This window comes from Jejuia spongiicola, from assembly GCF_023502325.1.
GTDB lineage: Bacteria > Bacteroidota > Bacteroidia > Flavobacteriales > Flavobacteriaceae > Wocania_A > Wocania_A spongiicola.
In genome coordinates this window covers 173015-230685 of the sequence record NZ_JAMFLZ010000001.1, presented here as the reverse complement: position 1 = coordinate 230685, position 57671 = coordinate 173015, and the positions used below count along the sequence as shown (strand labels likewise).

General features: G+C 32.7%; 39 protein-coding genes and 10 tRNA genes (2 of these 49 running past the window's edge). 35 read left to right on the top strand and 14 right to left on the bottom strand.

The window, feature by feature from the left end; translation table 11 throughout:
• Positions 1-1794: the 3' portion of an amidophosphoribosyltransferase gene (locus tag M3P09_RS01045; protein ID WP_249971700.1), read on the top strand. It extends 105 nt beyond the left edge of the window; the window shows 1794 of its 1899 coding nt (coding positions 106-1899); its start codon lies off the left edge, out of view; it ends in the stop codon at positions 1792-1794.
• 565 nt (positions 1795-2359) lie between these two features.
• Here the strand turns inward: M3P09_RS01045 and M3P09_RS01040 are convergent.
• A complete protein-coding gene (locus tag M3P09_RS01040) occupies positions 2360-2968 on the bottom strand; it encodes a superoxide dismutase (protein WP_099565057.1) in 609 nt (202 codons plus the stop codon).
• A 124-nt stretch (positions 2969-3092) separates the two neighbouring features.
• On the opposite strand from M3P09_RS01040, the gene M3P09_RS01035 reads away from it, so the two are divergent.
• The 5 genes from M3P09_RS01035 (at position 3093) to M3P09_RS01015 (ending at position 12610) form a co-directional block, all read left to right on the top strand.
• A complete protein-coding gene (locus M3P09_RS01035) occupies positions 3093-6230 on the top strand; it encodes a UvrD-helicase domain-containing protein (RefSeq protein WP_249971699.1) in 3138 nt (1045 codons plus the stop codon).
• A gap of 22 nt (positions 6231-6252) precedes the next feature.
• Complete coding sequence (kbl, locus tag M3P09_RS01030) at positions 6253-7446, top strand: glycine C-acetyltransferase (RefSeq protein WP_249971698.1); 1194 nt, start codon at positions 6253-6255, stop codon at positions 7444-7446.
• 123 nt (positions 7447-7569) lie between these two features.
• Positions 7570-8928 carry an OmpA family protein gene (locus M3P09_RS01025; RefSeq protein WP_099565060.1) on the top strand — a complete coding sequence of 453 codons (1359 nt, stop codon included), beginning with the start codon at positions 7570-7572 and terminating at the stop codon, positions 8926-8928.
• Between the two features lie 78 nt (positions 8929-9006).
• On the top strand, positions 9007-11766 hold the full coding sequence (locus M3P09_RS01020) for a PD-(D/E)XK nuclease family protein (RefSeq protein ID WP_249971697.1): 2760 nt from the start codon (positions 9007-9009) through the stop codon (positions 11764-11766).
• Position 11767: 1 nt separating this feature from the next.
• Positions 11768-12610 (top strand): alpha/beta hydrolase family protein, encoded by an 843-nt coding sequence (locus M3P09_RS01015; RefSeq protein ID WP_249971696.1) that lies wholly within the window; start codon positions 11768-11770, stop codon positions 12608-12610.
• Between the two features lie 26 nt (positions 12611-12636).
• Here M3P09_RS01015 and lacZ read toward each other — a convergent pair whose 3' ends face one another.
• The 3 genes from lacZ to M3P09_RS01000 are packed head-to-tail and all read right to left on the bottom strand — an operon-like array spanning position 12637 to position 20824.
• On the bottom strand, positions 12637-15768 hold the full coding sequence (gene lacZ / locus M3P09_RS01010) for a beta-galactosidase, LacZ type (RefSeq protein ID WP_249971695.1): 3132 nt from the start codon (positions 15766-15768) through the stop codon (positions 12637-12639).
• 10 nt (positions 15769-15778) lie between these two features.
• Complete coding sequence (locus tag M3P09_RS01005) at positions 15779-18805, bottom strand: aminotransferase class III-fold pyridoxal phosphate-dependent enzyme (RefSeq protein ID WP_249971694.1); 3027 nt, start codon at positions 18803-18805, stop codon at positions 15779-15781.
• A complete protein-coding gene (locus M3P09_RS01000) occupies positions 18806-20824 on the bottom strand; it encodes an MGH1-like glycoside hydrolase domain-containing protein (protein ID WP_249971693.1) in 2019 nt (672 codons plus the stop codon). It abuts the gene before it with no gap.
• 241 nt (positions 20825-21065) lie between these two features.
• On the opposite strand from M3P09_RS01000, the gene M3P09_RS00995 reads away from it, so the two are divergent.
• The 5 genes from M3P09_RS00995 (at position 21066) to M3P09_RS00975 (ending at position 33523) form a co-directional block, all read left to right on the top strand.
• Entirely contained in the window at positions 21066-22748 is a 1683-nt protein-coding gene (locus M3P09_RS00995) for a tetratricopeptide repeat protein (RefSeq protein ID WP_249971692.1), read from the top strand.
• A gap of 290 nt (positions 22749-23038) precedes the next feature.
• Positions 23039-26116: a SusC/RagA family TonB-linked outer membrane protein gene (locus M3P09_RS00990; RefSeq protein WP_099565067.1), complete on the top strand. Its 3078-nt coding sequence runs from the start codon at positions 23039-23041 to the stop codon at positions 26114-26116.
• A 25-nt stretch (positions 26117-26141) separates the two neighbouring features.
• Positions 26142-27662, top strand: a complete 1521-nt coding sequence (locus tag M3P09_RS00985; protein WP_249971691.1) for a RagB/SusD family nutrient uptake outer membrane protein — start codon at positions 26142-26144, stop codon at positions 27660-27662.
• Positions 27663-27772: 110 nt separating this feature from the next.
• Positions 27773-31093: a VCBS repeat-containing protein gene (locus M3P09_RS00980; protein ID WP_249971690.1), complete on the top strand. Its 3321-nt coding sequence runs from the start codon at positions 27773-27775 to the stop codon at positions 31091-31093.
• Between the two features lie 165 nt (positions 31094-31258).
• Positions 31259-33523 carry a TIM-barrel domain-containing protein gene (locus tag M3P09_RS00975; RefSeq protein WP_249971689.1) on the top strand — a complete coding sequence of 755 codons (2265 nt, stop codon included), beginning with the start codon at positions 31259-31261 and terminating at the stop codon, positions 33521-33523.
• A 45-nt stretch (positions 33524-33568) separates the two neighbouring features.
• Here the strand turns inward: M3P09_RS00975 and M3P09_RS00970 are convergent.
• Both M3P09_RS00970 and M3P09_RS00965 read right to left on the bottom strand, forming a co-directional pair.
• A tRNA-Ala gene (locus tag M3P09_RS00970) sits at positions 33569-33642 on the bottom strand.
• Between the two features lie 6 nt (positions 33643-33648).
• Positions 33649-34443 (bottom strand): universal stress protein, encoded by a 795-nt coding sequence (locus M3P09_RS00965; RefSeq protein WP_249971688.1) that lies wholly within the window; start codon positions 34441-34443, stop codon positions 33649-33651.
• Positions 34444-34502: 59 nt separating this feature from the next.
• Between M3P09_RS00965 and M3P09_RS00960 the strand changes: the two genes are divergently transcribed.
• From M3P09_RS00960 to M3P09_RS00945, 4 genes are all read left to right on the top strand, one after another.
• Positions 34503-35003 (top strand): GNAT family N-acetyltransferase, encoded by a 501-nt coding sequence (locus tag M3P09_RS00960; protein WP_249971687.1) that lies wholly within the window; start codon positions 34503-34505, stop codon positions 35001-35003.
• Positions 35000-36334 carry an MATE family efflux transporter gene (locus M3P09_RS00955; RefSeq protein ID WP_099565073.1) on the top strand — a complete coding sequence of 445 codons (1335 nt, stop codon included), beginning with the start codon at positions 35000-35002 and terminating at the stop codon, positions 36332-36334. The genes M3P09_RS00960 and M3P09_RS00955 overlap by 4 nt, the downstream gene beginning before the upstream one ends.
• Before the next feature lie 162 nt (positions 36335-36496).
• Entirely contained in the window at positions 36497-36949 is a 453-nt protein-coding gene (locus tag M3P09_RS00950) for a 6-pyruvoyl trahydropterin synthase family protein (RefSeq protein ID WP_249971686.1), read from the top strand.
• Between the two features lie 175 nt (positions 36950-37124).
• A complete protein-coding gene (locus M3P09_RS00945; protein ID WP_249971685.1) occupies positions 37125-37880 on the top strand; it encodes a UDP-2,3-diacylglucosamine diphosphatase in 756 nt (251 codons plus the stop codon).
• On the opposite strand, the gene M3P09_RS00940 is transcribed toward M3P09_RS00945, so the two are convergent.
• From M3P09_RS00940 to M3P09_RS00930, 3 genes are read right to left on the bottom strand one after another with little or no spacing between them, the layout of a single operon-like run.
• Complete coding sequence (locus M3P09_RS00940) at positions 37877-39145, bottom strand: MFS transporter (RefSeq protein WP_249971684.1); 1269 nt, start codon at positions 39143-39145, stop codon at positions 37877-37879. The two genes, M3P09_RS00945 and M3P09_RS00940, sit on opposite strands and share 4 nt — an antisense overlap.
• A gap of 1 nt (position 39146) precedes the next feature.
• Positions 39147-40841 (bottom strand): single-stranded-DNA-specific exonuclease RecJ, encoded by a 1695-nt coding sequence (recJ, locus tag M3P09_RS00935; RefSeq protein WP_249971683.1) that lies wholly within the window; start codon positions 40839-40841, stop codon positions 39147-39149.
• Positions 40842-40890: 49 nt separating this feature from the next.
• Positions 40891-41313 (bottom strand): OsmC family protein, encoded by a 423-nt coding sequence (locus M3P09_RS00930; RefSeq protein WP_099565078.1) that lies wholly within the window; start codon positions 41311-41313, stop codon positions 40891-40893.
• A gap of 60 nt (positions 41314-41373) precedes the next feature.
• On the opposite strand from M3P09_RS00930, the gene M3P09_RS00925 reads away from it, so the two are divergent.
• From M3P09_RS00925 to M3P09_RS00865, 13 genes are all read left to right on the top strand, one after another.
• The gene (locus M3P09_RS00925; RefSeq protein WP_099565079.1) at positions 41374-41964 is read left to right on the top strand and encodes a carboxymuconolactone decarboxylase family protein; all 591 of its coding nucleotides are present in this window, start codon (positions 41374-41376) and stop codon (positions 41962-41964) included.
• Positions 41965-42704: 740 nt separating this feature from the next.
• Complete coding sequence (locus tag M3P09_RS00920) at positions 42705-43235, top strand: tetratricopeptide repeat protein (RefSeq protein ID WP_249971682.1); 531 nt, start codon at positions 42705-42707, stop codon at positions 43233-43235.
• Between the two features lie 127 nt (positions 43236-43362).
• Positions 43363-43435: transfer RNA gene (locus M3P09_RS00915), tRNA-Cys, on the top strand.
• Positions 43436-43442: 7 nt separating this feature from the next.
• A tRNA-Asn gene (locus M3P09_RS00910) sits at positions 43443-43514 on the top strand.
• Positions 43515-43522: 8 nt separating this feature from the next.
• A tRNA-Asp gene (locus M3P09_RS00905) sits at positions 43523-43595 on the top strand.
• Positions 43596-43600: 5 nt separating this feature from the next.
• Positions 43601-43673, top strand: a tRNA-Glu gene (locus M3P09_RS00900).
• A 6-nt stretch (positions 43674-43679) separates the two neighbouring features.
• Positions 43680-43752, top strand: a tRNA-Val gene (locus tag M3P09_RS00895).
• A 6-nt stretch (positions 43753-43758) separates the two neighbouring features.
• Positions 43759-43831 (top strand) — tRNA-Lys (locus tag M3P09_RS00890).
• Positions 43832-43837: 6 nt separating this feature from the next.
• A tRNA-Leu gene (locus M3P09_RS00885) sits at positions 43838-43911 on the top strand.
• Between the two features lie 71 nt (positions 43912-43982).
• Positions 43983-44056 (top strand) — tRNA-Leu (locus M3P09_RS00880).
• A gap of 10 nt (positions 44057-44066) precedes the next feature.
• Positions 44067-44193 (top strand) — tRNA-OTHER (locus M3P09_RS00875).
• Positions 44194-45276: 1083 nt separating this feature from the next.
• A complete protein-coding gene (locus M3P09_RS00870; RefSeq protein ID WP_249971681.1) occupies positions 45277-46374 on the top strand; it encodes a slipin family protein in 1098 nt (365 codons plus the stop codon).
• Positions 46375-46588: 214 nt separating this feature from the next.
• Entirely contained in the window at positions 46589-47032 is a 444-nt protein-coding gene (locus M3P09_RS00865) for a hypothetical protein (protein WP_249971680.1), read from the top strand.
• Between the two features lie 144 nt (positions 47033-47176).
• On the opposite strand, the gene M3P09_RS00860 is transcribed toward M3P09_RS00865, so the two are convergent.
• Positions 47177-47995 carry a DUF695 domain-containing protein gene (locus M3P09_RS00860; protein ID WP_249971679.1) on the bottom strand — a complete coding sequence of 273 codons (819 nt, stop codon included), beginning with the start codon at positions 47993-47995 and terminating at the stop codon, positions 47177-47179.
• Positions 47996-48115: 120 nt separating this feature from the next.
• On the opposite strand from M3P09_RS00860, the gene M3P09_RS00855 reads away from it, so the two are divergent.
• Together M3P09_RS00855 and M3P09_RS00850 are read left to right on the top strand one after the other, a co-directional pair.
• A complete protein-coding gene (locus M3P09_RS00855; RefSeq protein ID WP_249971678.1) occupies positions 48116-49063 on the top strand; it encodes an oxidoreductase family protein in 948 nt (315 codons plus the stop codon).
• A gap of 2 nt (positions 49064-49065) precedes the next feature.
• On the top strand, positions 49066-49896 hold the full coding sequence (locus M3P09_RS00850; protein WP_249971677.1) for a 3'(2'),5'-bisphosphate nucleotidase CysQ family protein: 831 nt from the start codon (positions 49066-49068) through the stop codon (positions 49894-49896).
• A gap of 42 nt (positions 49897-49938) precedes the next feature.
• Here M3P09_RS00850 and M3P09_RS00845 read toward each other — a convergent pair whose 3' ends face one another.
• The 4 genes from M3P09_RS00845 to M3P09_RS00830 form a co-directional block, all read right to left on the bottom strand.
• Complete coding sequence (locus M3P09_RS00845) at positions 49939-50508, bottom strand: uracil-DNA glycosylase family protein (RefSeq protein ID WP_099565086.1); 570 nt, start codon at positions 50506-50508, stop codon at positions 49939-49941.
• Between the two features lie 4 nt (positions 50509-50512).
• Positions 50513-51631: an alkaline phosphatase gene (locus M3P09_RS00840; protein WP_249971676.1), complete on the bottom strand. Its 1119-nt coding sequence runs from the start codon at positions 51629-51631 to the stop codon at positions 50513-50515.
• Between the two features lie 53 nt (positions 51632-51684).
• The gene (rsmI, locus tag M3P09_RS00835) at positions 51685-52356 is read right to left on the bottom strand and encodes a 16S rRNA (cytidine(1402)-2'-O)-methyltransferase (protein WP_249971675.1); all 672 of its coding nucleotides are present in this window, start codon (positions 52354-52356) and stop codon (positions 51685-51687) included.
• Between the two features lie 178 nt (positions 52357-52534).
• Positions 52535-53272, bottom strand: coding sequence for a hypothetical protein (locus tag M3P09_RS00830; protein WP_099565089.1), 738 nt, complete (start codon positions 53270-53272; stop codon positions 52535-52537).
• Positions 53273-53378: 106 nt separating this feature from the next.
• On the opposite strand from M3P09_RS00830, the gene M3P09_RS00825 reads away from it, so the two are divergent.
• The 5 genes from M3P09_RS00825 to M3P09_RS00805 form a co-directional block, all read left to right on the top strand.
• Positions 53379-54026, top strand: coding sequence for a thymidine kinase (locus M3P09_RS00825; protein ID WP_249971674.1), 648 nt, complete (start codon positions 53379-53381; stop codon positions 54024-54026).
• Positions 54019-55125 (top strand): alanine racemase, encoded by a 1107-nt coding sequence (gene alr / locus M3P09_RS00820; RefSeq protein WP_249971673.1) that lies wholly within the window; start codon positions 54019-54021, stop codon positions 55123-55125. The genes M3P09_RS00825 and alr overlap by 8 nt, the downstream gene beginning before the upstream one ends.
• 70 nt (positions 55126-55195) lie before the next feature.
• Positions 55196-55603: a large conductance mechanosensitive channel protein MscL gene (gene mscL, locus M3P09_RS00815; RefSeq protein ID WP_249971672.1), complete on the top strand. Its 408-nt coding sequence runs from the start codon at positions 55196-55198 to the stop codon at positions 55601-55603.
• A gap of 134 nt (positions 55604-55737) precedes the next feature.
• Positions 55738-56727 (top strand): aspartate-semialdehyde dehydrogenase, encoded by a 990-nt coding sequence (locus M3P09_RS00810; RefSeq protein ID WP_099565093.1) that lies wholly within the window; start codon positions 55738-55740, stop codon positions 56725-56727.
• Positions 56728-56905: 178 nt separating this feature from the next.
• A protein-coding gene (locus M3P09_RS00805; protein ID WP_249971671.1) for a TonB-dependent receptor plug domain-containing protein crosses the window boundary here: on the top strand, positions 56906-57671 show its 5' end (the start). Its footprint extends 1616 nt past the window's final position; 766 of the gene's 2382 nt are visible here — the first part of the coding sequence; it begins with the start codon at positions 56906-56908; the stop codon falls past the right edge of the window.

The following is a 57671-nucleotide window of genomic DNA, read 5'->3' as shown; positions in this document are numbered from 1 at the left end:
AAAATGTATTTAATGATGGAAAAACAGCATAATCGTGGACAAGACGGTGCTGGTTTTGCAAGCATTAAATTAGATACCAAACCTGGTGAACGTTATATAAGTCGTATTCGCTCTATACAGCAACAACCCATTCAAGATATTTTTGCACAGATTAACGAGCGCATTAATAAAGAGATTACCGAACATCCAGAATATGCTAATGATGTCGCTGCTCAAAAGAAGAACATCCCTTATATAGGAGAAGTTTTATTAGGCCATGTGCGATACGGAACTTTTGGAAAAAATAGTGTTGAAAGTGTACATCCATTTTTAAGACAAAACAATTGGATGCACAGAAATTTAATAATGGCAGGAAACTTTAACATGACTAATGTTAAAGAGCTTTTTAGCAACCTTATTGAGTTAGGTCAGCATCCAAAAGAATATACCGATACCATAACTGTAATGGAAAAAATTGGTCATTTTTTAGATGATGCCGTAAGTAAAATTTATAAAGACTTAAAAAAAGAAGGCTATAATAAAAGAGATGCCTCTCCTCAAATAGCAAAACGCCTTAAGGTGAGTAAAATATTGCGACGAGCAGCAAAAAATTGGGATGGTGGTTATGCTATGGCAGGGCTTATTGGCCACGGAGATGCTTTTGTTTTAAGAGATCCAGCTGGTATTCGCCCAACATATTATTATAAAGATGACGAAATTGTAGTTGTAGCATCAGAACGCCCAGTAATTCAAACTGTTTTTAATGTAGAGTTTAATGATGTTAAAGAATTAGACCCTGGACATGCTATTATTGCAAAAAAATCTGGAAAAGTATCTATTAAAAAAATATTAGAACCATTAGAACGTAAATCTTGTTCTTTTGAGCGTATTTATTTTTCTCGTGGAAGTGATGAAGAAATTTACCAAGAAAGAAAAAAGCTTGGAAAACTATTAATGCCTCAAGTTTTAAAAGCCATTAACAACGATACAAAAAATACAGTCTTTTCTTATATACCAAACACTGCAGAAACTTCTTTTTATGGAATGATAGAAACTGTAGAAAATCATTTAAATGAAAAGAAAACAGCTGCAATTTTAAGTGGAGGTGGTAAAATGTCTGCTCAAAAAGTTACAGATATTTTAGAAGAAAGACCACGTATAGAAAAAATAGCGATCAAAGATGTTAAACTACGTACATTTATAACTGAAGATAGCAGTAGAGATGATTTGGTTGCTCACGTATATGATGTTACTTATGGCGTAATAAAACCTACCGATAATTTGGTAATTATAGACGATAGTATTGTACGCGGTACTACTTTAAAAAAGAGCATCATTAAAATGTTGGATAGGCTAAACCCTAAAAAGATTGTCGTTGTATCGTCTGCACCACAAATACGATATCCAGATTGCTACGGTATTGATATGGCTAACCTTGAAACTTTAATTGCTTTTAGATCTGCACTAGCGCTTTTAAAAGACAGAAACATGTATCATATTGTTGAAGATGTTTACAATAAATGTTTAACCCAAACAGAATTAGCTGATAGACATGTGAAGAATTTTGTAAAAGAGATTTATGATCCATTTACTGATGAAGAAATTTCAGATAAGGCGGCAAAATTATTAAGTGATGAAACTGTAAATGCTGAAGTGAAAATAATTTTTCAGCCTGTAGAAAATTTGCATAAAGCCTGTCCAGAACATTTAGGCGATTGGTACTTTACAGGAAACTATCCTACGGTTGGAGGTAACAGAGTTGTAAATAGAGCTTTTATTAATTTTTATGAAGGTAATAACGAACGGGCTTATTAAATTATTAATGTGCACTTTTCATATATCAATTTTGCTAAAAAAACAGTTAATCTGAAAAAAGAGACTGTTTGTCTAATAAATAATCAAGTTATATAAAATACATATAAATTGGTCTCACCATAACATAAGTAGGTTAAGTTCATGGTAGATTTGGGGCAAAAAAAGGTGAACTCTCGTTCGCCTTTTTTTATGCGTTTAATTTTCGAAAAAATATTTTCTTACATCTTTTTCATTATACCTATATTATCAACATAATTTCTTTTAAGCCAATATATTAGTCGTTTAACTAAAAAATTTTAGTAAACTATTTTACCAGTATATATTTGTCTCACCATAACATAAGTAGGTTAAGTTTATGGTAGATTTGGGGCAAAAAGGTGAACACTCGTTCACCTTTTTCATTTTATATTAATTTCTGAGTAGGTAGTAGTCTCTTCTTATATATTTTCTGATTGTTTTATTTAACTTTTTAATATTTTTAGTAATCGAAGTATTAGGGTAACGCCATAAAAAAAGCAAATCCATTTCTGAATTTGCTTTTATATATATATAATTGTAAACTATTTTATTTTGCTTCAGCGTAACGTCTTTCAACTTCATTCCAGTTAACAACATTAAAAAATGCATTAATATAATCTGGACGACGGTTTTGGTAGTTTAAATAATAAGCGTGTTCCCAAACATCCAATCCTAAAATTGGAGTGCCACCACAGCTAACTCCTGGCATTAATGGATTATCTTGATTTGGTGTAGAGCAAATTTCTACTTTACCGCCTTTATGCACACATAACCAAGCCCAACCTGAACCAAAGCGAGTTGCAGCAGCTTTACTAAAAGCAGCAATAAATTCATCTTTAGATCCGTAAGCAGCTTCTATAGCGTCTTTTAACTCTCCAGATAAATAGCCTCTATCTTCTGGATTCATAACAGTCCAAAATAAGCTGTGATTATAATAGCCACCGCCGTTATTTCTAACAGCACCATTGCTCATATCTAAATTAGTTAAAATGTCTTCAATAGATTTTCCATCTAAATCTGTTCCTGCTATTGCATTATTTAAATTGTTTGTATATCCTTGGTGATGCTTAGAATGGTGTATCTCCATTGTACGTGCATCTATATTAGGTTCTAAAGCATCGTAAGCATATCCTAAACTCGGTAATTCGAAAGCCATATTTTTCTGTTTTAAATATTAGTATTTATTTCCATTCAAATTTACGGATAAAACGCTTCAATTAAAAATAATAAATTGTTATGAAACCATTGATAGTTTTTATATTGTATCTAAATTTGTTTATATGCAGTCTAATTATCCTTTTGCTATTTATAATGCTTCTGCTGGTAGCGGGAAAACCTATACCCTAGTAAAAACATATTTAAAAATTTTATTTAGCTCCGACAACCTGTACTTATTCAAAAATATTTTGGGTATTACGTTTACAAATAAAGCGGTAGCAGAAATGAAAGACCGTATTATCGAAAATCTTAAACAGTTTTCTTCAGAAGAGAATCTCGAAAAGCCTATAGAAATGTTTGAAGACATCTGTAAAGAACTTAAAATAGAGCCAGAAAAACTTCGGGCAAAGGCAGAAAAACAATTAACTACTATTATGCACAATTACGCATCATTTGATATTTCAACCATTGATGGCTTTACACATAAACTTATAAGAACCTTTGCACACGATTTAAAATTACCTTTAAATTTTGAGGTCGAGCTAGATCAAGATTCGCTTTTAAATGAAGCTGTGGATAGTTTAATTGCTAAAGCCGGAACCGACGAGACTCTAACTAAAGTTTTGGTAGATTTTGCTATTGAAAAAGCTGATGATGACAAAAGTTGGGATGTTGCTTACGATTTTAATAAGATTGCGAAACTACTTGTTAATGAAAATGACATGCCGTTTATTGAAACGTTAAAACATAAAACTTTAAACGATTTTAAGATATTAAAAACACAATTAAAAAAAGACATTCTTACAATTGAAACAACTATCGTTAAAGATGCCGAGTGTATTTTAACCTTAATTGAAGAAGCTGGGTTAGAACACAACGATTTTTCTAGAAGCTCGCTGCCTAAACATTTTCAAAACCTTACCAACAAAAAATTTGAAATCAAGTTTGACTTGAATTGGCAAGTCGATTTAACAGACAACAATCTACTTTACCCTAAACGCACTACAGAAGATGTTGCTTTAATAATTGATCAAATTCAACCACAATTGGCAAATGCCTTTAACAAAACTAAACAAGCTGTTTTTCATCTTAAATTTTTAAACGCTTTTTATAAAAACTTAACACCGCTATCTGTTTTAAACGCTATAAATAATGAGTTAAGCATTTTAAAAACGGAACAGAATAAAATGTTGATTTCAGAATTTAACGCTATTATAAGCAAAGAAATAAAAAATCAACCCACACCTTTTATATACGAACGTATTGGCGAAAAATTCAAGCATTATTTTATAGATGAGTTTCAAGATACTTCGCAAATGCAATGGAAGAATTTAATTCCGCTTTTAGAAAACTCGCTTTCTTCTGAAAACGGATCCACTATGTTAGTTGGAGATGCTAAACAGGCTATTTATCGTTGGCGTGGTGGTAAAGCAGAGCAATTTATTGATTTGTTTAACGAAAAAGAACAGCCTTTTCAAATTAAACAGCAGGTAGAAACTCTTGAAGAAAATTATAGAAGTTTTGAAAAAATAGTAGACTTTAATAACACGTTTTTTAAGTTTTTATCGCATCAAGTGTTTAATACTAATGATTATAAGACGCTTTATGAAAATGCACACCAAAACATAACTAAAAAAGAAGACGGCTATGTGTCTTTTTTGTTTTTAGAAGTTGAAAAAGATGACGATAGAGATGCAATATTTTCTGAAAACACTTTGAAAGTTATTAATAACTGTATTGAAAATGGATATACTTTAGAAGATATTTGTGTTTTAGTACGCAAGAAAAAAGAAGGTGTTGCTATAGCTAATTATTTAAGCCAAAATAACATCCCTATCATTTCTTCTGAAACATTATTATTGAATAATTCTCCAGAAGTTAATTTTATAAATAACTTTTTAGCACTTTTAATTCATCCTAAAAACAATGAAGTAAAAATTGATATTTTAAATTATTTAACAACACTTTTTAATATTGAAAATAAACACGAGTTCTTTTCTAATCATATTCATTTAACACTACCTCAACTCTTTAAAAGTTTAGAGGAGTTTAATATTTATTTGACTCATAACACCTTATTGCATTTACCACTATACGATTTGGCAGAAACTGTTGTGAGGAGTTTTAATTTGGTTAAAACATCAAATGCATATATTCAGTTTTATTTAGATGTTGTTTTAGATTTTTCACAAAAAAAGGGATCTGATATTTCTGGATTTTTGAACTATTTTGACAAGAAAAAAGAAAGTTTAAGTATTGTTTCGCCTAATGGACAAAATGCAGTTCAGATTATGACCATTCACAAATCTAAAGGGTTAGAGTTTCCTGTGGTTATTTTTCCATTTGCCGATTTAGATATTTATAGAGAAATAGAACCCAAAGAGTGGTATGCCTTGGATAAAGAAAAGTATCAAGGTTTTTCGCATACTTTATTAAATTACAATAAAGATTTTGAATATTTTGGAGATGAAGGTTATCGTATTTTTAACAAGCACCAATCTGAACAAGAATTAGATAATATTAATTTGTTGTATGTTACTTTAACTCGAGCTGCAGAACAATTACACATCATTTCCAAAAAAGACATTTCATCAAAGGGCGTAGTAAATATAAAAAGATATTCGGGCTTGTTTATTGAGTATTTAAAGCATATTAACCAATGGGATGATTCAAAACTAGTTTACGCATTCGGAAACCCAAAAAGAAATACCAAAAAGGAAATCACTAAAGAAAAAACCCAAACTCAACTACAATTTATTTCAACAGCAAAAGAAGCTCACAATATAAAAATAGTAACAAAATCTGGTTTACTCTGGGACACCACACAGCAAGATGCTATTGAAAAAGGGAATCTTATACATAATATCATGTCTAAAATTAATACCAAAGATGATATTAATTATGTTATAAACGAATACGTCAACTCCTCTTCCATTAATAAAGAACAAGCCAGTATTTTAAAAGAAATTGTAAATGAGATTGTAAATCACTCTAAGCTTAAAGATTATTATACTTCAAACTTTATTGTTTACAATGAACGTGATATTATCACAAAAGAAGGCATAATTTTACGTCCAGACCGCGTGGTTGTTAGTTCTAGTAATGAAGCCGTTATTATAGATTATAAAACAGGTTTAGAAGACAAAAAGCATCAGCAACAATTACAAACATACCAAGATGTTTTAGAAGACATGAGCTTAAAAGTTATCAAAAAAATTCTTGTCTACATAAATGATGATATTCAAATAAAAGTAATATAACTTTGCTAAAATTATCAAAATCATGTACAGCAATATAAAACAATATTTACAGAAAGAAATTCAAGATATAAAGAACAATGGGCTTTATAAAGAAGAGCGTATTATTACCTCTGCCCAAGGTGCAGAAATAACTTTAAATACTGGTGAAACAGTTTTAAATTTTTGTGCCAACAATTATTTAGGTTTATCGTCACACCCTGAAGTTATTCAGGCAGCAAAAGATGTTATGGACACTCATGGTTTTGGAATGTCTTCAGTTCGTTTTATTTGTGGAACACAAGATATTCATAAAGAATTAGAGCAAAAAATAGCAGACTTCTATCAAACTGAAGACACTATATTATACGCCGCCGCTTTTGATGCAAATGGTGGGGTTTTTGAACCACTATTAACAAAAGAAGATGCTATTATTTCAGACTCCTTAAATCATGCCTCTATTATTGATGGTGTTCGTTTATGTAAAGCAGCAAGGTACCGCTATCAAAATAATGATATGGAAGATTTAGAACAGCAACTTATTGCAGCCAATGAAAATGGAGCACGGTTTAAAATAATAGTAACCGATGGTGTGTTTTCGATGGATGGGTTAGTTGCTCCTCTTGACAAGATTTGTGATTTAGCAGACAAATATGATGCCTTAGTTATGATTGATGAGTGTCATGCTACTGGCTTTATAGGAAAAACAGGTAGAGGTACACTTGAAGAAAAAAATGTAATGAATCGCATAGATATTATTACAGGTACTTTAGGAAAAGCATTAGGTGGTGCAATGGGAGGCTACACAACCGGTAAAAAAGAAATTATTGATATGTTACGTCAACGGTCTAGACCTTACTTGTTTTCAAATTCTTTAGCACCTTCAATTGTTGGAGCGTCTATTAAAGTTTTTGATATGCTTGCTAATAATACTGAATTAAGAGACCAACTAGAATGGAATACCAATTACTTTAAAAAAGGCATGAAAGCAGCAGGCTTAGATATTGTAGATGGAGATTCCGCAATCGTGCCTGTTATGCTATACGATGCAAAGCTGTCGCAAACTATGGCAAACATGCTTTTAAAAGAGGGTATTTACGTTATCGGGTTCTTTTTTCCCGTTGTACCGAAAGGAAAAGCAAGAATTCGCGTACAACTATCGGCTGCTCATACAAAAGAGCATTTAGACAAGGCTATTGCTGCGTTTTCAAAAGTTGGGAGCGCTCTAAAAATTATCTAAAATCATTCTGAACTATCGATGAACAACCGATTTCAACAATATTTTTATACATTTGTCTTTGTTAATAACATTTAACAACTTACTTTTGCTTACAATTAACACTTAAAAATTAAACTTTTGAATATGAAAAATCTTAGCAGATTATTGTTCGCTATGTTGCTTGTACTTGGTTATAGCAACGTAAATGCACAAGACGAAAACAACCCATGGCAAATTACCATTGGGGCTAACGCGGTTGACTTTTATCCTACAGGGGAAAACGCACCACTTGGTGATACTTTTGATGAGTTCTTCAATGCTGAAGACCATTGGAATATTTTACCTTCTTTATCAACTATCTCTGTATCTAAATATATAGGAGACGGCTTTACTTTTGGAGTTGCTGGATCTTTAAATAAAATTGATAAATGGGGAGATGCTTCAGTTGATGATTTATCTTATTATGCTGTTGATGGTACTATTAAGTATAGTCTTCAAAATTTATTTAACTCAAACACTTTCGAGCCTTACTTAGGTGCTGGTGGTGGTTACACTTGGGTTGACGAAGTTGGAGCTGGTACAATAAATGGTACTTTAGGTTTAAACGTTTGGTTTAACGAAAACATTGGTTTAACTCTTCAATCTGCATACAAACATGCTTTTGAAGATTACTTACAAACACATTTCCAACATACAGTTGGTATTTCTATCAAATTTGGAGGAGCTGATACTGATGGTGATGGTATTTATGACAAAGATGATGCTTGTCCAGATGTTGCTGGTTTAGAAGCTTTCAACGGTTGTCCTGATACTGACGGTGATGGCATTGAAGATTCTAAAGATTCTTGTCCTAACGAAGCTGGTTTAGCTGAGTTTAATGGATGTCCTGATGCTGATGGTGACGGTGTTGCTGATAAAGATGATAACTGTCCTACAGTTGCTGGTTTAAAAGCTTTAGCTGGTTGTCCTGATGCTGATGGTGATGGTGTAACTGATGCTGATGATAGCTGTGTTAACACTGCTGGTCCTGCTGCTAACAAAGGTTGCCCATGGCCAGATACTGACGGTGATGGTGTTTTAGATAAAGATGATAACTGTGTAGACGTTAAAGGTACTGTTGCTAACAATGGTTGCCCAGAAGTATCTGATGAAGTTCAGAAACAACTTAACGAATACGCTAAAACTATCTTATTTGATACAGGTAAATCTACAATCAAAACTCAATCTGCAGCAGTTTTAGGTGATATCATTAAAATTCTTAAAGAATATCCTAATTCTAAATTTACTGTAGAAGGACACACTGATAGCGTTGGTAGTGAGAAATTAAACCAAAGACTATCTGATTCTAGAGCTAACTCTGTTAAAGAATACTTAGTTAAAAATGGTATTGATGCATTTAGATTATCTGCTCTTGGTTATGGAGAGTCTAAGCCAATCGATTCTAACAAAACTAGAAAAGGTAGAGCTAACAACAGACGTGTTGAAATTAACTTAGCAAAATAATAAACTAGTAAATAGTTTTTAAAAATAAGTTTTACAAAAAACGCTTCGGATATCCGAAGCGTTTTTTATTTTTATACAATGACGACTTTCATTTTTGATGTTCTAAAAGATTTACAAAATAGCAATATTAATCTCTCCAATTTAACCTTTGTTTTACCTAGCAAAAGGGCTGGTTTATTTTTAAAGCATCAAATACACAAGGTTAGCAATCAAACTATTTTTTCTCCACAAATTATAAGTATTGAAGAATTTGTTGAAACATTATCACAGCTAAAAACAGTCTCTAATACCGAGTTATTATTTGAATTTTACAGTAGCTACAATCAAATAACAAATAAAGAGCATCTTGATTCCTTTGAATCGTTTTCAAAATGGGCTCAAATACTAATTCAAGATTTTAATGAAATTGACAGGTATCTTATCCCACAAAAAAAAGTTTTTAATTATTTAAGTGACATCCAGGAATTAAACCATTGGTCCTTAGAAAAAGACAAAACAGATTTTGTTAAAAACTACCTATCTTTTTGGAGCAAACTTTATAATTACTACACGTGTTTTACAGAACAACTTTTAAATAAAGGTATTGGTTATCAAGGATTAATTTACAGAGAGGCCGTTAAAAATTTAGAGCCTTACATTCAAAGTAATACAAGCAAACAACATGTTTTTTTAGGGTTTAATGCATTAAATACTGCAGAAGAAACCATTATACAAGAACTTCTGCAAAATGACTTAGCAAAAATTTATTGGGATATTGATATCGTTTTTATGAATAACCCAAAGCATGATGCAGCCCTGTTTACAAGGCAACATAAAACAAGCTGGAAGTACTTTAAAAAAAATCCATTTAATTGGATAACTAATAATTATTTAAAAGAAAAGAATATTTCAATTTATGGTGTGCCAAAAAGCATTGGGCAATCAAAATATATAGGCACGCTATTGAGTGATTTAAGTAAACAAAACCAATCATTACAAAACACCGCCGTAGTATTGGGTGACGAAAATTTATTGATTCCTGTACTAAATTCGTTGCCAGAATCAATCGAAGCCTTAAATATTACTATGGGTTTTCCGTTAAAATCTATTCCGCTTGCTTCTCTTTTTGAAACTTTATTTAACCTTCATAAAAAATCATCAAAATCATTTTATTATAAAGACATTATAAATATAATATCACATCAATTTATAAGGCCACTATTATATTTTCAAGATATTGATTATGCTTCCAAAATTATAGAAACTATTGAGGCGAATAACATTATTTATTTAACTCCAAATAGATTAAAGCAAATAGCTATTAAAACAGAATCTATTATTGACATTCTTTTTACTAACTGGGAAATATCTGTTGATACAGTTTTAAAAAACTGTTCGCAATTAATCTTGACTATTAAAAATAATTTAACTGAAAATAAAGCCTCAAATCAATTATCCTTAGAATATTTATTTCGCTTTAACGAGTTATTTAACGAGCTATCTCGATTAAACTCAGAGTATAATCATATTAAAGATATTCCAACCTTATTTGGAGTTTATAAAGAGTTATTAAGCACTGAAACCTTAGATTTTCAAGGCGAACCTTTACAAGGCTTACAAATTATGGGTATGCTAGAGTCCCGAGTTTTAGACTTTGAAACTGTAATTATTTCATCTGTAAACGAAGGTATATTGCCTTCTGGAAAAAGCAATAATTCATTTATTCCGTTTGATGTTAAATTAGAAAACAAGCTCCCTACTTATAAAGAAAAAGATGCTGTTTATACCTATCATTTTTACAGGCTTTTACAGCGTGCAAAAAATGTTTATATTTTATACAATACCGAAGTCGATGTATTAACTGGTGGAGAAAAAAGCAGGTTTATAACACAATTGCAATTAGAAAAAAAGCATAAAATAAATCATAAAGTTATAGCACCTTATGTACCCCTAATAAGTCTTCAGCTAAGTATTGTAAATAAAACTCCCGAGCTACTTAACAAAATCATTGAAGTTGCAAAAAAAGGGTTTTCACCTTCTTCTCTTACCAATTACATAAGAAATCCTATTGATTTTTATTATCAGAAAATTTTAAAAATAAAGCAATTTAATGATGCCGAAGAAACTGTTGCTGCAAACACTTTAGGGACCGTTGTGCACAATACACTTGAGGATTTATACAAGCCTTTTATTGGAGAGTTTTTAACTGTCGAAAAAATTAAAAGCTTAAAATTAAAAACCTCTGAAAATGTAAGCTATCATTTTAAAAATGAATATAAAGAAGGTGATGTAACTAAAGGTAAAAACCTTATTATTTTTGAAATAGCCAAACGCTATGTATCAAACTTTTTAGATTTAGAGATACAAGATTTAAAAGCTGGTAACCAAATAAAAATCATTGCTATTGAAGCTGAAAACAATGTACAGATTGATATTCCTGAGCTTAATTTTCCTGTAAATCTAACTGGTAAAGTAGATAGAATTGATGAATATAATGGTACAACTAGAATTATTGATTATAAAACAGGAATAGTTAATCAAAGCAGTGTTGAAATCATAAATTGGGAAGACATTACTACCGATTACAATAAATACAGCAAAAGTTTCCAAGTACTTACTTATGCACTAATGATGCATCAATCTAAGCAAATTAAGCTTCCTGCTGAAGCTGGTATTATTTCTTTTAAAAACTTAAGCAATGGATTTTTAAAGTTTTCTAAAAAAGATAAAGCTGGTGCATATGCCAAAAAAGATTCGTTAATTACTGAGGATGTGCTTAATAAATTTAACGATCAATTAAAACAACTCATTTTAGAGATTTGTAGTATTGATATTCCATTCACCGAAAAAGAAATATAAAATGACTATTGAAAAAAATATAATTATTAGCGGTAAACACGAAAAACCTATTTTAATAGATTTGTTTTTTAATGGTAATAGTATTAAAAAACCTATAATAGTATTTTGTCATGGTTACAAAGGATTTAAAGATTGGGGGGCATGGAATTTAATGGCTAAGGCTTTTGCTGATGCTGGGTTTTACTTTATAAAATTCAACTTTTCTCATAATGGTGGTACAGTAGAAGAGCCTATTGACTTTCCAGATTTGAAAGCTTTTGGAAACAACAATTATACTAAAGAATTAGACGATTTAGAAACCGTTATAGACTGGGTATACAATAATTTAAAATTTAAGAATGAAGTTGATATAAACAATATAGCTTTAATAGGACATAGTAGAGCTGGCGGAATTGTAACTATAAAAGCAGAAGAAAATAATAGAATAAAAAGAGTAATTAGCTTAGCGGGTGTTTGCGATTTTGGAAAGCGAACAGCAACCACTGGAGATTTAGAACAATGGAAAAAAAGCGGTGTTAAATATGTTTTAAATGGCAGAACAAAACAGCACATGCCTCATTATTTTCAGTTTTATGAAGACTTCATTACCAACGAAAGCAGGCTTACCATTAAGCGAGCAGTTTCTAACTTAAAAATTCCATATTTAATCATTCATGGAGATAATGATACTAGTGTTTTTGTAGATGAAGCAAAAGAACTCCATCAATGGAATTTAAATAGCCAATTAGAAATTATTGAAGGCGCAAATCATGTTTTTGGAGCCAAACATCCTTGGGAGGAATCCATATTACCTAACCACTTAAAAGAAACTATAGACAAAAGCATAAACTTCTTAATGCTTTAAAACCCAGCAATTCATTTTTTATTTTATCATTTAGGCTCTATACTAAATGAATACGAATATGCTTTACTAGCAGGAATAATATATTCTGGATGAACAAACCTTCCCCAAGAAGTATCTCCTCCAACTCCCATTTGAAGATAATCTATATTCCATTGCACAACATTTCCCGTTTTTATGTCTGCTCCATGTTTTTTAGTTACAGGAACCAAACCTGAGGCAGATTCGCCTGCATCTTTACCATTAAAATCAATTTCTTTCATTGTAAATGGCCACACACTTGTATTTAATAATTCATTACTTGTTGCTTTCAAAGATAGATTACTAGAAGATACTTCAACCCAGCGCACATCTGTTTTATTTCCAGTTTCTTGAGGGCGAGGATATCTTACAAACTGGTCTTTTATTTCGCCTGTATAAATACCCGCTTTTACTCCTGTTTTTCTATCCCAATAGCTTTCTTCAAGACCATTCCCGTACCAAGAGATGTTTGTAAAAGCTTTAGATAAAGTCATGTACATTCCTAATCTTGGGATATTAGGCAATCCTGTTTGGTTTGGTTTGAAACTAAAATCAATATCTAAAGCACCGCTATTACTTAGGGTATATCTAATTTCAATATTAGCTTCATTATTTGGTAGTGTGTACGCAACTTTATAGCTCGTGCCATTGCCCTTATTTGTTGGTTTTTCAATTAAGTTAGCTGAGTAACTATAAGATGCATCTTGCCAAATCTTTGCCCAAGTATGCATTTTGTTCCCTAAATCATTATCGGTTGGGGGGCGCCAAAAATTTGGGCGAATAGGTTGATTGGTTATTTCTTTTCCATTAAAAACCCAAGATTTGATTTCTCCTGATTTTGCATCAATTGTTAAGGTTACTATTTCATTTTTTATTTCAATAGCGTCGTTTTGTGTTATTATTTCTAAATTATTAACCCTAGATCTAGACGTTTTAGAATAGATGCCTTTTTGAATAATAAATTGGTCCCAAGCAATTTCATGCCCTTTCGGAATTAAATTTTTTGTTTCGTTTTGAATTAAACTCACTTGGAGAATATATTCGCTTTCAGAAGAAAAAGGTTTTGGAAACTTTTTTAAGTTAATTTTTTTAACTTCTTGTGGCTTAACATTAACTGAAATGCTGCTATCCTGAAAAACTTCTTTTCCGTCCTTCAAGATTTTCCATGTCATTGTTTTATCTGAAAGGTTAGTAAAAAAGTTTTTATTTTCAATTTCTATAACTCCGTTACCTATATTATTAATTTGAATAGGCTCATACACTTTTTTAACCTCTGTTAAATGTGGATACGGATTACGATATGGATTTACTAAACCATTATTTAAAAAGTTTCCATCTGTTGGTAAATCTGGGTGATAATCGTGCCCGTAAGCTAAATAGGGTTTTCCGTTTTTGTCTTTATATTCAAGTGATTGGTCCACCCAATCCCAAATATAGCCTCCCTGAAGATTAGGATAAGTTTCAATGATGTCCCAATAATCTTGCAAGTTGCCAACAGAGTTACCCATGGCATGAGCATACTCTATCATTATTGATGGTTTGTCTGAATCAGATTTACCATGGTTAATCAAGTATTCAGGTTTAGGGTACATAGGACAATAAACATCAGTATAATCTTCTTTTCTAGCCGGTTCATATTGAACTATACGATTACTTTCATGTTCCTTTAACCACTTGTAAGTACTTTTGAGCACATTGCCTGTCCCTGCTTCATTTCCTAAGGACCAAGAGTAGATAGAAGGATGGTTCCTATCGCGATAATACATGCGTTGAGTTCGCATCATGTGTGCTGGTAACCAGGACATTTCATTTCCTATTTGAGAATCTTCTTGAATTGCCAATGGGTGGCTTTCAATATTAGCTTCATCAATAACATAAAGTCCAAACTTGTCGCATAAATCTAACCAATAAGGATCGTTAGGATAATGTGAAGAACGCACAGCATTAATGTTATTCTGTTTCATCATTTTAATATCCCTTTCCATAGATGCTTTCGAAACGATATGACCCGTATAAGGATCTGTTTCGTGGCGATCTACTCCTTTAAAATAAACAGCTTTACCATTCACTAATACTTGACTGTTTATAATTTCTATACGTTTAAATCCTATATGCCTTTTAATGTATTGATTGTTTTGCTTCTGGTTTTCATCCTTCAAAGCTACTTTTATAGTGTATAAGTTAGGGGCTTCAGCCGACCATTGTTTTGCATTTTCTATAATACTTTTTGAATTAAATTCAGCTTTAGAATTTGCCGGTATATTTATCATTATAGAGTCTGAAAAAACAGAGGCTTTATCATCTAATAACTCTAATAGCATTTGCCGTTTTACACTAACATCTGAATTGTTTGTTACAGTAATTGTACCCTTAAAAATGCCATTAGTATAAGAATCATCTAAATTAGTATACGCATGATAGTCTGAAACAAAAATCTTTGGCTGAGTGTATAAGTATACATCGCGCTCAATCCCACTCATACGCAGCATATCTTGGCTTTCAAGATAGCTGGCATCACTCCAGCGAAACATTTGTAATGCAATCACGTTTTTGCCTTCTTTAAGATATTTAGTAATATTAAATTCAGCAGGTGTTTTACTGCCTTGAGAATAGCCTACATAATCTCCATTAACATAAACATACATGGCTGATTTTGCACCTGCAAAGTGAAGAATAACATCCTCCAATAAAAACGCTTTAGTAAGGTTTATTTCTTTTCTATATGTACCTACAGGGTTATAATCTGTTGGAGCATTCGGCCATTTTGTAGTAAACGGATAGCGTTCATCTAAATAAATGGGATGTCCATAACCTTCTACTTCCCAATTAGCAGGGACAGGAATTGTGCCCCAATTTGAATCATCAAAATTAATGTTTTGAAATGTAGTTGGTCTTTGCTTTGGCTTTTTGACCCAATGAAATTTCCATTCACCATTTAAGCTAAAAAAACGTTTTGAGTTTTCTTTAGCTAAAATATTAGCAGATTCAAAACCAAAATAAGTAGCTCTTGGTTGTAATTTATGGTCTTCAAATATTTTATGATTATAATGAAATGTTTGATCTGGAATTTCAATTAACGCTGTTTTTTTGCAACCTAAGGCAATACAAAAAAGTAAAATATATAATAGTTTTAACCTCATTAATGTAATTTTAAAGTTGCATAAAATTTTCTGCAAATATTTTTTTTAAGTAAAAAATCAATTCTTTAGCGTTTTCTTTAGTAAATACCATAGGGGGTTTGATTTTTAACACATTATAATCTGGCCCATCTGTACTCATTAAAATGCCATAATCTTTCATTCTGTTGGCCAGATAATCTGTTTTAGTTGCTAAAGGATTCATATCAGAATCAATAAGCTCTATTCCTAAAAACAAACCTTGACCGCGAACATCACCAATAATTGGAAACTCTTCTGATAATTGCTTTAATTCAGATTTTAAATACTCTCCAACCTCTAAAGCGTTTTCTTGAAGTTTCTCTTTCTTTACCGTTTGCAAAACCTGAGTTGCTATGGCACAAGACACTGGATTTCCTCCAAAAGTGTTGAAATACTCCATGCCATTTGCAAATTTATCAGCCACTTGCTGGGTACAGGCCACAGCAGCAATAGGATGTCCGTTCCCTAAAGGTTTACCAATGGTTACAATATCTGGAGTAACATTATGTAACTGAAAACCCCAAAATGTTTTTCCAACTCGCCCACAACCTACCTGTACTTCATCCGAAATACACAACCCGCCTACATCTCTAATTTGTTTATACGCTTTAGTCAAAAAGCCTTCCGGAAGTTCTATTTGACCTCCACAACTTATAATTGGTTCAATAATAAACGCACCTACACCTCTTCCTTTTTTATGTACTTTGTCAATTTGCTTTTGAACTTCTTCAACGTATTTATCTGCCGTATCTTTTCCTCTATATTTTCCTCTAAACTTATCTGGAAGCGGAAAAATATGAGTGTATTCTGGTGCACCATTTCCTCCTTTACCATCAAACTTGTAAGAGCTAATATCAATACACATGTTTGAGTTTCCATGATAACCAACTTCGCTTGCTATAATATCTCGTTCACGGGTATTGGCCTTAACCATACGTATAGCCAACTCATTAGCTTCACTTCCAGAATTAACAAAATGTAACACACTAAGTTCTGGTGGTAAAGTTTCAGCCAATTCTTTTGCTAAGGCATTAATATTTTTGTGCAAATAGCGTGAGTTTGTATTGATTAGCGCCATTTGTTCTTGACCTGCTTTTACAACCGCGTAATGTTCGTGCCCAACATGAGCTACATTATTTACAGTATCTAAATATTTACGCCCATATTGATCCATAAGATATTGGCCAGCACCACGAACCACCCTAATAGGAGCTTTATACTGAAGGCTTAAACTCTTACCTAAATGTTGCTTTCTGTAATAGATTAAATCTTCATCTGTAATTTCAATATTATTCTGAAGTCCTTCCGGTTTAAATAATAGATTTGGGTCTGGACAAATACTTTTCCAAACATCAATCTGTCTAAAGTAAGCGACTCCTGGGAAATCATTAGTATAATCTAATAAGGATAACATAACTTGAAAATGAAGGTGAGACGCCCAGTTTCCGTTCTCTTTTGGACCTCCTAACTCTGCAAACTTTTCACCCTTTTTTATAATATCACCAAACTTATGTTTAGTAGCACTCTCAACAGACAAATGACCATAAAGCGTATAAAATTCAAAGTTTGAAGTAGTATGCTTTAAAATGACTAAACCACCATATTCTTTATTTCCAGCATCATTTACAGCAACTACCACCTCTCCTTCCATTAGAGCATGAATAGGCGTTTTTTCTGGCAGCCAATAATCTATTCCTAAATGAATGGTTCTACTTTCACGCCCATGGTTTCCTATTTTATCATACTCTGTTGAAGTATAAATTGGACGTGGTTCTAAATACCCTCCTGCAATAATTTTATTTTGAAGTTGCTTTTGAAGTTGATTGATTTTAAACTGAAATAAATCTAAATCATTAAATTCTACTTCGTGTCCAATCCATTTGCTAGATACGCTTAAATCGAGATGATGAACCTCTAACCTATTTAGTGTAGGGAATAAATCTGAAAGATTATATGATTGCTCAGCACTCCATGTTTTAAATAATTTTTCTTCTGGATGTGCAGAAAAACTACAAGCATTTCTAAAGCTATAATAGGCTAGATCTGGACTAATTTTACACCATTTTTTAAGCACTTCCCAAGCAGGTTTTTCACTAATTAATAAATACTTATTATCTGGTTCTTTAATTTTATTGATTGCCGATTTAGTAACAGAAATAACCAATCGCATAGCTATAGCAATGTACAAATGTGCTAGCTCGTTTTCTTCTAAAGGAAATACCGAATGATACCCTTTTATAATAGGTAAAGCAGCTTCTAGCGGGTCGTTATGATGCATGATGCAATAAGAACAGCTAATAGCTAAATCATTAATTATTTGGGTATGAATAGCATCTCCATAGTCAATAGCTGCTTTTACTTTTGGGTTTACTAATTCCTCTGAAACAATTACATTATTGTCATTTGCATCATTATGGACTACTGCTTTTCGAAGATCAGAATACGTTTCCTGTAAACCTTTAAATTGATTCTGAAATGAGGTGATTATTTCTTTTTCCTCCTTAGAAAATAAATCAATATGCTTTTTAGTCCACAGAGATTGTGCAACATCCCATTCAAAATTGCGATGTGCTTCACGGTGGTCAAACCCATATAAAGCTTTAGTTAATAATCCACATTGCTCACCTAAACTGTAGCGTAAATCGTCTAGTTGAGGGTTTACTGAACTCCACACACGCCCTGTGACCCAAGACAACATGCGTACTTTTCGTTCATTTCCATAATCATCGATAATTGAAGATATGAGGTTTCCTTCTTTATCTTTTACAACTTTAGGAGCTACAAGGTCTTTCCCATTAACTTCTACATACTGCAAGAGTTTTTGTTGAAAATCTAAATAGTCCTCTTCTTCATTTGGTCGAGAAATTTTTAAAATATATTTATCCTCATTTTCAATTTTAATTCTAAAATTAAAATCAACTTCTCCAGGAAGCAGCGAAGCTGTTCCTTTTATATTAAAAAGCTCCCAAAGTATGCTTTCGGCTTGATTAGTATTTATCTTTATTGTATCGTAATTCATTTAATCTTGCGTTAATAACATAATTAGGTGTGCAGCACTCCAGCTAAAGTTTTCTGCATTTAAACCTTCACCTGTTAGAGGGTGATAGTTTTCCCTTATAGATTTTCCTTTACCCAATATTCCATCTGCACCTTCAATAATTTGAATCGTTGCTTTATCTGCTTCATCATTAAAACCATAATTACGCAGTCCTTTTACTCCAAAATAGGCTTGATCCAACCAATTTGGACCTCTCCAATACCCCTCTAACGGATCAAACCTGTTATGATCAGCACTCATGGTTTGAAAAGGCACTTTTCTATAGAATTTTTTAGGATTCATCATTTTTTCCTTTACTGCCTTTGCTTGCTCTTGTGTTGCTGCATTAGCCCAAAGAGCAGTCCAACCTTCACTACCTTCTCCTTTAATAAAAATGTCTCCATCTATATTTGTGTCATAAAACCAGCCATCTATAGTATCGAAAAATTGAGATTGAATTTTTGTTTTTAAAATTTCTGCATCATTTTTATAAGTCTTTACATCATCAAGCTTATTTATAACCAGTGCTAATTCACTTAAATACAGCTTTTCGGCATACAAATATGCATTTAAATCTACACTTTCTTGATTTAAAGAGTAGGCATTTTCTTCGTTTTTTAGAATTTTCGAGTTATCAAAACGAATGGCATTGTCCATACCGCTCTCCCATTTTGCCGCTATTAAAGAACCATCGGTAGAGCCATATTCACACAAACCATCTTGATCATGATCACGCTTGTTATACCACCATTCATGGTATTTTTTAAGTTTTGGGTAGAATTCTTTAACAAATTCATCATCTCCGTTCTTTTTATAAATTTTAGCTACTGCCCATGCGGAAAGTGGCGGTTTGGTATCACGATAGTTATGGGCTTCAATAGTTGTATCTCTATAAACGCAATCTACTATAAACCCATCATCCTTTTGAAAATCAAACATAGCACGCATTTGATTTTTAGCCAGATTAGTATCGTAGTACGAAAGTCCAACGGCATGTTTCCATGAGTCCCAAGACCAAAATCCATTAAACCACTCGTAATGGTAACTAGGAAATAAACCTTCATACTTTAACTCGCCGGCTGCCAAACGCCAATTATTTTGTAATGTTAAATGTGCTTTTGCTAAGACATTTGCATATTTACTGTCTTTAAATTGTGGTTTTCTGTTTTTAATTATTGATTGAAGTTGAGATTCTTTTTCCGTTTTTCGCACTTCTAGAACAGAATCAAAGTCCACACTTGCAATCTGCTTTTGTTCTTCTTTCCAAGAATATTCTGAAAAAATAAAGGTAATAGTTATTACGACTTCCTTGGTTTGATTTGGTTCTAAATTGAAACTGCTTCTTGCTTTGTATTGCAAAGAATCAACTAATTCTATATGACCTTTCTTGGGAAAAGTTAAATAGCCCTTAGCATTTGTATTTGAAGAATTTAATTTGATGATATTATCACTTTTCGAAAGCGAAATACCATCTACCAGTATAGGAGAATGGCCCCACAAAAGCTCAAAATTGACACTCTCATTGCTAGTATTCTTTATCTTAGTTTGCAATAAAGCCGTATGCCCATTTTTAAAAACTAATTTTTCCAAAACTAATACGTTATCTTCTGAGTAACGCTGTTCTAAATGACTTGAATAACTATAGCCCTTTTCTCTTTTTAATGACACAAAATTATTGTTGATTTTTATTATCGTATTGATTAGAGATCCAGATAACCAAACTCCATTTTGTTGTGTCATTAAAAATGGGCCTGAAAAGCCAATAGATTCATTTGATTCTTCATGCAATCCAAATGCAAACCATGCGCCTTGGTCAGAAAACATTAAACCAGATTTATCTACAGAATGTTTGGGAGTAATGCTATAATCAAGAATATTTTTACTATGCTTTAGCGCTCGATATTCCTTATCAACTTTTATTGATTCTTTAGAATTATTACATCCAATGCTTAAAATAAAAATTAAGACAATTATAAATTGATAGACTTTATTTATACTCATTTTATAATATTCCAATATAATAGGTTGTAGTCATAAATCTTAATTTTTATATAAAAACAGATTCCAACAAATTTCGATTATTTTTTTTAAATAACTCGAAAATGACCTTTACTTGACCTTTCATTTTTGTTTTTTAAAAATTATGTTAATCAATAATAATATCGATATTTGCAATAGGTTTTTATACAAACCAACAGCTATTCAATCTTTATTAATTAATAAAATTTACATTAATATACTTATGAGACCTGTTTTTTTAATACTAATATTTATAGGGTTTACTACTCATGCACAAACTAATATATGGGATGAAAACCCAAATGATTCTCAAATAGAACTGGATAGTTTATTAACTATTTTACCTTACTCAACAGGCAAAGATAAAATACCATTACTAAACAGAGTAGCAGAGATTTACTGGTCTATAAATCCAGACAAAACTATAGAATACGCAAATGAGGCCTTACAATTATCTTTAGAATTTAACGATAAAAGTCAGGAAGGGTTAGCTCTTATTAACCTCTGTCAAGGCTATTTATTTAATGACTTTTACGACAAAGCATTACAGTTAGGATTACAATCATTAGAAATTAGAAAAGAAATAGGAAACGACTATGATTTGGCTTTTACACTGCGCACTTTAGGTTGGTTGTATTATGATATTGGCTATTTTGACAAAGCGCTTCAATACCATACAGAGACTTTAAAAATACATGAAAGAATCGACGACAGACAACGCATTGCTTATAGCTATAATAGTATTGGATTAATTCATGAGCACAAGGGGGATTGCAATTTAGCATTATCTTTTTTTAAGAAATCATTAGAATTAAAAAAAGAGTTTAACAATAAAGATAGGATTGCCGAAACCATGAAAAACATGGGCATTTGCTATCGCAAGATTAACGAACTTGATTATGCTAAGGATTTTTTAGAGTCTTCCTTAGATATTTCAAATCAAATTAAAGATTTGCAAAATAAAGTAGATATCTTAAATGAACTGTCGATAGTAAATTTAAAGCTTGGAGATTATAAAAAGTGCTATTCGTTATTAAGCGAATCTAGATTAATCATGGAAGGGTTAATGGATAACAAAGAATGGGTTGTTGAGAATGATAGAATTTTGTCTGATTATTATTTAGCAATTGGAGATTATAAAGAAGCACTTTTAAACTATAAGAAGCATGCTGAAGCGAAATCTGAAATTTTTTCCAATAATAAAAGTGAGAAATTAACAGAAATGAGAACGCTTTATGAGGCTGAAAGAAGAGAGTCTGAGATTAAACTATTAGAGCAACAAAGAAACTTAGAAGCACAAAAGAGAGAGTCTTTATTAATTGGCTCAATACTATCGGTAATCATTGCAATTCTTGTTATAGTATCACTTTGGAATAATATAAAAAAGAAAAAAGCTATATACGATCAAGGCAATAGGTTATCAAAAGAAAAACTAAAAACGCAATCTCTATTAAGAGAAAACCTTGAACATAAATTGGAGTTTAGAATGAAAGAACTAACAAACTTAGCTTTGTTTATATCTCAAAGAACATCCATATATAAAGATCTTACAAAATCGTTAAAAGGCTTAAACTTTACCGATATAAACCAATTAAAAAAACATATTAATAGCCTCATAAAAGAGTATACATTTAAGTTTGACTTTAACGAGGATATACAGAGGTTCCATACAAATGTTGAAACTCTTCAAAGTGAATTTTTATTTAGAATTAAAGAGAAATACCCTCATTTAACTAATAAAGATATCCAGCTAGCTGTGCAGGTAAAACTTAAATTGAGTTCTAAAGAAATAGCAAATATTAATAATATTTCTTTAAACTCTGTAGAAATTGGCAGGCATCGATTAAGAAAAAAATTGAATTTAAACACAAAAGACAATCTTGTTAGTTTCTTAGAAAACATTTAGATTTTCAAAAATATTTAAACCCTTCCTTATACCGTTTATCCATTTGTCCAAAGTTTTTTAATTCTAGTCTTTTACACTATAATTGACACCTAACACCTAAACAACAACCTTACACTACTTCTGTTATTATACCTCTTAAAAAGTTTTAAAAAAAGATATTTGAACAAAATGTAAAGGTCAAGTAAAGGTGTATTTTGAGGTTTTATCTGAAAATAGTTCAATATTTGATAACACTTAAGCCCGCACTCAATCTTAAGAGTTGGGTTCTGACTAACAAATAAACTATTAATATGAAAAAAAAACAATCAAAAAACCAAAAACACTCTTTTAACGGTCTGTTTTTATTGCTTTTTATGTTTGTAACATTTGGGTTTACTTCTAGTGCTTTTTCTCAAAGTATTGTAGTAAACGGAACCGTTACTGATAATGCTGGAATACCTCTTCCAGGAGCAACAGTTACTATTAAAAATAATCAAACCGTTGGAGTACAAACTGACTTTGAGGGATCCTATTCAATCGAGGTACCAAATCAACAAACTGTATTAGTTTATAGTTTTTTAGGATTTTTAACTAAAGAAATTGTTGTTGCAAATCAAACAACTATAAATGTGTCTTTAGAAGAAAATGCAGAAAGCTTAGACGAAATTGTTTTGGTAGGTTTCGGTACTCAAAAAAGAGAAGAAGTAACAGCAGCAATTACATCAGTTGATGTTGCAGAGCTTCAAAAAATTCCAACTGCAGATATTGCATCGTCTTTACAAGGACAAGTTGCTGGCGTTAATGTAGCAGTAGCTAGTGGTGCTCCTGGAAGCGATCCTGTAATTAGAATTAGAGGTTTAGGAACTATTGGAAATAACAACCCTTTATATGTTATTGATGGTATTCCTGGAGATTTATCTTATATAAACCCAGCAGATATTGCTAATATAAGTATATTAAAAGATGCTTCAGCCGCTACAATTTATGGTTCAAGAGCATCAAATGGTGTTGTTATTGTTACCACTAAAAGAGGAAAAACAGGTGAGCCAAAAGTGACTATAAATTCATATCTAAGTACGCAATCAGTAAAAGATAATGTTGATGTTGCAAATAGAAGCCAACATGATCAAATTAAATTAGATGCTTACACTAATGCAGGCGTAACTCCAGCCCCATATTTAACAGATGGAGGGAGCTATGCTGATTCTGATTGGGTAGGATCATATATTGATACGGCCTTTGAACAAAAACACGATATTGGAATATCTGGCGGAACAGAAAAGATGAATTACAACTTTTCTGCAGGTTATTTTGATAATTCAGGAACAGTAGTTAATACTGGGTTTGACAGATTAAGCACCCGTTTAAATATGGATTTTAATTTACTTGATGGTCGTTTAAAATTATCTCCAGGAATTAGTTACACTAGAGAGAATACGCGAGGTATTTTTGAACCTATCGGAGGTGGAAATGCAAGCTTTTCGCCATTTCTTCAAGTATATACGCAACTTCCTCATAAAGCTATTTATGATTCAAATTCAATTAACGGATTTGCTTCACCAGCTGCAAGCTTAGGTTCTGGAAATCCAATTGGAGAGGGCGAGTTAACTGATAGAATAAATCAAGATGACTATATGCAATTTAATATAGCAGCAGATTTAAAAATTATTGACGGATTAACATATAAATTTCAATATGGTGCTAATGTAGAGAATACACATTTTTCATTCTTCTTGCCAACATATAATTTTGGTCCTCAAGCAACAAATGACAACCCTTTATTAAATGAATCAAGATCAAGAACAAACGAATGGACATTAAATAACACTTTAAATTATCGCAAAGCTTTTGGAGAGCACGATATTGATGTGTTACTAGGTGTGTCAAGAGAAAAAAGTCAATTTAGATCTGTTGGTGGGTCCAACAATACCTTAGCGTCTGATCAATTAAAAGCACTTAGCGCAGGAATTGGTGATGAGTCTTCTTTTGGATTTAATTCAACTAGCACATTACAATCTTATTTTGGTCGTATAAATTATGATTACAAAAACAAATACTATCTTCAAGGTAGTGTAAGACGTGACGGATCATCTCGCTTTGGTCCAGACAATAAGTATGGTAATTTTTATTCTTTATCTTTAGGTTGGGCCTTACACAATGAAGATTTTTTTGAATCAGATTTGTTTAGTCAAATAAAACCACGTTTTAGTTATGGTACTTTAGGTAACCAATTAATTGGTGATCATCTATTTTTAGCTAGAATTGGTTCTGGTGGTCAACAGTTAAACTATCCTTTTGGAGAAGGGGTAAGCCAAAATGTTTTAGTAGGTGCTATTGCTACGTCTTTACCTACACCAGACATACAGTGGGAAGAAACAGCTACTACTAATATTGGTATAGACTTAGGACTTTTAAATAACCGCATTAAGGCAACTTTTGATTATTTCATTTCAAAAACAACAGATATGCTAGTGTCTGTGCCTATCCCTGCATCATCGGGAATTACATCTTTTCCATTAACAAATGGAGGGAATTTAGAAAACAAAGGCTGGGGATTATCTCTTAGCTATAGTAGTGATTCTGATAAAGATTTTACTTTTGATGTTTCTGCAAACATAAGTAGCTCAAAAAATAAAGTTACTAAACTTGGTGTTGCAAATGAATCTTTTACCGATGGTTTTATTGAGTTTAATAACTTCCCTACTACAAGAACAGAAGTTGGTGGAGAAATTGGACGTTTTTATTTATTTGAAGCCGATGGAATTTTCCAAAACCAAGCAGAAATTGATGCTCATGGTGTTCAACCAGATGCTGCTCCAGGTGACTTAAAGTTTACTGACATTAGCGGTAATGGATCTTTAGGTGACGAAGACAAACGTTATTTTGGAAGTGGACTACCAGATTTTGAATACGGTATAAACTTTAATGCCAAATACAAAAACTTTGATGCTAGTTTATTCTTTCAAGGTACGCAAGGCAACAAAATTTTTAATGGTATGAAAATGTGGTTGTATAGATCAGACAGACAAAATATGTCTGCAGACTTAGTAAATGCATGGACACCACAAAATACAGGTTCAAACATTCCTAGAAATGTATTTGGAGACCCAAATAATAATATTCGTCCTTCAAGTTATTTCTTAGAAGATGGATCATACTTTAGATTAAAAAACATACAAATAGGCTATACATTACCAGAAACTGTAACTTCTAAAATAGCGATATCAAATGCTAGAGTATATATTACCGCAAGTAATTTATTTACAATTACAGATTATTCAGGTTTCGATCCAGGACTTGCAAATGGAGGTACATTTACAAGAGGTGTTGATAGAGGGTTTTACCCATTATCTAAGTCGTTCATATTAGGTGTAAATCTATCACTGTAATTTTAAAAATTTAAAAAATAGAACAATGAAAAAAATTAGATATATAATTACAATTGTATTCTTTATAGGGTTTTTAAATTCATGTAGCGATGATTTTATTAATGTTGAAAATAAGGAAGTTTTAACTGAAGAAAGTTTTTGGCAAACTGAAGATCATGCTATGCAAGCCTTAACCGCTGCTTATGGCGCTATGCAAAGTGCCACTGGAAGTAAATGGGCCTTTTTTGAAGAAATGTACACTGCTATGTCGTATAGAGCTGATGATGTTGTTAATAACACAGCTGAAACTTACGGGCGTTCATTAGCCAGTTTTACAAACACAACAGAAGAGAGCGGACCTTATAATATATGGCGAGCAAGTTATGCTGGAATTGGTAGAGCAAATCAAATTTTACAAAAGGTCCCAGAAATGGAAGCTTTGTCAAGTGATGTTAAAAATAATCTTATCGCTGAAGCTAAATTCTTAAGAGCATACTATTATTTTTGGTTAGTAACTGGTTTTGAAAATGTACCATTAATAACTAAATTTAGTGGTGAAACTGCTGATTTATTCCCTAGCCAAGCAGCGCCTTCAGCTGTTTGGGCGCAAATAGAAACAGATCTTACCGAAGCAGAAGCTGGTTTACCTACTAGTTATCCGTCAGAATGGAAAGGTAGAGCAACTCAAGGTGCAGCTAAAGCGCTTTTAGGAAAAGTATATTTGTTTCAAGAAAAATGGGGACAAGCCGAAACTAAATTACAAGAAGTTACAGGTATGGGGTATTCATTATTACCAAATTACGCCGATAATTTCAATGGAAATGCTGAAAACGGTAGCGAAAGTGTTTTTGAAATTCAATTCACCGGAGATCGCTCTAACGGAAATGATGAACGTCAAGTATTTAATTTCCAAGTATCTCCTTACGCGTTTGGTGGCTGGGAACTATTTTACCCTTCGCAATGGTTAGTTGATGAAATGAAAACTGATTTAACTTCAGGTGGAGAAATTAGTGATCGTGCTTATGAAAGTATCTTCTTTGACGACCCTAATTCAGAAATGTATAGTAGAGCTGATGATGCTGTAGTATCTTATGCAACAGTTCAGGCCGATTTAAATCATCCAAAATATTTTAAAAAGTATGCATTTAATCAAGATACTAATTTCTATAACGGAACGAACTTATCTGTAATTCGTTATGCTGATGTGTTGCTTATGTATGCTGAAGCATTAAATGAAAACGACAAAACAACTTTAGCAATAGATCAAGTTAATATTGTAAGGCAACGTGGTGGTGCCGTAGATTTAGGTGTGATGACCAAAGATGAATTACGAGCACAAATACGTCATCATGAGCGCCCTGTAGAACTCGCCATGGAGTTTGGTATTCGTTGGTTCGATTTATATAGATGGCAAAGAGGAGCTACAGCAACAGAATCTATTAAAGCCACTTTGGAAGCTCATAACAAACCATTTGCAGAGAATTTTCAAGATAAACATATAGTATTTCCTATACCACTACAAGAGATAAATATAAATACCAATTTAAACCCAAACCCTGGTTGGTAAAAACTTAAATTATAGAGTTAGTTTTTAAATAGTTTCTTAACTGAAAGCGCCTAGGGATTAACGATATTTCCTAGGTGTTTTTTATTTTTATGCTTGTTAAAACCCTTTTAATGATCAAATACTATACGTCAATAACGTTACTCTCCCTCTTTGTAAGCTTGTTTATGTTTTCTTGTAAAAAGACTTCAAACAAAGAAAACTTTCACAAAGAAAATACTAGTTCTACATTATTCACAGAAATTCAAGCCAAAGAAAGCGGCATAAATTTTATAAATGAAATACCAGAAAGTAGTGCCATGAACAGCATGGTATATGAATATTTTTATAATGGTGGTGGTGTTGCTATTGGAGACGTAAATAATGACGGATTAGCTGACATTTATTTTACTTCAAACTTAAAGGATAACAAACTTTATTTAAATAAAGGAGATTTTAAATTCGAAGATATTACAAGTAAAGCAAATGTAAAAGGCTCTTTTGGTTGGACAACAGGGGTTACCATGGTTGATATAAATGCTGATGGGTGGCTAGATATTTATGTTTGTAAATCGGGAAAAGGAAAAGCAAAAAACAGGCAAAATGAATTATTCCTAAACAATAAGAATGGAACATTTACAGAGTCTGCATCTATATATGGTTTGAATTTCTCTGGCTATAGTACTCAAGCTTCATTTTTTGATTATGATAAGGATGGTGATTTAGATGTGTTTCTTCTAAACCATAATGTAACGCCTGTAAACACTAATAACCCTGAGAATTTTAAGAATGACAGTAACGAGCTTGTTGGAGATAAGTTATACAGAAACGATAGCGGAAGATTCACTGATATCTCAAAGCAGGCCGGAATTATTCAGAATTCATTAGGTTTTGGTTTGGGTGTTTCTATTGGCGATTTAAATCAAGATGGGTGGCCAGATATTTATGTTTCCAATGATTACATAGAACACGACTACTTATATTATAATAATCAAAACGGTACATTCTCTGAGGCTTTAAAATCTTCTTTTCAGCATGTGTCAAACTTTTCTATGGGCACAGATATAGCCGATTTCAATAACGATGGTTTATTAGATGTTATTACGCTAGATATGGTAGCAGAAGATAATTATGGTATAAAAACAAGTATGAGTGGTATGAACCCTAAAGCTTTTAACCATGCAGTAAATAAAGGGTTTCATTATCAATACATGTATAACAGCTTACAGCTTAATAATGGGGGTTCTAAATTTAGTGATATCGCACAACTAGCAGGCGTATCAAGTACAGATTGGAGCTGGGCACCATTATTTGCTGACTTTGATAATGATGGCTTAAAAGATTTATTTGTATCTAACGGTTTAAAAAGAGATTTTAGAAATAATGATTTTAGAAAATATAAGCTGAAACGACTAAAGCAAGCCCAAAAGAGCAAAGAAAAGATGTCTTCGGTTGTAGAAGAGTTAGTTCAAAAAACACCTCAGCGCAAAACATTTAACTATCTTTTTAAAAACAATGGCGATTTAACATTTACTAAGTCAAATAGTACATGGGGAATTACAAAACCTTCCTTTTCAAACGGTGCGTCATATGCCGATTTAGATAATGACGGTGATCTAGATTTGGTTGTTAATAATATTGATGAAAAAGCCACCATATTAAAAAACAATACTAAAGGGAATCATCTTCAGTTTCAATTTAAAGGTCAACCTAAAAATCCTTTTGGTGTGGGTGTCCATATAGAAATTGAAACTAAAACAGGTTTACAGCACTTGGAAAATTATCCAACAAGAGGCTATCAATCATCCATAGAACCTATTTTACATGTTGGTTTAGATACATTAAAACTTGTTGACAGAGTTATTGTTACATGGTCAGATGGTAAGTCGCAAATTATTGAAAACGTTTCAGCAAATAAAAGGGTTCTAATAAATTATAACGATGCAAAACATCAGCAACCTACTAATCCTAATTACTTTACGTTAATTAAAGATATAACAACCAAAACAAAATTAAATCACAAACACTCAGAGAACGAGTATGACGATTTTGAAACAGAAAGCTTATTGCCACATAAAATGTCTCAATTTGGACCAGCATTAACCGTTGGAGATGTAAACGGTGATGGGTTAGACGATTTTTATATAGGAGGAGCAAAAGGTTATCCTGGAGCAATGTATATACAAAATAGTGAGGGAACATTTAGTAAATCGAATGTTAGCACATGGTTTGCTGATAAAGCTTATGAAGACATAGGTGCTGCATTTTTTGATGCTGATTCTGATGGCGATTTAGACCTCTACATTGTGAGTGGAGGAAACGAATGGCTTGCAAATAGCGTCATGTACCAAGACAGACTTTATATAAACAACAAAGGTGTTTTTAAGAAGTCTCGCTTTAAACTTCCAAAAATGTACTCAAGCGGAAGTTGTGTAAAACCTTTTGATTTTGATAATGATGGTGATCTAGACTTATTTATTGGAAGTAGACTTCTCGGTCAAAAATACCCATATTCTGGTAAAAGTTTTCTTTTAGAAAATGCAAACGGACAGTTTAAAAATATAACAAGTGCTAAAGCATCAAATTTATCAGAAATAGGAATGGTAACCGATGCTATTTGGACAGATTTTGATGGTGATAATCAAACCGATTTGATTGTTGTTGGAGAGTGGATGGAAATTACATTCTTCAAAAATGAAAATGGCCAATTACTTCTTCAAGAAAACATGTTACCAAACTCAAACGGTTGGTGGAATTGTATTAAAAGCTTTGATTTTGATAATGATGGCGATATGGATTACGTTGTTGGAAATCTAGGTGCTAACTACAAATATAAAGCCTCCATTAAAGAACCTTTTGAAGTATTCTCAACAGATTTTGATAATAACGGTACAAATGATATTGTTTTAGGATACTATAATCAAGAGCATTTGTTTCCATTGCGTGGGCGCGAATGTAGCTCTAACCAAATGCCTTTTATTAAGAAAAAGTTTCCAACTTATAATGATTTTGGTTCAGCTAAATTGGTAGATGTTTATGGAAAAGAAAAACTAGAGGAAGCATTACACTTAAAAGCATATACATTTACCTCAATAATTATAGAAAATCAAGGCAATGGTCAATTTAAAAGTATTGAACTCCCAAACCACGCCCAAATATCTTCAATTAATGATTTGGTTATTGCAGATTTTGACAACGATGGTAAAGATGACATTTTAGTAGCAGGAAATAAGTATCAATCTGAAATCGAAACACCAAGAAATGATGCTAGTTATGGTCTAATAATTAAAACAACAGACGATAATACGCTTTCAATACTCACACCTAAAGAAAGTGGCTTATTACTAAATGGCGACATTAAATCTTTAAAAACCATAAATATTAATGGCGAAAAATCAGTGCTTGTTGGAAAAAACAATGACTCTTTGAAGGTTTTTCAATCGACTCAAAAATAAAACATAAGCACTTATTCACGCCCTTGATTTTAAAGCAATCAAATAGTTTAACCAATTATAAATATTTAAAAGACATTGATTACAAAAATTAAACCTCAAGCTATATTAAATTCTTTTAAAGACTTTAATTCATTCAAAATAGTTACACTATTTATAGTGTTTCTAATGAGTAATTCTTTCTCCAGTCAAAATAATGTGGGTGCACATGATGGGTACGTAACAAGAGTAACCATCAATCAAAATACAGAGATATCTTTTTATTCTTCTACAATGTTTCGTTTGCGTTATTCTAAACTAAATAACGATAACTACAAAAAAGAATATGCTATTCCATTTACAATAGGGCACACCAATCCATGGAAAGAAGTTTCTGTAAGTGTCATTCAAAAAGACAATATTTATTTTTTACATACTGAGAAGCTAACTGTTGAGGTTAATATAATAACTAAAGAAATGACTGTAAAACAAAAAAATTCTGGAACCCAAATATACCCTTCAGATGGTCCTGTTTATGGTATGTTTAAGGATGGGTATAGCATGTTTGATAGTGCCAGCTTTTTTAATGAAAAAAATGATAATAGTAGATACTCACATTGGTTTTATAATCCAGAAACTCATCTTTATGACATCTATCTTGAAGAAGATGCGCTTATGGATCAGTACTTTATTTACGGGCCGTCTTATCAAAAAATATATCAGCAATTCAACCAGCTTATTGGGGCTGAACCTTTATTACCAAAAAAGGCTTATGGTTTCTTCCAAACGCAACACTTAGCCTGTAACGGTGATCAAAAACAATTAATGGATGTCGCCAAAAAGCTAAGAGAGAGAAATATTCCTGCTGATAACTTGATAATAGATTTTGAATGGGGTGATGGCTGTATTGCAAATAAAGAAATTCAATGGGGAAGTATAATGGATTGGTCTGATAATTATAAAAAACCTCTTTCTCCAACGGCCATGATAGATAGTTTAAAAGCTATGAATTTTGATGTCATGCTAATTCAGCATAACGCTCCAGATTATAAAAATCGAAATGGTCAAGGATGGACAGAAACGATTCAACCCGAAGCCCTTTGGTGGGAAAAATGGAAAGAAAAATTAAATCAAGGTGTAAGGGGCACTTGGCAAGATACAAGACGTAACGACATAACTGATAGTAGAATATGGACTGGGACTCAAAAATATTTAGGTAATAATAATCGTGTTCTTTTTATGGGTTGTAGAAAAATGCAAGCCGTAAACCCATGGGATTTTAGATATAGTGTAACACCTGTAAATAATTTAATTGGAGCTAGAAGGTATCCGTTTGACTGGACTGGAGATTGCTCGTTTAATTGGAACGAATTAAAATGGCAAATAAAGGCCATTACCAATTCTCATGGCTCATTAAAAGGAGTTTCGTATATATCTTCAGACGGTGTAGGCGAAACATGGCAAATTCAAGCAAGGTGGAATCAATTTTCTGATTTTTCTGCTATTTCAAGGTCTCACAATCCAAAACCTTGGGCAGGCAATATAGATGTTGCAAACTTTCAGAATAAGATTAAAATAGAAGGCAGGGATTCTGTGGTAATAAAAGACACTAAAGAAAATATAACTCATGCAGTAAGTGGTAATGAAAACACTGGATTATCAGCAGAAAGAAGCATCAGAAAACACAGAAAAGAACGATACAAGCTATTACCATACATATATTCAACAGCCTACGAAAATTATTTAAAAGGAATGCCTATTTGCAGGCCCATGTTAGTTGCCTTTCCTGAAGATTATTTATGCTTTTCTGATACATGGCCATATCAATATATGTTTGGTTCAAATATTTTAGTTGCGCCAGTGTATAGTGATTTTAAAACCATGGAAATTTATCTGCCTCGTGAAAATGACTGGATAGATTACTGGAGTAAAGAAGTTTATAAAGGAGGGGGAATTATTAGTTATAATACAGAGGATGTTGAAAAGTTACCATTATTTATAAAAGCCGGAGCTATATTGCCAAAAACTTCAGAAAGGAATTGGATTGAGGAAGAAAAACAGGAAGAAAAATTGATTTTGGACATTTATCCAGCAGAAGGCAAAACATCATTTACTTTATATGAGGATGATGGAAAAACCATAGTTTATCAAAATGGAGCATACTCTAGTATTGTTATCAGTCAAAATCAAGCCAAAGAAGGAGAGTTAATTATTAATATTGACAAAGCAAAAGGTAACTTTAAAAACAAATTGTATTCTAGGGTTTGGCAAGTAAGAGTCTTTGATATTTTAAATGTATATAACTCTGTAAGCATTAATGGGAAAAAAGAAAAAATAAAAGCAAATTCTAACTCAAGCAAAACAGATTTAAAAAATGGAGAAATGTTTAAAGAAGTTACTTTCAGCCAATCTTTAGATAAAAGCTCAACGCTCGTATTCAACAAAAATAATTAAAAGAAAAAGCTCTTACATAAAAATTGTAAGTCTTAATTTTTAATGTGGAGAAGACGGGATTCGAACCCGTGACCTCTTGACTGCCAGTCAAGCACTCTAGCCAACTGAGCTACATCCCCATTAATTTATTTTAATCCGCTTAATACTAAAACAGGGGTGTTACTATTAAAATCCTTTTTCAGGATTACATTTTTCTCCCATTTTTTTACAAAAAACCCTCGTTTTCTTCTAACTACGCATAACATGTCGGGGCTGTGTGATTGATAATGTTCTAAAACGCCGTGAAATGTAGTTGCATTTTCTGATTTAGTTATGTTTTCAACAATACCTCCCAATTGTTCTTTAACATCAAAATCACCATCATTATAATAAGGTGTTTTAACAAGTAAGAGGTTTACATTGGCCTTAAAATTATCTTTAATATCAATCAAAGGATTTAAAGCTTTTTCCTTTTTTATAATAGCAGATTTAACAGCTAACAAAATGCTTGCAAAAGGTTTAAATTGATAGCCTTCAGGGACTATAAGCGCGGGGATTTGAGTTTGCTTAATAATTTTTCCCGATGTTTTTCCTAAAAACACCTCGTCTTTTATTGAATTTGTTCTAGGTTCAACCATTATTAAATCAATATTAGCAGCTTTACTTGCCAACTCTAATGTGTCAACTAGTTTTCCTTTTAAAGTTTTTACAACCACATCAACACCTTTAGTGTCTATTTTAGAAACTAAATTGTCTAAAAAAGCTTTGCTTTCTTTTTCAATAATATGATCAACCTTAATCATAGTTCCAGCCTTTGTATACACATTATAAACTTGCACAACATAAAGTTTTGCGTTAAATGCTTTGGCAAAATCTACCGCATATTGCAAATGGCTTAAAGCATTTTTTGATGACCCTACAGGAACTAAAATATTCTTCATAATAAAAAGTTTAAAAGACTAAATTTGTAGCAATATTTATGCAAAAGTAAACATTAAAAATGATTCGTAAAGCAAGACTAAAAGATATCGACAGAATTATAAGCATTACAAAAGCTTGTGCTAGCTTTATGATTGACAAAGGTATTTATCAATGGAATGAACATTACCCCAATAAAGCAGCCTTTAAAAATGATGTTTTAAGAAACGAGTTATATGTCATCGAAGAAGATAAAACAATCGTTGGTTGTGTGGTAGTTTCATCATTCATGGACGAAGAATATATTCCTGTTTCTTGGTTAACGGAAAGCAATCGGAATATTTATATCCACCGTTTAGCTATTCACCCAAAACATCAAGGTAAAGGATACGCAAAAAAATTAATGGATTTTGCTGAAAAATTTGCTAAAGAAAACAACTATACTTCAGTAAGGTTAGATACATTTTCTCAAAACAAAAGAAATCAAAAATTTTACGAATTACGAAGTTATAAACGCTTAGGAGACATTTATTTTCCTAAGCAAAGCAATCATCCTTTTTACTGTTACGAATTAATACTGTGAGCACAAACATAAGTTTAAAACATATAAACAAATTAGCCATTCCAGCTCTAATATCTGGAATATCAGAACCCATACTATCATTAACTGATGCCGCAATAGTTGGGAATATACAGTTTAATGCCACCGAATCTTTAGCGGCCGTTGGTATTGTAACCACTTTTTTATCCATGTTAATTTGGGTTTTGGGTCAAACTAGAAGTGCTATTTCATCAATAGTTTCTCAATATGTTGGTGCAAATAACCTTGATGAAATTAAAAACCTGCCAGCACAAGCTATATTTATTATTACCTCGTTAAGTGTTTTAATAATAATTGGAACTTATCCTTTTGCAAACCATATTTTTAAGCTTTATAATGCCTCTGGTTTAATTTTAGAATATAGTGTAGATTATTACAAAATTCGGGTTTTTGGTTTCCCTTTTACGTTATTTACCATAGCCGTTTTTGGTGCTTTTAGAGGCTTGCAAAACACTTATTATCCTATGCTTATTGCCATAATAGGAACCATTGCTAATATTATTTTAGATTTTATTCTAGTATATGGTATTGATGGTTATATTGAGCCTATGCATATTAAAGGCGCTGCTTACGCCAGTGTTATAGCACAATTGTTAATGGCTATTTGTGCAGTATATTATTTGCTTAAAAAGACCTCTATTCCATTAAAATTAAGCTTTCCATTTAACAAAGAGATTAACCGTTTTGTATTAATGATTCTCAATCTTTTTGTACGTACCATTGCTTTAAATGTTACCCTATATTATGCTAGTGCTTTTGCTACAAGTTACGGTGCAACTTACATAGCTGCTTATACCATCGCCATTAATTTATGGTTTTTAGGCGCTTTTATTGTAGATGGTTATTCAAGTGCTGGAAACATTTTATCGGGTAAATTATACGGTGGAAAAGAATATAGTTTGCTTATTACATTAAGTAACAAACTAATAAAATATGGTATAGTTATAGGGATATTCATAGCTTTAGTTGGTGGCTTGTTGTATTACCCCTTAGGAAACATTTTCACTAATGATCCAGAAGTTTTAAAACAATTTTATAACATATTTTGGATCGTTTTAGCAATGCAACCCTTATGTACACTCGCTTTTATTTTTGATGGTATTTTTAAAGGCTTAGGCAAGATGGAGGTTTTACGTAACGTTCTTTTAGCCTCTACCTTTTTAGTATTTATTCCTATTTTATTTTGGTTAGATTATCTCAATTATAAACTTTATGCCATTTTTATAGCCATAACATTCTGGATCATTGCAAGAGGATTTCCACTAATTTTAATATTCAGAAAAATATTTACGCCTCTATCAAAAAACAATTAACTTTGATGCATATTAAGCATCTAAATTATTTAAAATGGACATCTTAGGTTTCATTAGCGGAAACGGATTATTTCTAGTACTAGGTTTAGTTTTAATAATCGTTTATTTTGTAAATAAAAGAAAAAGAAGATAGTATCTTTGCATAGCAAATAACATTACAAAATGAGTAACATTCGCATTACAAAACAATTTTCTTTTGAAACTGGTCACGCACTTTATGGGTACGATGGTAAGTGTAAAAATGTACATGGTCATAGCTACAAACTATCAGTAACTGTTTTTGGCAAACCCATAACAGACAACAATCACGTAAAATTTGGGATGGTTATCGATTTTAGTGATTTAAAAAAAATTGTAAAAGAAGAAATTGTAAATGTCTTCGATCATGCCACTGTTTTTAATAAAAATACACCACATGTCGAGCTTGCAAAAGAGCTTGAGAATCGTGGTCATAACGTATTACTGGTAAATTACCAGCCAACCAGTGAAATGATGGTAATTGATTTTGCACAAAAAATAAAAAACCGCTTACCAAATCACATTACATTACATTCCTTAAAGCTTCAAGAAACCGATACCTCTTTTGCAGAGTGGTATGCCTCCGATAATATATAGAGGGTTACCATACATTTCGACTCCACTCTAGGCAAGTGGTTAGGCTTTTGGTAGTCACTTTTTGTGTCGCATAGGTGCAACAACACAAAAAGAGCTTTAGCAATCCCTAACTCAAAACCAATAGTTCTAGGCTAAATATTCGTGTATTAGTGGCTAATTTATTTATATTTACTTCATGAATATTCCAGAAGGGAAAAAAATATATTTCGCATCCGATAACCATTTAGGAGCGCCAACACAAGATGCTTCTCGTCCACGCGAAAAAAGATTCGTAGCATGGTTAGACGAAGTAAAGCACGATGCTGCTGCTATTTTTTTATTAGGCGATTTGTTTGATTTTTGGATGGAATATAAAAAAGTAGTCCCGAAAGGATTTACACGTACGTTAGGAAAGCTTGCCGAAATATCAGATTCTGGAATTCCTATCTACTACTTTGTAGGCAATCACGACCTATGGATGAATGGCTATTTTGAAGAAGAACTTAACATTCCTGTTTATCATAAACCCAAAGAATTCACATTCAATAACAAATCCTTTTTTATTGGACATGGCGATGGCCTAGGACCGGGAGACAAAGGTTATAAACGTATGAAAAAGGTGTTTACAAACCCTATTTGTAAATGGTTATTTCAGCGCTTATTACATCCAGATTTTGGCATGCGTATAGGGCATTACATGTCAGTAAAAAATAAGCTTATTTCTGGCGATGAAGACGCTAAATTTTTAGGTGAGGATAACGAATGGTTGGTACAATATTGTAAACGGAAATTAGAAAGTAAACATCGTGATTTTTTTGTTTTCGGACATAGGCACTTGCCTTTAAATATAGATCTCAACGAGCAATCAAAATACATCAATCTTGGTGATTGGATTTCATATTATACCTATGGTGTTTTCGATGGTCAGAATATGGAAATTAAAGAGTATTAATCTTCAGCTTCATGCGCTTCAATATCTTTAGTTAAATCTAATTTTCTGAACGATGGCGATACTATTCCTGTGGTTACAACAGTAATTAAAGTCATAGTTCCGCCAAAAACAACAGCATTTACTGTGCCCATAAGCTTTGCTGTTAAACCACTTTCAAAAGCACCTAACTCGTTCGAGGACCCAACAAACATAGAATTTACCGATGCTACTCGACCTCTCATATGGTCTGGTGTTTTTATTTGTAAAATGGTTTGTCGAATAACCATAGAGACACCATCGGTAACACCACTAAAGAATAGAGCAACTACTGAAATCCAAAAAACTGAAGACAGCCCAAAAACAATAATACAAACCCCAAAACCAAAAATAGCAGCAAGCAATTTCATACCTGCGTTTTTACTAATTGGTAAATAAGCAGTAACCAGCATTGTTAAAAACGCCCCTATTGACGGGGCTGCAGCTAAAATTCCAAAGCCTTTAGGCCCTACTTTTAAAATATCCTCAGCAAACACAGCCAATAATGCAACAGCTCCACCAAATAATACCGAAATCATATCTAAAGTCAAAGCTCCTAAAATAGCTTTAGTTTTAAATACAAAGCGAACACCTTCTTTTAAGCTTTGCATTACAGGCTCGCCTATTTTAGGATTTAAAATAGGTTTTCTTTTTATTTGAAACAATAAAAGCAGTGAAAATAATACGAGGCCAAATACAATACACAAAGCCCATTGAACACCAATCCATCCTATGGAAAAGCCAGCGAAGGCTACTCCTAACACACGAGCCATTTGCCATGTAGAACTATTCCATGTAGCAGCATTTGGATAAATTTTCTTAGGTACAATAAGTGCTACCAACGAAAAAATAGCTGGACCAAAAAACGAACGTAAAAAACCGCCAAAAAACACCAATGCATAAATGCAATATAATATCGTGTTGGTTTTCCATTCTGACACTATTTTTGGAGAAGTCAATAAAAACAACCCAAAACTGATTAATGAAAAAGCAGCAATACAAGTAGCTAGTAAATTTCGTTTCTCTTTTTGGTCTACAATATGCCCAGCAAATAATGCCATTGATAAAGCTGGAATAATTTCCATTAGGCCAATTATCCCTAATGACAGTGGATCTTTTGTTAAACTATAGACTTGCCACTCTATAATTATGAACTGCATAGACCAACCAAAAACTAATGCGAAACGCAGTAGTAAAAAGATATTGAATTCTTTAATGCGTAAAGCAGCATAAGGATCTTTTTTTGCCATACTATGCTTTAATATCTCTTAGTTTAAGTTGAAGCGTTACCTTGCCTTTCCATTCATTATCATCAATTGAATATACAGCATTGAATGGTTTTCTGTCTGAAATTAACTCAAGCTTATCACCCATACCAAACCCAATACAAACAATACTTTTAGAAGTATCTGGTTGTGTTGCTGTTAAGCGTAAATGAGTTTTATCTGCTCCTACACACTTTCCGTAACCTGTATCTATTAAGTTTTCGGTCATAAATACGGGCGTCATATTTTCAGGCCCATAAGGAGCAAACTGCTTTAAAATTCTATAAAATTTTGGTGTAATATCGTTTAACTCTATTTGAGCGTCAATTTTAATCTCTGGTGTTAATAAATTTCTATCAATCGTTTTTGTTACTTCATCTTCAAAAGCCTGTTTAAAAGCTTCATAATTTTCAGCTTCCAATGTTAATCCTGCTGCATATTTATGTCCTCCAAACTGTTCAATATGTTCGCTACAAGCTTCAATGGCATTATATACATCAAAACCACGAACAGAACGTGCTGAAGCTGCTAATTTTTCTCCACTTTTTGTAAATACTATCGTTGGTCTGTAATAGGTTTCTGTTAATCTAGAAGCCACAATACCAATAACACCTTTATGCCAATTTTCGTCGTAAACAACAGTAGTAAGGCGGTTCTGTTCTTTTTGGTCTTCAATTTGTTTAAGAGCCTCTTCTGTAATTTGCTTATCTGTTTCACGTCTATCTAAATTATATTCATCAATTTCAGAGGCATATTGATTCGCTTTATCATGCTCTTCTTCTGCTAATAAAGTTACCGCATAGTTACCGTGTTTCATACGTCCTGCTGCATTAATCCTTGGTGCTACAATAAATACAACATCGGTAATGGTAAGCTCGGTTTTTTCTACTTTATCTAAAATAGCTTTTATTCCTGGCCGAGGGTTTGTATTAATAACTTGCAAACCAAAATAAGCTAAAGCTCTATTTTCGCCGTTAATAGGAACAATATCTGCGCCAATGGCTGTAGCAACCAAGTCTAAATATTCGGTTAAATCTTCAACTGTCTTTCCGTCTTTTGATGCTAATGCTTGAACCAATTTAAAGCCAACACCACAGCCACATAATTCCTTATACGGATAATTACAATCTTCTCGTTTTGGATCTAAAACCGCTGCTGCTTTTGGTATTTCGCTTCCCGGTCTGTGGTGATCGCATATAATAAAATCGATTCCTAGTTTTTTAGCATGGGCTACTTTTTCAACAGATTTAATGCCGCAATCCAAAGCTATAATAAGAGAGAAATCGTTCTCTAAAGCAAAGTTTATTCCTTTATATGATATACCGTAGCCTTCATCATATCTATTAGGAATATAAGTATGAATAAGCGGATACTTTGTTTTCAAATAGGTAGACATTAAAGCTACAGATGTTGTCCCATCAACATCATAATCACCATAAACCAAAATGTTTTCTTTATTGGCAATTGCTTTTTCTATTCGTGCAACAGCCAGATCCATATCTTTCATTAAAAAAGGATCGTGCAAATCGCTTAAACTTGGTCTAAAAAACGTTTTAGCTTCCTCAAAAGTTTCAACTCCACGCTGTAACAATAAATTAGCGATAGCAGCATCCACTTGAAGTGCTTTTTGCAACGCTTTAATTTTTTCGGCTTGTGGTTTAGGTTTTAAAGTCCAACGCATTGAGGGGATGTAAAGTTTGAATTAAAAGTTCAACGAAATTTGTTACTCTTTATTTCTTATGAAAATACGTTTCTATTTTTAATTCTGAAAACTGACGAAACATTTCCATAACACCGCAGTATTTTTCTATAGATAAGTCAACTGCTTTTTGAAGCTTTTTTTCATTCAATTTGGCGCCATAAAAATGAAAATGCATTTCTAATTTGTCATAATATTTAGGGTGCTCATCAGTTAGATTTGCATCAATATCTATATTAAAATCATCAACATCTAGCTTCATTTTTTTAATAAGAGACGCAACATCTAAACCTGAGCATCCTGCCAAAGCAGAAAGCATTAAAGCTTTTGGGCGGTAACCTTCACTTTTCCCTCCATTTTCTTCACCAGCATCAATAAATAAATTATGCCCTGACGGATTGGTGCTTTCAAATCGCATATTCCCTAACCATTTTGTACTAACTTGATTCCCCATTTTTATGAATTATTTTTTGTTTCTTGCAAGTATCAAAAATACTATTAAAAAAATAAAACTATGCCTTTAGTAACACCATTATCTGCTGATCATGATCTAGAAACCAAAGAACTCGCAGAATTCTTTAATGAAACCTTAGGGTTTTGTCCAAATTCAGTATTGACTATGCAACGCCGACCAGCAATTAGTAAAGCATTTATAAATTTAAATAAAGCTGTTATGGCTAATGAGGGTAGGGTTACTTCAGCTTTAAAGCGCATGATTGCTTGGGTTAGTAGTAACTCAACTGGTTGTCGCTATTGTCAAGCACATGCAATACGGGCTGCCGAACGTTATGGAGCTGAACAAGAACAACTTGATAACATTTGGGAATACAGAACTCATCCTGCTTTTAGTGAAGCAGAACGTGCTGCGTTAGATTTTTCGTTACAAGCTAGTCAAGTGCCAAATGGTGTTGATGAAGAAATAAAAAAGCGTTTATACGAACACTGGAATGAAGGTGAAATTGTTGAAATGCTAGGTGTTGTTTCATTATTTGGATACTTAAATCGTTGGAACGACAGTATGGGGACTTCTATTGAAGATGGAGCTGTAGAAAGTGGCAACCAATATTTAGGAAAACATGGTTGGGAGAAGGGGAAGCATGTTTAAGAAAAAATTAAATTTGCATTATATAAGATAAAAATTACATATTTGCAGCAAGAAATGAAAAACACAATAGAACATATTGTACCTAAAGCACTGTTTTGCCAGTGGGATTATCGAGGAATGAACGAATTATTCTCTCGATCAAGGACGTTATGTAGTGGTTTCAACTGATTTTATATAAAATAAAAACTAAGAAAATAATCTATAATTATAATAAGCGTCCAAGAAACTGGACGCTTTTTTTATGAAAAAAATTAAAATAATTTGAATATAAATTTTAAAAACTAAAATAATAAGTATTGAAGGATAAGCAACTGGTGGACAGACTTTTGCCATTAACCTTGATAATCTGCAAAAATGCGGACAGGAGATTCTTTGTTTAAATTTTAACATAACTAATTGATTGTCAATAAATTAATTTAAAATTTTATTTGTTTATTTAAAAAATGTTTTCATCTTTGCACCGCAGTTTTAAATAACTACTGCGCAAAAAATTTAATAATTAAAAACAAGAAGCCATGTTAAAACATAATGTACCCTTTCAGAGTATATATAGTGATCTTGAATCACTCATGAGGCTTCGGTTTTTTCTGTAGATTACTTTCCAGAAAAAAATCCGAAGCACACAAACTGTTTCGGATTTTTTTATTCCAAAAATTTAAGAATACATAAATCTGATTTGGTTTTAAGAGCCCACAAAATGTGTGCCTTTAAAACAGAATAATTTATTGAATAAAACGAAAATGGAAAATAATTTACATAACAACTATTTGTTTAAGGCTTTAGACGCTTATCCGTATGAGTTAGAAGAAACATTAGAAGCATTAAACTATGCTTTATCATATAACAGCAAAGATGCACAAGCTTTATGTTTGATGGGGCGTGTTTATGCAGAGCAATTAAAAGATTATGAAACAGCTAAACAATATTTCGCAGAAGCTGTGGCTCAACATATGGAAATGCCAAAAACATATCCATTCTATGTTCAAACACTTTTATGGAATAATGACTATGATGAAGCTGATAAGTTGATTGCTTTTGCACTAACTGTAAAAGGTACTGATAAGGCTTTGTTGCAATTATTACAAGGTATTTTACTTGAAAAACAAGACAAATACAAAGCAGCGATTAAACTATTAAAGGCGGCTAATAAAACAGCAACAAACAACTGTTTTATTGAGTACGTAAATAATGAAATATCTAGAGTTAAAAAGAAAATAAAGCCTAGAAATAAAAAGAAAAGAAAGTCTAACAAAAAAAGAAAGGAGAAGTAAAAAATCGGCAAACTTGGTTTGCCGATTTAATGGGAATTCGTCAACGTTGGAGAGTTGATGCAGATTGTAAACCTGCCGCTTACATGCTAAGAAAGTTCGAATCTTTCAGTTCCCACAAGTATATGTTGACAAGGTGGCTGAATGGCTAAGGCTACAGATTGCAAATCTGTTATTTATGAGTTCGATTCTCATCCTTGTCTCAAAAATGATATTGTAGCTCAATGGTAGAGCAAGTAGCTGTTAACTACTAGGCTGAAAGTTCGAATCTTTCCAATATCGCAAATTATAGTACCGTAGTTCAATGGCTAGAATGCTCGACTGTCTATCGAGAAGTTGCGAGTTCGAATCTCGTCGGTACTGCAAATGCTCTATTAGCATAGTGGTTTAGTGCATCTAGTTTTCTCCCAGAAGACAAGGGTTCGATTCCCTTATAGAGTACAATAATGAGGCATAGTTCAGTGGTAAGAGTGTCACGTTTACATCGTGAAAGTCATAGGTTCGAATCCTATTGTCTCAACAAAATTGAGGTATAGCTTAATTGTTAAAGCACCGAGCTTTTAACCCAGGTGATTTAGGTTCAACTCCTAATACCTCAACAACATGCAGGAATGGCGAAAACGGTAAACGCACTCGACTTAGAATTGAGAAACTGGGAGTTCGAATCTCTCTTCCTGTACGAAGTAAGGAAGAAGATAAGAAGTTTATGCTGAGCGAAGTCGAAGTAAATCTCTCTTCCTGTACCATGATGCTCCACTAGCCCAACTGGGAGAGGCAACAGTTTTAAGCGCTGTTAAGTCCAAGTTCGAATCTTGGGTGGAGTACTAAAATATTGGAGCAGTAGCAAAGTTGGTCAATGCACCGGATTGAAATGAGTTTACGAATTCAACGAAACCTATTTATTAAATAGAATTCAGTGAGTTAAACTCTGGCTATATAGGTTCGAATCCTGTCTGTTCCACAACATACCTCTTTAGCTTAAAGGGAAGAGCTGCGGAAAAAGATTTTGATTCGTTACCGTGGAGTGATAGGATGATGTGGTTGGTGGCGCGCCCGCCAATGACTAGGTTTTGCAGAAGCACCGAAATACACAGGATGTAAAGTAGGGAAGCGCATTTAGAGCCTATCTGTTCGCGTCCTGCGAAAGTGCCAGTTCGAATCTGGTAAGAGGTACAATAACATCTCCTCCTTTGAGGGGATAAAATATCAAGCTGGTCTTGTTGGGTGTTTCGGTATAGCACTATTGCATAAGGCATTGCAGAGATGCATGATGATTTTATGTTCAACTAGACTTGGAGGTTTTGACTGTTATCCAAAAAATAGTCGCGACTCAATAGGTCGTGGGTTCGATTCCCACTCCCGAAAATTCGGGATAGTTCAGTAGGCTAGAACAATTGATTAAATGTTGCAGGTTCGAGTCCTGCCAAGGTTTCATTTCCTTGTAACTCAACTGGTAGAGTACTACACTGTTAATGTAGAAGAAGGATTTAGGAGATCCACCAAAGCTTATCATCTTGTAAAACTGATAGCCAGTAGTCTGTCACACTACTCAAATAAAAATGACAAAAATAGTGGATTGTAAGTCGGCTTAATAATTAACAATATTAGTGTGATTAAGCAATCTGAAAAGTACTTTGAAATACTGATTTTTAATAGCTAAACATAACTACTGTTTTGTTTTCAAGACTTAAAATAACGTATCATTTATTTTGATGCCAACTTTTATTTCTAAAGAACTTAATACTACTTATAGAGGCTTTTAATATGAGTATTTCCGTGCCAGAAAGATGATTTGCAATCTGCTGTTTTTTAAAAAAACGAATGTTCCGCGTTAGGGATAGAAGTGGTTAGCTTTTGGCGAGGCGAGCATCGAGCCAAAACTAGTAACAAATAGCCCGACCCCCTTTTTTGGGGTAACGCTCAAAATATACTTTAAATGGTAACAAACTCGTAGTTACTACTTAAGGTTGGCAGCCCTTCCGTTACAGGTTTTGCCACGCCTATAGAGGGCAACAATTAATGTTTAATTTAAAAATTAGAAACAATGAAACGAGTAAGAATTAATGCAGGAAAAGTAGGTTTGGTATTCAAAAAAGGAGATTACGTAAAGGTAATTACTAAAGGAATACATTGGTTAAGTTTTAATAAACGTGTTTTAACGTATGACTTAGCAAATACCTTTGTGGCTCCAGTAGCGTTAGAACTCTTACTACAAGACAAAACGTTAGAAGCCATGTTAGATATTGTTGAAGTTAAAGACAGTGAACTTGTTTTGGTTTACGAAAAAGGTGTTTTTAAAACCATACTAACTGCTGGACGTTATGTGTACTGGAAGGGTTTAATTGAGCGTGAGTTTACACGTGCAGATTTAAGTAAAATTTATATTACTGAAAAAATTGACAAGTCATTATTTAGTAAATATGAATTGAGTAAATACATCAGAGCTTTTGAAGTAGCAACCTATGAAAAAGCTGTCCTTTTAGTAGATGACGTGTACACAAAGACGCTTGACGGCGGTACTTACAGATTCTGGAGAAATGACACGACAATTAAAATTGCAAAGGCCGATTTACGTCAGTTGCAATTAGAAATTGCTGGACAAGAATTGTTAACTAAAGATAAAGCTGCAATCCGTATCAACTTTTATACACAGTATAAAGTAACCGATATTGAAAAGGCTTTATTAGAAAACAAAGATTACGAAAAGCAATTATACATTACTATGCAATTGGTATTGCGTGCTTATGTTGGTGCTTATACTTTAGATGAATTGTTAGAACGTAAAGAAAATATTGCCGAGGCTGTATTTGAAGACGTAAAAACAAGTGCAACTAAATTAGGTGTCACCGTTTTAAACTGTGGTATTAGAGATGTGATTTTAACTGGAGAAATGAAAGAGATTATGAATCAGGTTTTAGTAGCACAAAAAAAAGCACAAGCCAATACAATTACAAGACGTGAAGAAACTGCTTCTACACGTAGCTTGCTAAATACGGCAAAGTTGATGGAAGAGAATAACATGCTGTACAAGCTAAAAGAAATGGAGTATGTTGAAAAAATCGCTGATAAAATTGGCGAAATCACAATCTCTGGTAATGGAGGTGTTGTAACACAATTAAAAGAGATTTTCTCTGGAAAATAAGTGGGTGTTTTGGGCGTAACCCCGCCAAAAAAGGCGGGGTCGCGCTTTACGCTATATCTTTTGCAAAAGCAAAAGGATGCCGCTGCAATCGCTTACGCGGGTGTACTTGCTCGCAGCGTAACTAATGCCAAAGGTTTTTAGGTGTCAAAAAATAATAGACCAAGTCATTTCGACAAAAGGAGAAATCATATAATTTAGTAAGAGATAAAAAACTATGTTTTCAATAGAATATAAAATTACTGGTGCAGGATGGGCTACGGTAAAAATCAGTAATAACGAAAAAACCGTAACTATGGATGTTTCATATTTGTACGATTCTTTAAAAGAATTAACACAATCGGCTATAGATATAAAAACAAAACAAATGAGAAAAGTTCTCTTTATGGAAGAACCTGGAGAGTTTTTACTTCTTCTTAATCGAAGTGATACCAACATAATTGATTATGAATTGCGGTGGTATGAAGACTGGAATGAATGGAATCTAGTAGATGAAGATAATTTTAAACTTGTTTTAAAAGGAGAAACAACTATAGCAAAATATATAAATCAAGTTAGAAATGTACTAAAAGGTATTTTAAATGAATTAACACCTGAAGAGTACAAAGAGAAATGGATTAATCACGAATTTCCAATGGAAGAGTGCAAACTATTGGGATAAAAGAAATCATGAAAACAAAAATAACAGGCAAAACCCTAATAGATTTAGGATATAAACAAGCCAAATGGTTTAAAGACACCATTACGCTTATAAACGAAAAATAGACGTTAGATTATAAAAAGTAAATTTTGTGTTGATGGAAAATTAGTCTTTCACAATAAAGGTCTCCCAACCATCATATTTACCATTGTACTTTTTAGAAATTTCTCTTAAAAAAGAGGTTATGGGATAAATAGAATCAATGTCAACTTTATCTTCCCTATAAAACTGCAAGCCATATGGCAAATCATAGTCTTCATTTTCGTTAGATATTTCTATTTTGAAATTATTCTCTAATATTTCCTTTTTAAACTTCTCAATATCACTCTTACTTTTAAAATACGACCAATGATCTACGCGTCTAGATTTTGTTAAATTGTCTCCTCCTCTTTGAATTGCCTCAACAACGCTTTGGTCTGACATATAATTTCTCGTCGCTTCATTTGGATATAAAAACTCAGTATAGTATTCCCATTTTTTATCTTCCTTGATATTTAAATAATATTTTTTTGAAGGATAATTTGTTTTATAAAACGTTTCAATCTTTTCTTTAATTCCGTCATCAGATTTAAGATAAAAATATTCTAAGCGCTCAAAGTCATACATAAAAGACCCTACAAGAACACTTTCTCCATCCTTCTTCAACAAAACTTCTAATTCATCACCAATTTTATGCAAAAGTTTAAAAGTTGAATCTTCACTTGGAAAACCATCATCTCTTTCGCTTTCATAAGTAATTCCAGTTACCAAAACAAAGTTATAATCAGCTAAAGGAGCAACATCAATTAAATCCATCCGAACGGTGGTTGATCCTGGTTTATTATCATATGCAGCCATATATACTTGCCAATTCTCTTCGCTTTTTTGAGCATATAATGAAGAAAAAATTATAGAAAAGAATAATAAAAATATTTGATTTTTCATGTAATTGAAATTATGATTTATTAAGATAACTAACAAATTACAGAGTCTTATTTTTATTGTAGTCATAAATAAGATGGTTCAAGTATTCAGAAAACCACAATTTCCTACCTTTGACACCCTATGAATAACCATTTTAAATCCATCATTTTACAAAGCACAGGAGCATCTTCTTTATTCGAAAAAGAAATCATTCAGGAGCTATGGAGCGGTTATGGTAAAATTATCCGTGTTGCATTAGAAAATTCCACTTTAGAAAGCGTAGTTGTAAAACATGTGCAATTACCTAGAAATAATCATCACCCAAGAGGATGGAATACAGATATTGGCCATCAGAGAAAATTAAAATCTTATGAGGTTGAAACCACTTGGTACAAAATCTATAGTAAACATAGTATGGCGCGTTTACCAAAATGTTTTGCTATTGAAAGAAAGGATGATGAAGTACTTATAGTACTTGAAGATTTGGACAAAGCAGGTTTTCCATTACGAAAACAAAGTGTGGAATGGAAAGATATAGATAGGTGCTTAGAGTGGCTGGCACAATTTCATGCGAGTTATTTAGGAAAAGTTCCTGATGGACTTTGGAATGTTGGCACCTATTGGCATTTAGAAACCAGACCTCAAGAACTTGAGGTTTTAGAAGACAACCCATTAAAAAATGCTGCCGCTGCTATTGACAAAAAACTAAACAACTGTAGCTTTAAAACATTTGTGCATGGCGATGCAAAATTGGCAAACTTTTGTTTTTCAAAAAATGGACAAGTTGCCGGTGTAGATTTTCAATATGTAGGTGGTGGATGTGGTATGAAAGATGTCGCCTATTTTATTGGAAGTTGCCTTAATGAAAGTGATTGTGAACGTTTAGAATCGAAACTATTAGACACGTACTTTACACATTTACAAAAAGCTCTTGGTGAAAAAAATGAAGCGCTTGAAAACGAATGGCGGTCTTTATATCGTGTGGCTTGGGCAGATTTTCATCGGTTTTTAAAAGGTTGGAGTCCTGGCCATTGGAAAATCAACAGTTATAGCGAACGTATTACTGCTGAAGTCATTAAAAACCTATAGTAATGGACTTAAAACATTTAGCAAATATTGCTATTGAAGCTGCACTTTCAGCTGGAAAAATCATTCAGAAACATATGAATGATAACATTGTTGTGGAACAAAAAGAAGGAGGATCCAACTATGCCTCTCAAGTAGTAACAAAAGTAGATCGTGAATGCGAAAATGTTATCTTATCACATTTAATGCCAACTTGTGAAGCGTATGATATTGGTTTGTTATCTGAAGAAACCAAAGATGATGGCAGCCGATTTAAAAAAGATGCCTTTTGGTGTATAGATCCTATGGACGGCACATTAGCATTTATCAATAAACACCCTGGATTTTCCATTTCTATTGCTTTAATTTCCAGAGATGGAACGCCTGTAATTGGCGTTGTATTTGATCCTTGTACCGAAACACTATATCATGCTATAAAAGGCAACGGAGCATATAAAAACAAAATGACTTGGGTAATTAAAAATACTAATGACTTTTTAACTTACGTGACCGATAAAAAATTAAGAGACACATCTAAGTCTAATGAAATACAAGTAATACTAAATAATCATAAAGCTAATTTAGGATTAAAAGGCATTAAAGAAATGTCAGGATCAGGCGCAGTAATGTGTGCCATTTTAGTTTTAGAAAACAGTCCTGCATGTTTTTTAAAACTTCCTAAAAAAGATCTTGGTGGTGGTAGTATTTGGGATTATGCTGCTACAGCTTGTATTTACCAAGAACTGGGTTTACCAGCAACAGATTTTTATGGTGAAATACTAGACTTAAACGAAAAGGATGGTACGTTTATGAATCATCAAGGGGTTTATTATTCTAACTTTAAAAAACGAAATTGATTATCGATATTCAATTTCTTGAAAAGAAATAATGATGCTTAGTTACATCGTTTTTTTGATTCTTTTTCTCAGCTCCGGCAAAACCTCAACCTCAAACCAAGGGTTTTTAGTTAACCAAAATCGATTTCGTGGCGATGGATGTGGTAAAGGCAAATATTTTGGCAAATACTGATTGTAATTCTTTACCGTTTCTGTTAATGTTTTTTTTGATTCTTTTTGTAAATAATATTTCTGAGCATACATGCCAATTAAAATAACCAGCTCTACATTTTTAAATTCATCAAATAATGGTTTATGCCACTCTGGTGCACATTCTGGACGTGGAGGTAAATCTCCTGTTTTTCCTTTTCCGGGGTAGCAAAATCCCATAGGAATAAGTGCTATTTTAGTTTCATCATAAAACACCTCATCTGTAACACCTAACCATTTTCGCAACTGCTTTCCACTTGGATCGTCCCAAGGAACTCCTGTTTTATGTACTTTAGTCCCTGGTGCTTGACCAATAATTACAATTTTAGAATCTGGATGTGCCGATACTATGGGTCGTGGACCTAATGCTAAATGCTCTTGACAAATAGTACATTGTTTTATTTTGCGTAATAAGGCATCCATTTAATTACAAATCATCTGTTTTCTTACTTCCCCAGTTAGTTAATTGAATAATTTTATTGTAAATAAGATTGTTTTCATAAATCCCTTGAAAATTTTCAGAACCTGGTCCGTATGCAAATACTGGAATTAACGTTGCCGAATGCCCTCCAGTAGAAAAACTACCTTTAATTTTATTATAATTTCCATTCTCTGAAGCAAGCGTATAGCCTCCAGTTTCATGATCTGCAGTAACAACAACCAGTGTGTTTCCATCTTTCTCAGCAAAATCAAGAGCTTCTCCAATAGCTTTGCTAAAATCTTTTACTTCTTCAACAATATAGTCAGAATCATTTTCATGTCCTCCCCAATCTATTTGAGAGCCTTCAACCATTAGGAAAAACCCATGTTCGTTTTTAGATAAATACTCCACCCCCAAACGCGTTGCATCACTTAAAAAATCACCACGTCCCTCACTCATTCTAGGCATTTGTATTGGTGCTAACAAATACCCATATTTTTTATTTAAATCAAAATTTTGAGGCTTCTTCAAAGAAATCGTGTCAACAATAAAATCGTTTTTAGAAAAAACAACTCCTAAATCAACACTATCTTTTCGTTTAAAAAAGAAATTGTTTCCTGCTCCCGCAAAGAAATCTATTGTAGACTCTGGTAACTGAGCAGCAATTTCCTCTTGCATATTTCTACTTTTAACATGGGAGAAAAAAGAAGCTGGTGTGGCATGCGTTATTGAAGAAGTACTTATTACCCCTGTAGCTAACTGCGATTCTGAAGCCTTATCTGTTATTAATGGTACAGATAAAGTGTCTTGATCTACACCTATCGCTCCATTATAAGTTTTTATACCTGCAGAAAAAGCTGTAGCTCCAGCTGCTGAATCGGTAATCAAATCACTTTGGGAAGATGTTTTTATAAAACCTATCTGCTTGAATCTCTCAAAACTTGGGTTTTCATTCCCAAAATAAAAGCTGCTTGAAACTTGGGATACTCCCATACCATCTCCTATTAAAAGTATGACATTTTTAGGTGCTTTTTTTACTTCTTTCTTTTCTGCTTCAATAGGTTTACAACCTGATATTAACATAAAAGCACTTAATAAGGTAAATGATATTTTAAAATATTTCATGAACTACTTTGTTTTTGATTGATTTAATATTCTTTCTAACTATCTTTTAGTGTTTATTTCTTTCCTCCAACAACAACAACTATCTCGCCTTTTGGTGGTTTATTGGTATAATATTCTAAAACTTCTTTAGCTGTACCTCGAATGGTTTCTTCGTAAAGTTTAGTGAGTTCTCGAGATACCGATACTTGTCTGTCTTCACCAAAGTATTCGCAAAAATGCCCTAAGGTTTTTACTAATTTATGCGGGCTTTCGTAAAAAATTATAGTTCTAGTTTCTTCTGCTAATAATAAAAGTCGGGTTTGACGTCCTTTTTTTACTGGCAAAAACCCTTCGAATACAAACTTATCGTTTGGCAATCCCGAGTTTACCAAAGCGGGTACAAATGCTGTAGCTCCTGGTAAACAGTCTACTTCAATATTATTTTCTATACAGGCTCGTGTTAGCAAAAACCCAGGATCTGATATAGCTGGTGTTCCGGCATCACTAATTAATGCTACGGTTATTCCTCCTTTTATTTTTTGAATTATGCTTTCCACCGTTTTATGTTCGTTGTGCATATGATGCGATTGCATATGGGTATAAATTTCAAAATGTTTTAACAGTTTGCCAGAAGTGCGTGTGTCTTCAGATAGAATTAAATCGGCTTCTTTTAAAACCTCTATAGCTCGAAAAGTAATGTCTTTTAAATTTCCTATGGGTGTTGGTACTATGTAGAGTTTACTCATGTATTAATCGTTACTACTGTGTTAGGGATTGAAGCGGCATCCTTTTTAAAATTAAATGTAAAACACTTGTTGATAGCTAATATTAATAGATTGTCACGTCGTTTCTCTCCTCGCAATGACATTTAAAAAGATATAGCGGAAAGCGCGACCACGCTTTTTGCGTGGGAACACCCAAATTTTAAAGGAATTTACTTTCTATAATTTGTATAAAGCGTTCTTCAAACTCTTCTTTATCTGCCCAATCGTTATAATCTGGTTTTACAATATCTTCTATAAATCGTTTGGCATCGCTAAAAGACATCGATGTATTTAATTGAGATACTACCCGATCGTAATCTTCGCTTTTTCCGTTAAACAAATGCTTTATAAATGCTATTTTATCGTTAAGTCCTATATTGAGTTCGCCTTTTTTTAGTTTATCGTTAAGTGTCTTTTTTTCGTTACCGTTTTGGGATTTAGAAACGGGTTCGAAAACTGGCATGTCTTCAAAACCAGAAGTAATAGATTCCAAGTCATTTTTACGTTGTTTTTGTTTTGGAATGGCTTCTTCAAAAACCGAATCGACTTGCAGTGTTTCTTGCGGCATTTGAGCTACCATGTCTTTAATTGTTTCCATTAAAGGCTCGGTAATCTCATCTTCTTCAACATCATCAAGGTTTATATATACTTTATCTTCAACCTCTATATTATCACTTACTTTATTATTGAAAGCTGTATCTAACATGTCGAAAAAAGAAGAATCGTTACCAATAGATGGAATATCATCCTCAAAATTTTCGTGAGCAAACTTTAGTACCGACAGCTTTTCATAAAGCTCTGCAGATTCTGCATGCAGTTTAATAACATCTTCTTTCCCCTTTAATTTAAGAATTCTATGTGCTATACTAATAAGTTCGGCCTCTAACTTCTTCTTCATTATTTATAATTTAAAATTATTGCTATTTAGGCTTTTGATTTTTAATAAATTTACGCCACCTTTATACAAACGAAAATTTCCTTTGTTTTAGTGTTAAAATTACGAAATGTTTCTTGAAAATACAGTAAATCATAAAGAACAATTTGGATGGATTGAAGTTATTTGCGGTTCCATGTTTTCTGGAAAAACCGAAGAACTCATCCGAAGACTCAAACGCGCTCAATTTGCAAGGCAAAAAGTTGAGATTTTTAAACCTGCTATAGATGTGCGCTATGATGAGGATATGGTAGTCTCTCACGATGCTAACGAAATTCGCTCTACTCCTGTGCCCGCAGCAGCAAACATCCCTATTTTAGCTGATGGTTGTGATGTTGTTGGTATTGATGAAGCTCAGTTTTTTGATGACGAAATTGTACGTGTTTGTAACGATTTAGCCAATAAGGGTATACGCGTTATTGTAGCTGGATTAGATATGGATTTTAAAGGAAACCCTTTTGGGCCAATGCCTAACTTAATGGCAACTGCCGAATATGTTACCAAAGTACATGCGGTATGTACAAGAACTGGGAATTTAGCGCAATATAGTTACCGTAAATCTAAAAGTGATAATTTGGTGCTTTTAGGCGAGGTTGACGAATACGAGCCCTTAAGTAGAGCCGCTTACTATAAGGCAATGATGCGTGATAAAGTAAGAAGTATGAAAGTTAACGACGCCGAAGAAATTACCTCTAAACCAAAGAATTCAGATGTCTAAAGCGCAAGAGACGGTACTTGAAATTGATTTAAAAGCACTTAAGCATAATTTTGAGCATTTAAAATCGAAACTTAAAAACAATACTAAATTTTTAGCCGTTGTTAAAGCTTTTGGTTACGGTAGTGATGCTTGCGAAATTGCTGTTTATCTACAAGAATTAAGCGTCGACTACTTTGCTGTAGCTTACGTAAATGAAGGCGTTGTATTAAGACAGGCAGGCATTACAAAACCCATTCTAGTTTTACACCCTCAAGCTGTAAATTTTAAAACCTTAATTGCAAATTGTTTAGAACCTAGTTTGTACAATGCTAAAATTTTTAATGAATTTCTTTCTTTCGCTTCCGTAGAAAAACAAAACGATTATCCCATTCATATTAAATTTAATACTGGTTTAAACCGACTTGGGTTTTGGGAAAACGATGTTGATTATATAATTTCAAAACTAAAAAACACTACCGCTGTAAAAGTAGAATCTATCTTTTCTCATTTAGCAGCTAGCGAGGATTTAAATGAAAAAGAATTCTCTTTAAATCAAATTGCAAACTTCAAAGCTATTTATACAAACTTTACAAAAGCTATTGATTGCAAACCGTTACTACATATGTGTAACACCTCTGGAATATTAAATTATCCTGAAGCCCATTTTGATATGGTTCGTAGTGGCATTGGCCTATATGGTTTTGGTAATTCGATAAAAGAAAACCGGTATTTAAAACCTATTGGAACTTTAAAAACTATTATTTCGCAAATTCACCTTATTGAAAAAGATGAAACTGTTGGCTATAATCGGGCTTTTAAAAGCGATGGTTTTTTAAAAACTGCTACCCTTCCTATTGGTCATGCCGATGGTATTGGCAGACAATATGGTAATGGTAATGGCTTTGTAACTATTAATGGTCAAAAAGCCTATATTATTGGCAATGTTTGTATGGATATGATTATGATAAACATAACTGGTATAGATTGTAAAGAAGGAGACGAAGTTATTATTTTTGATGTAAATCATACTGCTGAAACCCTAGCCGAAACCTCTGGCACAATTTCTTACGAACTAATAACTGCTATTTCCCAGCGTGTAAAGCGTGTGCTTTTAAAATAGTTATTTTAACAAATGTTAACATTTAATTTTTTTAACTAAATTAGTATCCTACTAACTAAAATTTAAAATTATGCTTAAAGAGTTTAAAGATTTTATCATGACGGGCAACGTTGTGGAATTTGCAGTTGCGGTAATTATGGCTGGCGCCATAGGAGGAGTTGTAAATGGATTTGTAAATAATATTGTAATGCCAGTAGTTGGACATTTCTCTGGAGGAATGGATTTTTCTCAAATGAAAATTGTTTTAGACGAAGCTGTAGTTGACGCTACAGGAGCAGTTACATCTGCTGAAAATGCCATTATGTGGGGTTCATGGGTTAATACTATTGTAAACCTAATTATTGTTGGTTTTGTTATGTTCCTAATAATAAAAGCTTATAATAAAACTAAAAAGCCTGTAGAAGAAGCACCTGCAGAACCTGAGGGACCATCTCAAGAAGAATTATTAGCAGAGATAAGAGACTTGCTTAAAAAATAACTGTTTGTTAAATAAATAACATTTTGTTATTTGTTGTCAAAAAGCCTTTGTTTTCTAAAAATGAAGGCTTTTTTTATGCACTAAAATATAATTAATACTTAGTTTTGTTGCAGTAATTTTATAAAAATATAAAAATGAAAGTAGCAGTTGTTGGAGCCACAGGAATGGTTGGCGAAGTGATGTTAAAAGTATTAGCAGAACGAAATTTTCCTATTACTGAATTATTATTAGTTGCCTCAGAGCGTTCTGTTGGTAAAAGACTAACCTTTAAAGATAAAGAACACACTGTTATTGGTCTAGCTGATGCAGTTGCAGCAAAACCAGAGATTGCTATTTTTTCTGCCGGTGGTGGTACATCATTAGAATGGGCTCCAAAATTTGCCGAAGTTGGAACTACAGTTATTGATAACTCTTCTGCATGGAGAATGGATCCATCTAAAAAATTAGTTGTTCCAGAAATTAACGCAAATGAGTTAACTAAAACCGATAAAATTATTGCTAACCCTAATTGTTCAACCATACAAATGGTTATGGCACTGGCGCCGCTTCATGAAAAATACAAGATGAAACGTGTGGTAGTTTCAACTTACCAATCAGTTTCTGGTACAGGAGTTAAGGCGGTAAAACAACTGGAAAATGAAATTGCAGGAATCGATGGCGAAATGGCTTACCCATATCCAATTGGCCGAAATGCTCTGCCTCATTGCGATGTTTTTGAAGACAATGGTTATACAAAAGAAGAAATGAAATTGGCTCGTGAGCCACAAAAAATATTTAACGATAGAACCTTTTCTGTTACTGCTACTGCTGTTAGAATTCCTACTGCTGGTGGTCATTCAGAATCTGTAAATGTTGAATTTGAAAACGATTTCAATTTGTCAGATGTTAGAAAGCTACTTCATGAAACTTCAGGGATTGTAGTTCAAGACAATACGGATACAAATACTTACCCTATGCCAATTTATGCACACGATAAAGATGATGTTTTTGTTGGAAGGCTTAGACGAGACGAGACACAGCCTAATACATTAAATATGTGGATAGTTGCAGACAACTTGCGTAAAGGAGCAGCAACCAATGCGGTTCAAATTGGTGAATATTTAATAGAAAATAAATTGGTTTAGCTTTTTTAACTTAAAATTAGAATAACTATAAAAAAGTCCTTGTATCTTAACAAGGGCTTTTTTTGCTTAAAACAATATCATAAACAAAGTTTATTTGAAAAATTAGTTCAAAGCATAGCTATAAAAACGGCACGATTTTTGTGGTATAAAGACTACATGTAACCAAAAAACACTTTTTATGAAACCAATCTTCACTTCTTTAAGTTCAGCGTGGATTAATCTGATTTTTGTTTTATTATCACTATCCGCTTTTTCATATAATACAGATTCATTAATTAATAATAATGAATCAAAAGATATTTCTTTTTCAAAAGAAAAAATTTACATTCATTTTGATAAAACATTTTACAATCAAGGGGATGATATATGGTATAAAATATACTTAGTTAATGCTATAAATCATGAACCAGAATCTTTAAGTAAAGTCGTTTATGTCGATTTAATTGGCCCAAACCATACAATAATAGAAACTAAAACAATTAAGATTAATGCAGGTACTGGGAATGGCGATTTTAAATTGCCTACAGCATTACCAAATGGCGAATATACTATAAGAGCCTATACCAATTTTATGAGAAATTTTGATGACTCTTATTTCTTTGTGAAAAAAATTTATCTGAATACCGTAAAATCAAATCACAGTTTTAATACCAATACAACCCCTTTAAAACCGCATATTAGTTTTTCGCCTGAAGGTGGTAATCTAGTTAGTGGTTTTTTAAATAGAATAGTTGTTAAAGCAACAAAACCTTTAAGAAAAGGGGAAATTGTAACTGGTGAAGTTTTTGATGACACCAATAATAAAGTCCTCCATTTTGAAACTTCTGAATTAGGTTTAGGGAGCTTTCAATTTATTCCTCAAAAAGGCAGAACATATACCGCAATTGTTTCTCTTAATGGAGAAAAAAACACTTACTCCTTACCTCCAGTTAAAGATAATAGTG

Excerpts from the sequence above, each read along its gene's own strand:
- M3P09_RS01040 (WP_099565057.1), bottom strand. The coding sequence starts at position 2,968 with ATGGCTTTCGAATTACCGAGTTTAGGATATGCTTACGATGCTTTAGAA.
- M3P09_RS01035 (WP_249971699.1), top strand. The coding sequence starts at position 3,093 with ATGCAGTCTAATTATCCTTTTGCTATTTATAATGCTTCTGCTGGTAGC.
- kbl (WP_249971698.1), top strand. The coding sequence starts at position 6,253 with ATGTACAGCAATATAAAACAATATTTACAGAAAGAAATTCAAGATATA.
- M3P09_RS01025 (WP_099565060.1), top strand. The coding sequence starts at position 7,570 with ATGAAAAATCTTAGCAGATTATTGTTCGCTATGTTGCTTGTACTTGGT.
- M3P09_RS01020 (WP_249971697.1), top strand. The coding sequence starts at position 9,007 with ATGACGACTTTCATTTTTGATGTTCTAAAAGATTTACAAAATAGCAAT.
- M3P09_RS01015 (WP_249971696.1), top strand. The coding sequence starts at position 11,768 with ATGACTATTGAAAAAAATATAATTATTAGCGGTAAACACGAAAAACCT.
- lacZ (WP_249971695.1), bottom strand. The coding sequence starts at position 15,768 with ATGAGGTTAAAACTATTATATATTTTACTTTTTTGTATTGCCTTAGGT.
- M3P09_RS01005 (WP_249971694.1), bottom strand. The coding sequence starts at position 18,805 with ATGAATTACGATACAATAAAGATAAATACTAATCAAGCCGAAAGCATA.
- M3P09_RS01000 (WP_249971693.1), bottom strand. The coding sequence starts at position 20,824 with ATGAGTATAAATAAAGTCTATCAATTTATAATTGTCTTAATTTTTATT.
- M3P09_RS00995 (WP_249971692.1), top strand. The coding sequence starts at position 21,066 with ATGAGACCTGTTTTTTTAATACTAATATTTATAGGGTTTACTACTCAT.
- M3P09_RS00990 (WP_099565067.1), top strand. The coding sequence starts at position 23,039 with ATGAAAAAAAAACAATCAAAAAACCAAAAACACTCTTTTAACGGTCTG.
- M3P09_RS00985 (WP_249971691.1), top strand. The coding sequence starts at position 26,142 with ATGAAAAAAATTAGATATATAATTACAATTGTATTCTTTATAGGGTTT.
- M3P09_RS00980 (WP_249971690.1), top strand. The coding sequence starts at position 27,773 with ATGATCAAATACTATACGTCAATAACGTTACTCTCCCTCTTTGTAAGC.
- M3P09_RS00975 (WP_249971689.1), top strand. The coding sequence starts at position 31,259 with ATGAGTAATTCTTTCTCCAGTCAAAATAATGTGGGTGCACATGATGGG.
- M3P09_RS00965 (WP_249971688.1), bottom strand. The coding sequence starts at position 34,443 with ATGAAGAATATTTTAGTTCCTGTAGGGTCATCAAAAAATGCTTTAAGC.
- M3P09_RS00960 (WP_249971687.1), top strand. The coding sequence starts at position 34,503 with ATGATTCGTAAAGCAAGACTAAAAGATATCGACAGAATTATAAGCATT.
- M3P09_RS00950 (WP_249971686.1), top strand. The coding sequence starts at position 36,497 with ATGAGTAACATTCGCATTACAAAACAATTTTCTTTTGAAACTGGTCAC.
- M3P09_RS00945 (WP_249971685.1), top strand. The coding sequence starts at position 37,125 with ATGAATATTCCAGAAGGGAAAAAAATATATTTCGCATCCGATAACCAT.
- M3P09_RS00940 (WP_249971684.1), bottom strand. The coding sequence starts at position 39,145 with ATGGCAAAAAAAGATCCTTATGCTGCTTTACGCATTAAAGAATTCAAT.
- recJ (WP_249971683.1), bottom strand. The coding sequence starts at position 40,841 with ATGCGTTGGACTTTAAAACCTAAACCACAAGCCGAAAAAATTAAAGCG.
- M3P09_RS00930 (WP_099565078.1), bottom strand. The coding sequence starts at position 41,313 with ATGGGGAATCAAGTTAGTACAAAATGGTTAGGGAATATGCGATTTGAA.
- M3P09_RS00925 (WP_099565079.1), top strand. The coding sequence starts at position 41,374 with ATGCCTTTAGTAACACCATTATCTGCTGATCATGATCTAGAAACCAAA.
- M3P09_RS00920 (WP_249971682.1), top strand. The coding sequence starts at position 42,705 with ATGGAAAATAATTTACATAACAACTATTTGTTTAAGGCTTTAGACGCT.
- M3P09_RS00870 (WP_249971681.1), top strand. The coding sequence starts at position 45,277 with ATGAAACGAGTAAGAATTAATGCAGGAAAAGTAGGTTTGGTATTCAAA.
- M3P09_RS00865 (WP_249971680.1), top strand. The coding sequence starts at position 46,589 with ATGTTTTCAATAGAATATAAAATTACTGGTGCAGGATGGGCTACGGTA.
- M3P09_RS00860 (WP_249971679.1), bottom strand. The coding sequence starts at position 47,995 with ATGAAAAATCAAATATTTTTATTATTCTTTTCTATAATTTTTTCTTCA.
- M3P09_RS00855 (WP_249971678.1), top strand. The coding sequence starts at position 48,116 with ATGAATAACCATTTTAAATCCATCATTTTACAAAGCACAGGAGCATCT.
- M3P09_RS00850 (WP_249971677.1), top strand. The coding sequence starts at position 49,066 with ATGGACTTAAAACATTTAGCAAATATTGCTATTGAAGCTGCACTTTCA.
- M3P09_RS00845 (WP_099565086.1), bottom strand. The coding sequence starts at position 50,508 with ATGGATGCCTTATTACGCAAAATAAAACAATGTACTATTTGTCAAGAG.
- M3P09_RS00840 (WP_249971676.1), bottom strand. The coding sequence starts at position 51,631 with ATGAAATATTTTAAAATATCATTTACCTTATTAAGTGCTTTTATGTTA.
- rsmI (WP_249971675.1), bottom strand. The coding sequence starts at position 52,356 with ATGAGTAAACTCTACATAGTACCAACACCCATAGGAAATTTAAAAGAC.
- M3P09_RS00830 (WP_099565089.1), bottom strand. The coding sequence starts at position 53,272 with ATGAAGAAGAAGTTAGAGGCCGAACTTATTAGTATAGCACATAGAATT.
- M3P09_RS00825 (WP_249971674.1), top strand. The coding sequence starts at position 53,379 with ATGTTTCTTGAAAATACAGTAAATCATAAAGAACAATTTGGATGGATT.
- alr (WP_249971673.1), top strand. The coding sequence starts at position 54,019 with ATGTCTAAAGCGCAAGAGACGGTACTTGAAATTGATTTAAAAGCACTT.
- mscL (WP_249971672.1), top strand. The coding sequence starts at position 55,196 with ATGCTTAAAGAGTTTAAAGATTTTATCATGACGGGCAACGTTGTGGAA.
- M3P09_RS00810 (WP_099565093.1), top strand. The coding sequence starts at position 55,738 with ATGAAAGTAGCAGTTGTTGGAGCCACAGGAATGGTTGGCGAAGTGATG.